The sequence below is a fragment of the Salinibacterium sp. NG22 genome (assembly GCF_015864925.1).
GTDB lineage: Bacteria > Actinomycetota > Actinomycetes > Actinomycetales > Microbacteriaceae > Rhodoglobus.
The window spans coordinates 1-56545 of sequence record NZ_JADYWG010000003.1; the positions used below are offsets into that span (position 1 = coordinate 1).

60 protein-coding genes (1 of these 60 cut by a window edge) are annotated in these 56545 nt (G+C 60.8%); 10 read left to right on the forward strand and 50 right to left on the reverse strand.

Annotated elements, in window-relative coordinates:
- Positions 1-463: 463 nt before the first annotated feature.
- Complete coding sequence (locus I6E81_RS12985; RefSeq protein ID WP_197108616.1) at positions 464-1015, reverse strand: dihydrofolate reductase family protein; 552 nt, start codon at positions 1013-1015, stop codon at positions 464-466.
- Positions 1016-1082: 67 nt separating this feature from the next.
- Complete coding sequence (gene tyrS / locus I6E81_RS12990; RefSeq protein ID WP_197108618.1) at positions 1083-2393, reverse strand: tyrosine--tRNA ligase; 1311 nt, start codon at positions 2391-2393, stop codon at positions 1083-1085.
- A 186-nt stretch (positions 2394-2579) separates the two neighbouring features.
- Between tyrS and I6E81_RS12995 the strand changes: the two genes are divergently transcribed.
- Positions 2580-3167, forward strand: a complete 588-nt coding sequence (locus I6E81_RS12995; RefSeq protein ID WP_307784168.1) for a DNA-binding protein — start codon at positions 2580-2582, stop codon at positions 3165-3167.
- Positions 3164-3718, forward strand: a complete 555-nt coding sequence (locus tag I6E81_RS13000) for a hypothetical protein (RefSeq protein ID WP_197108620.1) — start codon at positions 3164-3166, stop codon at positions 3716-3718. The genes I6E81_RS12995 and I6E81_RS13000 overlap by 4 nt, the downstream gene beginning before the upstream one ends.
- A 21-nt stretch (positions 3719-3739) precedes the next feature.
- Here the strand turns inward: I6E81_RS13000 and I6E81_RS13005 are convergent, their stop codons facing one another.
- The 19 genes from I6E81_RS13005 to infC form a co-directional block, all read right to left on the reverse strand.
- Entirely contained in the window at positions 3740-4660 is a 921-nt protein-coding gene (locus I6E81_RS13005) for a DUF817 domain-containing protein (protein WP_197108622.1), read from the reverse strand.
- Positions 4660-5238: a DNA-3-methyladenine glycosylase gene (locus tag I6E81_RS13010; RefSeq protein ID WP_197108623.1), complete on the reverse strand. Its 579-nt coding sequence runs from the start codon at positions 5236-5238 to the stop codon at positions 4660-4662. The genes I6E81_RS13005 and I6E81_RS13010 overlap by 1 nt, the downstream gene beginning before the upstream one ends.
- A 2-nt stretch (positions 5239-5240) precedes the next feature.
- The gene (argH, locus tag I6E81_RS13015) at positions 5241-6677 is read right to left on the reverse strand and encodes an argininosuccinate lyase (protein ID WP_197108625.1); all 1437 of its coding nucleotides are present in this window, start codon (positions 6675-6677) and stop codon (positions 5241-5243) included.
- A 2-nt stretch (positions 6678-6679) separates the two neighbouring features.
- Positions 6680-7879 carry an argininosuccinate synthase gene (locus I6E81_RS13020; protein WP_197108627.1) on the reverse strand — a complete coding sequence of 400 codons (1200 nt, stop codon included), beginning with the start codon at positions 7877-7879 and terminating at the stop codon, positions 6680-6682.
- 67 nt (positions 7880-7946) lie between these two features.
- On the reverse strand, positions 7947-8873 hold the full coding sequence (argF, locus tag I6E81_RS13025; protein ID WP_197108635.1) for an ornithine carbamoyltransferase: 927 nt from the start codon (positions 8871-8873) through the stop codon (positions 7947-7949).
- Complete coding sequence (locus I6E81_RS13030; protein WP_197108637.1) at positions 8870-10057, reverse strand: acetylornithine transaminase; 1188 nt, start codon at positions 10055-10057, stop codon at positions 8870-8872. Before I6E81_RS13030 ends, argF begins: the two co-directional genes overlap by 4 nt.
- Positions 10054-10968: an acetylglutamate kinase gene (gene argB, locus I6E81_RS13035; protein WP_100390107.1), complete on the reverse strand. Its 915-nt coding sequence runs from the start codon at positions 10966-10968 to the stop codon at positions 10054-10056. The genes I6E81_RS13030 and argB overlap by 4 nt, the downstream gene beginning before the upstream one ends.
- Positions 10968-12119, reverse strand: coding sequence for a bifunctional glutamate N-acetyltransferase/amino-acid acetyltransferase ArgJ (argJ, locus tag I6E81_RS13040; RefSeq protein WP_197108639.1), 1152 nt, complete (start codon positions 12117-12119; stop codon positions 10968-10970). Before argJ ends, argB begins: the two co-directional genes overlap by 1 nt.
- Positions 12116-13162: an N-acetyl-gamma-glutamyl-phosphate reductase gene (gene argC, locus I6E81_RS13045; RefSeq protein WP_197108641.1), complete on the reverse strand. Its 1047-nt coding sequence runs from the start codon at positions 13160-13162 to the stop codon at positions 12116-12118. The genes argJ and argC overlap by 4 nt, the downstream gene beginning before the upstream one ends.
- 279 nt (positions 13163-13441) lie before the next feature.
- Positions 13442-15934 carry a phenylalanine--tRNA ligase subunit beta gene (pheT, locus tag I6E81_RS13050; protein WP_197108643.1) on the reverse strand — a complete coding sequence of 831 codons (2493 nt, stop codon included), beginning with the start codon at positions 15932-15934 and terminating at the stop codon, positions 13442-13444.
- Positions 15934-16974 carry a phenylalanine--tRNA ligase subunit alpha gene (pheS, locus tag I6E81_RS13055; protein ID WP_197108645.1) on the reverse strand — a complete coding sequence of 347 codons (1041 nt, stop codon included), beginning with the start codon at positions 16972-16974 and terminating at the stop codon, positions 15934-15936. Before pheS ends, pheT begins: the two co-directional genes overlap by 1 nt.
- Before the next feature lie 51 nt (positions 16975-17025).
- Positions 17026-17970 carry an amino acid ABC transporter permease gene (locus I6E81_RS13060; RefSeq protein WP_197108647.1) on the reverse strand — a complete coding sequence of 315 codons (945 nt, stop codon included), beginning with the start codon at positions 17968-17970 and terminating at the stop codon, positions 17026-17028.
- Positions 17967-18635, reverse strand: a complete 669-nt coding sequence (locus I6E81_RS13065; RefSeq protein ID WP_197108649.1) for an amino acid ABC transporter permease — start codon at positions 18633-18635, stop codon at positions 17967-17969. The genes I6E81_RS13060 and I6E81_RS13065 overlap by 4 nt, the downstream gene beginning before the upstream one ends.
- Positions 18636-18712: 77 nt before the next feature.
- Positions 18713-19582 (reverse strand): glutamate ABC transporter substrate-binding protein, encoded by an 870-nt coding sequence (locus tag I6E81_RS13070; RefSeq protein ID WP_197108651.1) that lies wholly within the window; start codon positions 19580-19582, stop codon positions 18713-18715.
- Positions 19583-19619: 37 nt separating this feature from the next.
- Positions 19620-20348: an amino acid ABC transporter ATP-binding protein gene (locus I6E81_RS13075; protein WP_231604395.1), complete on the reverse strand. Its 729-nt coding sequence runs from the start codon at positions 20346-20348 to the stop codon at positions 19620-19622.
- Between the two features lie 116 nt (positions 20349-20464).
- The gene (locus I6E81_RS13080; RefSeq protein ID WP_197108655.1) at positions 20465-21268 is read right to left on the reverse strand and encodes an RNA methyltransferase; all 804 of its coding nucleotides are present in this window, start codon (positions 21266-21268) and stop codon (positions 20465-20467) included.
- A 105-nt stretch (positions 21269-21373) separates the two neighbouring features.
- Positions 21374-21760 carry a 50S ribosomal protein L20 gene (rplT, locus tag I6E81_RS13085; protein WP_009771944.1) on the reverse strand — a complete coding sequence of 129 codons (387 nt, stop codon included), beginning with the start codon at positions 21758-21760 and terminating at the stop codon, positions 21374-21376.
- A gap of 18 nt (positions 21761-21778) precedes the next feature.
- Positions 21779-21973 (reverse strand): 50S ribosomal protein L35, encoded by a 195-nt coding sequence (gene rpmI / locus I6E81_RS13090; RefSeq protein WP_197108656.1) that lies wholly within the window; start codon positions 21971-21973, stop codon positions 21779-21781.
- Positions 21966-22568 carry a translation initiation factor IF-3 gene (gene infC / locus I6E81_RS13095; RefSeq protein ID WP_307784019.1) on the reverse strand — a complete coding sequence of 201 codons (603 nt, stop codon included), beginning with the start codon at positions 22566-22568 and terminating at the stop codon, positions 21966-21968. Before infC ends, rpmI begins: the two co-directional genes overlap by 8 nt.
- 323 nt (positions 22569-22891) lie before the next feature.
- Here infC and I6E81_RS13100 point away from each other — a divergent pair, with 323 nt between their 5' ends.
- The gene (locus tag I6E81_RS13100; protein WP_197108658.1) at positions 22892-23242 is read left to right on the forward strand and encodes a DUF1844 domain-containing protein; all 351 of its coding nucleotides are present in this window, start codon (positions 22892-22894) and stop codon (positions 23240-23242) included.
- A 21-nt stretch (positions 23243-23263) separates the two neighbouring features.
- Here the strand turns inward: I6E81_RS13100 and I6E81_RS13105 are convergent, their stop codons facing one another.
- From I6E81_RS13105 to I6E81_RS13130, 6 genes are all read right to left on the reverse strand, one after another.
- On the reverse strand, positions 23264-24052 hold the full coding sequence (locus I6E81_RS13105; protein ID WP_197108660.1) for an SseB family protein: 789 nt from the start codon (positions 24050-24052) through the stop codon (positions 23264-23266).
- Positions 24053-24112: 60 nt separating this feature from the next.
- Complete coding sequence (gene priA / locus I6E81_RS13110) at positions 24113-24862, reverse strand: bifunctional 1-(5-phosphoribosyl)-5-((5-phosphoribosylamino)methylideneamino)imidazole-4-carboxamide isomerase/phosphoribosylanthranilate isomerase PriA (RefSeq protein WP_197108662.1); 750 nt, start codon at positions 24860-24862, stop codon at positions 24113-24115.
- Positions 24863-24941: 79 nt separating this feature from the next.
- Positions 24942-25574, reverse strand: coding sequence for an imidazole glycerol phosphate synthase subunit HisH (gene hisH / locus I6E81_RS13115; RefSeq protein ID WP_197108664.1), 633 nt, complete (start codon positions 25572-25574; stop codon positions 24942-24944).
- A gap of 1 nt (position 25575) precedes the next feature.
- Complete coding sequence (gene hisB / locus I6E81_RS13120; RefSeq protein WP_197108666.1) at positions 25576-26181, reverse strand: imidazoleglycerol-phosphate dehydratase HisB; 606 nt, start codon at positions 26179-26181, stop codon at positions 25576-25578.
- Positions 26178-27266, reverse strand: a complete 1089-nt coding sequence (locus I6E81_RS13125; RefSeq protein ID WP_197108668.1) for a histidinol-phosphate transaminase — start codon at positions 27264-27266, stop codon at positions 26178-26180. Before I6E81_RS13125 ends, hisB begins: the two co-directional genes overlap by 4 nt.
- A 65-nt stretch (positions 27267-27331) precedes the next feature.
- The gene (locus I6E81_RS13130) at positions 27332-27694 is read right to left on the reverse strand and encodes a LysM peptidoglycan-binding domain-containing protein (protein ID WP_197108678.1); all 363 of its coding nucleotides are present in this window, start codon (positions 27692-27694) and stop codon (positions 27332-27334) included.
- Between the two features lie 234 nt (positions 27695-27928).
- Between I6E81_RS13130 and lexA the strand changes: the two genes are divergently transcribed.
- On the forward strand, positions 27929-28621 hold the full coding sequence (lexA, locus tag I6E81_RS13135) for a transcriptional repressor LexA (protein ID WP_197108680.1): 693 nt from the start codon (positions 27929-27931) through the stop codon (positions 28619-28621).
- A 23-nt stretch (positions 28622-28644) separates the two neighbouring features.
- On the opposite strand, the gene I6E81_RS13140 is transcribed toward lexA, so the two are convergent.
- A complete protein-coding gene (locus tag I6E81_RS13140) occupies positions 28645-29244 on the reverse strand; it encodes a TetR/AcrR family transcriptional regulator (RefSeq protein ID WP_197108682.1) in 600 nt (199 codons plus the stop codon).
- Between the two features lie 78 nt (positions 29245-29322).
- Here I6E81_RS13140 and I6E81_RS13145 point away from each other — a divergent pair, with 78 nt between their 5' ends.
- Positions 29323-30117, forward strand: coding sequence for an SDR family oxidoreductase (locus I6E81_RS13145; RefSeq protein WP_197108684.1), 795 nt, complete (start codon positions 29323-29325; stop codon positions 30115-30117).
- 66 nt (positions 30118-30183) lie between these two features.
- On the opposite strand, the gene hflX is transcribed toward I6E81_RS13145, so the two are convergent.
- On the reverse strand, positions 30184-31743 hold the full coding sequence (gene hflX, locus I6E81_RS13150; protein WP_197108693.1) for a GTPase HflX: 1560 nt from the start codon (positions 31741-31743) through the stop codon (positions 30184-30186).
- 41 nt (positions 31744-31784) lie between these two features.
- Here hflX and I6E81_RS13155 point away from each other — a divergent pair, with 41 nt between their 5' ends.
- On the forward strand, positions 31785-32420 hold the full coding sequence (locus tag I6E81_RS13155) for a class I SAM-dependent methyltransferase (protein ID WP_197108695.1): 636 nt from the start codon (positions 31785-31787) through the stop codon (positions 32418-32420).
- 38 nt (positions 32421-32458) lie between these two features.
- Here the strand turns inward: I6E81_RS13155 and dapF are convergent, their stop codons facing one another.
- The 17 genes from dapF to I6E81_RS13240 all read right to left on the reverse strand — a co-directional run bounded on the left by dapF (position 32459) and on the right by I6E81_RS13240 (position 50575).
- Positions 32459-33337 carry a diaminopimelate epimerase gene (gene dapF, locus I6E81_RS13160; protein WP_197108697.1) on the reverse strand — a complete coding sequence of 293 codons (879 nt, stop codon included), beginning with the start codon at positions 33335-33337 and terminating at the stop codon, positions 32459-32461.
- Entirely contained in the window at positions 33324-34388 is a 1065-nt protein-coding gene (gene miaA, locus I6E81_RS13165; protein ID WP_197108699.1) for a tRNA (adenosine(37)-N6)-dimethylallyltransferase MiaA, read from the reverse strand. The genes dapF and miaA overlap by 14 nt, the downstream gene beginning before the upstream one ends.
- Positions 34389-34395: 7 nt before the next feature.
- The gene (gene miaB, locus I6E81_RS13170; protein ID WP_197108701.1) at positions 34396-35937 is read right to left on the reverse strand and encodes a tRNA (N6-isopentenyl adenosine(37)-C2)-methylthiotransferase MiaB; all 1542 of its coding nucleotides are present in this window, start codon (positions 35935-35937) and stop codon (positions 34396-34398) included.
- 60 nt (positions 35938-35997) lie between these two features.
- Positions 35998-36849 carry a regulatory protein RecX gene (locus tag I6E81_RS14580; protein WP_307784169.1) on the reverse strand — a complete coding sequence of 284 codons (852 nt, stop codon included), beginning with the start codon at positions 36847-36849 and terminating at the stop codon, positions 35998-36000.
- A gap of 9 nt (positions 36850-36858) precedes the next feature.
- Positions 36859-38025, reverse strand: coding sequence for a recombinase RecA (gene recA, locus I6E81_RS13180; RefSeq protein ID WP_197108703.1), 1167 nt, complete (start codon positions 38023-38025; stop codon positions 36859-36861).
- A 243-nt stretch (positions 38026-38268) separates the two neighbouring features.
- Positions 38269-38493: a DUF3046 domain-containing protein gene (locus tag I6E81_RS13185; protein ID WP_197108705.1), complete on the reverse strand. Its 225-nt coding sequence runs from the start codon at positions 38491-38493 to the stop codon at positions 38269-38271.
- A 111-nt stretch (positions 38494-38604) separates the two neighbouring features.
- On the reverse strand, positions 38605-38913 hold the full coding sequence (locus tag I6E81_RS13190; protein WP_197108707.1) for a helix-turn-helix domain-containing protein: 309 nt from the start codon (positions 38911-38913) through the stop codon (positions 38605-38607).
- 206 nt (positions 38914-39119) lie between these two features.
- Positions 39120-39617: a CinA family protein gene (locus I6E81_RS13195; RefSeq protein WP_197108710.1), complete on the reverse strand. Its 498-nt coding sequence runs from the start codon at positions 39615-39617 to the stop codon at positions 39120-39122.
- A 10-nt stretch (positions 39618-39627) separates the two neighbouring features.
- A complete protein-coding gene (gene pgsA, locus I6E81_RS13200; RefSeq protein ID WP_197108712.1) occupies positions 39628-40221 on the reverse strand; it encodes a CDP-diacylglycerol--glycerol-3-phosphate 3-phosphatidyltransferase in 594 nt (197 codons plus the stop codon).
- A gap of 67 nt (positions 40222-40288) precedes the next feature.
- Positions 40289-43048 (reverse strand): DNA translocase FtsK, encoded by a 2760-nt coding sequence (locus I6E81_RS13205; protein ID WP_231604385.1) that lies wholly within the window; start codon positions 43046-43048, stop codon positions 40289-40291.
- Between the two features lie 73 nt (positions 43049-43121).
- On the reverse strand, positions 43122-44537 hold the full coding sequence (locus I6E81_RS13210; RefSeq protein WP_197108713.1) for an ABC transporter permease: 1416 nt from the start codon (positions 44535-44537) through the stop codon (positions 43122-43124).
- Positions 44534-45259, reverse strand: coding sequence for an ABC transporter ATP-binding protein (locus I6E81_RS13215; protein ID WP_197108715.1), 726 nt, complete (start codon positions 45257-45259; stop codon positions 44534-44536). The genes I6E81_RS13210 and I6E81_RS13215 overlap by 4 nt, the downstream gene beginning before the upstream one ends.
- The gene (locus I6E81_RS13220; protein ID WP_307784170.1) at positions 45259-46233 is read right to left on the reverse strand and encodes a hypothetical protein; all 975 of its coding nucleotides are present in this window, start codon (positions 46231-46233) and stop codon (positions 45259-45261) included. The genes I6E81_RS13215 and I6E81_RS13220 overlap by 1 nt, the downstream gene beginning before the upstream one ends.
- 197 nt (positions 46234-46430) lie before the next feature.
- Positions 46431-48107 carry a ribonuclease J gene (locus I6E81_RS13225; RefSeq protein WP_197108719.1) on the reverse strand — a complete coding sequence of 559 codons (1677 nt, stop codon included), beginning with the start codon at positions 48105-48107 and terminating at the stop codon, positions 46431-46433.
- A gap of 93 nt (positions 48108-48200) precedes the next feature.
- Positions 48201-49175 carry a 4-hydroxy-tetrahydrodipicolinate synthase gene (dapA, locus tag I6E81_RS13230; protein ID WP_197108723.1) on the reverse strand — a complete coding sequence of 325 codons (975 nt, stop codon included), beginning with the start codon at positions 49173-49175 and terminating at the stop codon, positions 48201-48203.
- A 9-nt stretch (positions 49176-49184) separates the two neighbouring features.
- Entirely contained in the window at positions 49185-49736 is a 552-nt protein-coding gene (locus I6E81_RS13235) for a dihydrofolate reductase (protein WP_231604387.1), read from the reverse strand.
- Between the two features lie 29 nt (positions 49737-49765).
- Entirely contained in the window at positions 49766-50575 is an 810-nt protein-coding gene (locus tag I6E81_RS13240) for a thymidylate synthase (RefSeq protein WP_197108725.1), read from the reverse strand.
- A gap of 134 nt (positions 50576-50709) precedes the next feature.
- Between I6E81_RS13240 and I6E81_RS13245 the strand changes: the two genes are divergently transcribed.
- Positions 50710-51135, forward strand: coding sequence for an OsmC family peroxiredoxin (locus I6E81_RS13245; protein ID WP_197108727.1), 426 nt, complete (start codon positions 50710-50712; stop codon positions 51133-51135).
- Between the two features lie 2 nt (positions 51136-51137).
- Positions 51138-52049 carry a TIGR01777 family oxidoreductase gene (locus tag I6E81_RS13250; protein WP_197108729.1) on the forward strand — a complete coding sequence of 304 codons (912 nt, stop codon included), beginning with the start codon at positions 51138-51140 and terminating at the stop codon, positions 52047-52049.
- 28 nt (positions 52050-52077) lie between these two features.
- Here the strand turns inward: I6E81_RS13250 and I6E81_RS13255 are convergent, their stop codons facing one another.
- Both I6E81_RS13255 and dapB read right to left on the reverse strand, forming a co-directional pair.
- The gene (locus I6E81_RS13255; RefSeq protein WP_197108731.1) at positions 52078-52533 is read right to left on the reverse strand and encodes a hypothetical protein; all 456 of its coding nucleotides are present in this window, start codon (positions 52531-52533) and stop codon (positions 52078-52080) included.
- Entirely contained in the window at positions 52530-53285 is a 756-nt protein-coding gene (gene dapB / locus I6E81_RS13260; RefSeq protein WP_197108733.1) for a 4-hydroxy-tetrahydrodipicolinate reductase, read from the reverse strand. The genes I6E81_RS13255 and dapB overlap by 4 nt, the downstream gene beginning before the upstream one ends.
- A gap of 70 nt (positions 53286-53355) precedes the next feature.
- Between dapB and I6E81_RS13265 the strand changes: the two genes are divergently transcribed.
- Positions 53356-53895, forward strand: a complete 540-nt coding sequence (locus tag I6E81_RS13265) for a GNAT family N-acetyltransferase (RefSeq protein WP_197108735.1) — start codon at positions 53356-53358, stop codon at positions 53893-53895.
- Between the two features lie 68 nt (positions 53896-53963).
- On the opposite strand, the gene I6E81_RS13270 is transcribed toward I6E81_RS13265, so the two are convergent.
- Both I6E81_RS13270 and I6E81_RS13275 read right to left on the reverse strand, forming a co-directional pair.
- Entirely contained in the window at positions 53964-54566 is a 603-nt protein-coding gene (locus I6E81_RS13270; RefSeq protein WP_197108911.1) for a histidine phosphatase family protein, read from the reverse strand.
- An 18-nt stretch (positions 54567-54584) separates the two neighbouring features.
- On the reverse strand, positions 54585-55955 hold the full coding sequence (locus I6E81_RS13275; protein WP_197108737.1) for a pitrilysin family protein: 1371 nt from the start codon (positions 55953-55955) through the stop codon (positions 54585-54587).
- 310 nt (positions 55956-56265) lie between these two features.
- Here I6E81_RS13275 and I6E81_RS13280 point away from each other — a divergent pair, with 310 nt between their 5' ends.
- A protein-coding gene (locus I6E81_RS13280) for a TetR/AcrR family transcriptional regulator (RefSeq protein ID WP_197108740.1) crosses the window boundary here: on the forward strand, positions 56266-56545 show its 5' end (the start). Its footprint extends 311 nt past the window's final position; 280 of the gene's 591 nt are visible here — the first part of the coding sequence; its start codon is at positions 56266-56268; its stop codon lies off the right edge, out of view.

A 56545-nucleotide genomic window follows, 5' to 3' on the forward strand; every position in this document is an offset into this window, starting at 1 on the left:
GCTTCACCCCAGGGCTTTCAAAACCTATGTTGGCAACCTCCGCTGAAAGCGAAAGGCAACCTGTCTAACTTACCAGCTTCAGCGTTGCTGTCAAATCCAATGAAGCGAACCAGAACGGCACACAAACAACAGATCGACACACGCGTGAAGCGGGAAGACATCCAACGATCCGATGACGGAACCTACATGAGGAACTCCGCTACCTGACCGGACTAAAACTATAACAGATTTAGAGGATGGTGGCCCCCACTTGAGGCCGGAAACCTAGCAGCAGAACTGCCCGGGACTTCCGCACCTTTGGGGTGACAAGAGGAAACATTACGTGCATTCTCGACGCCCCACCAACACCGACTGCATCCCGGGCGTGTCACAAAGATGAGGGCCCGCAAACACTGCACTGTGGTCAGACCTTGCGGTGAAGGGTGATGGTTTTCGACGACCTTCGTCTGGGCACCAGAGTGAACTACTCCCGCGGCCGGACTTCGTAAACCAGGTGAGCGAACTGACCGACAGCAGCAGCTGACGTCAACCGCAGACGATCAGAACCCAGCATCCGAGGGAAAAGCGGCGCCCCACCGATGACCGTCGCGGGAGCGAACGAGATCGAGATCTCATCGAGAGCGCCGGCATCGAAGAACTGGGCGGCGAGATCTCCCCCGCCCACGATCCAGATGTCGCCATCACCAGCCGCTTCGCGAATGGCGGGCAGGGCATGCGCAACATTGCCGTGGACGAAACGCACGTCTGCACCTTCCGGCACAGGCAGATCACGCGTAGTGAACACGAAGGTCGGCTTGTTGCCGAAATATTCTGCCCACTTGTGTGGCTGCGCAATCAGGTCTTCTTGCTTGAGCACCCACTCGTAGGTGGTCGACCCCTCGACCTGGACTGTCGCGGTAGGCGCAACCTCCGGCGCCTCGTCACTAGGCACCGCTAACAGCCAGTCGAGAGAATCAGCCTCATCGGCAAGGTAGCCGTTGAGGGTGGACGCGGTTTCGAAAAGAATGCGTGACATGCGATCAGGGTACGGCCATCGGACGACACCGGCGGGCTGGGAACACTCAGCCGCGCCAGCCCTGGGTCTAGGAAGTGACGAAGATTCCCGCGAGAGTCTTCTTGCCGCGACGGAGAACCGCCACGTTTCCGGCGAGAAGATCGCCGCCAACCGTCGCTTGGTCATCCGCTACCGCAACGTTGTTGAGGTAAACGCCGCCCTGCGAAATTGCGCGACGTGCTTCACTCGCACTCGACACCAGCTTCGTGTCGATGAGCAACTGCACAACAGTCGCATCCGCTGCCGTCTCGACGTGGGCAAGTTCTCGCAATGCTGCGGCAAGAGTGTCGGCATCCAATGAGGCCAATTCGCCCTGGCCGAACAGAGCAGCAGAAGCAGCAATCGCCGCGTCCGTTGCCGCGCGACCGTGCACGAGAGACGTGACTTCGTACGCGAGAGTCTTCTGTGCTTCACGCCTAAACGGCGCCTCAGCGACAGCGGTCTCGAGAGCCGTAATCTGATCGCGCGACAAGAACGTGAAGATCTTCACGCGCTCAATGACATCCGCATCGTCGGTATTGAGCCAGAACTGGTAGAACGCGTACGGACTCGTCATATTCGAGTCGAGCCAAATGGCGTTGCCTTCGCTCTTGCCGAACTTGGTGCCATCTGAGTTGGTGATGAGCGGGGTACCGATGGCGTGAACGCTCGCGCCCTCAGCCTTGTGGATGAGGTCGCTACCGCTTGTGAGGTTGCCCCACTGGTCGCTGCCCCCGGTCTGCAATACGCAGTCGTAGTTGCGGTAGAGCTCCAAGAAGTCCATGCCCTGCATGACTTGGTAGCTGAACTCCGTGTAGCTGATGCCTGCGTCGCTGTTGAGGCGCGCGCTGACGGCATCCTTCTTGATCATCGTGCCGACTCGGAAGTACTTGCCGACATCGCGCAGAAAATCGATCGCGCTCATCGGCGCTGTCCAGTCGAGGTTGTTGACCATCCGCACCGCGTTGTCGCCCTCGGTGCTCAAGAACTTGGAGACTTGGGCTTGCAAGTAACTGACCCACTCGGCGACCGTTTCGTTGTCGTTGAGGGTGCGCTCGGCCGTGGGGCGTGGGTCGCCGATAAGACCGGTCGCTCCCCCGACGAGCCCGAGGGGCTTGTGGCCGGCCAGCTGAAGGCGGCGCAGCAGAAGCAGTTGCACGAGATTGCCCAGGTGAAGACTGGGTGCCGTGGGATCGAATCCGCAGTAGTACGTGATGGGGTCGCCATCGAGAAGCTTCTCAAGGGCATCCGCGTCGGTGGAGACATGCACGAGGCCACGCCACGTGAGTTCTTGCCACAGACTCTCGAAGGAGCTGTCGTTGTTCTGAGTACTGAGGGATTCTGATGCTGTCGCTGACACGTCATTAACCGTAGTGCCTAATACCGCAGTGGTGAGAGCAGCGAAAGTAGCGGCATCCACAATGCTGGGGCACTGATTGTGGGGAATCAGGCTTGTGGGCCTGATGTTGAGAAATCAATGCTGTAGCCTTTAGTTATGTTCGTGATTACAGCAGACCAACGAAACAGCCGCAGGAGCGCGGATGCCGTGGCTCATACCCTGCAGCGCATCAATATCGAGCGCGCGGATGACCTCGCCCTGCCCGCCGAACGCACCGCCGGAGACGAAGCCCAGATGCTGCTGACCTCGGCACAGGCCGCCCTCGACATCACGCTCGAACTCACCCGCACGGAACAGTGGAGCGTGGGAATCGGGATCGGAGCAGTGCCGCTCCCCTACGGAACCACGGTGCGCGCGACCAGCGGACGCGCTTTTCTCGCCGCCCGCGAAGCCATCGACCGCGCCAAAAAGAGTCCAGCCAAATGCGCCGTCGAATCCGACCCCTCGAGCGAGTTGGCTCACGACATCGAACCGCTCCTCGAACTGTTGATTTTGCTGCGCAACCGGCGCACCGCCAACGGTTGGGAACTCTACGACCTGCTCAGCACCGGCATCACTCAAGCCGATGCTGCTGAACGAATCGGCATCTCGCCACAGTCAGCCAGCCAGCGCGCGCTTGTCGCCGGACTACGCACCGAAGAAGATGCCGTTCGAGCTCTTGCGAACCTGCTCGACAAAGCACACAGTGGAGTAGTAACCGACAACGCGCTCAGCGCAGAGGAAGGCACGTCATGATCGGCTGGTGGATCGCGGTACTCGTTCTCACAATCGGAGCGATTGGTGCATCCATGGTTGCGGCCCGCACCGACAAGTATTGGCTCGCCACCGTCTCACTGCTGCCCGTCGGAATTGCCCTCATTCTGGGATCGACCGGAAACCCTTTACCGGGTGATGCCTCTGGACTCGTCATCTTGCTCAGCGCAGCCCTCGTCGCCCTCGCGACCATTGCGGGTAGCCCCCTCGTGGCACTCGTGCTCTCGCTTGCCTCGTATCCGGCGCCCCGTGGTGAGCACGGCGGCATTCTCGTGATCGACGCCGACTCGCCCCTGCCCGAACGCGAAATCTTGCGCGGCGGAACCACGATCGGTTACCTCGAACGCTTCGCCTTCATCGCCTCGTTCATGGTGTGGCAGCCCGGCGCGATCGCCGTCATTGTCGCCATCAAAGGACTCGGTCGTTTCGCCGAACTGGAAAATGCGGCCGCGCGCGAACGATTCATCATCGGCACCCTCGTGAGCCTGGTGTGGGCCGGCTTGTGCACCGCGGCGCTGCTCGTCGGACGCTAAACCCGCTCGTGGGTCTTCTGCCTACGGTTGCTGCTGAGCGATTTCGCTGAGCGACTCGGGAGGCCGCGGCTTCTCGACCCATGTCACGAGCACCACCGAGACGATCATCAACAGGAGCCACGAACCAAGCTTCGCGATCGATACGAGTTCCCAACCGTCCGACTGATTCGGGTACACCCACGCATTCGACCAGGTTGCCACGTTCTCCGCGATCCAGATGAAGATCGAGACCAACACGAAGGCGACCAGCACGGGCATCCGGAACCGCGCCCGCGACACCCTGACGTGCATGACGGTGCGCCACCAGACCACCACGATGGCCGCGAAAAGGAACCACCGAACGTCGACGATGAAATGGTGGCTGAAGAAGTTGATGTAGATCAACGTGGCCACGATCGCGGTGATCCAGCGCCGCGGATAGCGATCGAAGCGAAGCTCGAAGAGGCGGAACACACGCACCATATACGAGCCGACCGCCGCATACATGAAGCCGCTATAGAGCGGGACGCCGAAGATGTGCAGCACGCCGTCGCCCTCATAGGTCCACGATCCGGCATCCGTTTTGAAGATCTCCATCATCGTTCCCACAATGTGGAACAGGATGATAACCCGCAGTTCGCGCAGTGTCTCCAGCTTGAAGACCACCATGAGAACTTGGATGGCGAGAGCAGCCAACACCAGAAAGTCGTTGCGGGCGAGGGCCGCCGACTCTGGATACCAGAGGCGCGTGAGCACGAGAACGGCGAGTAGTGCTCCCCCGAACACGCAAGCCCAGGCTTGCTTGAGCACGAACACCGTGAACTCAATAGCCCACGTGCGGAGGCGCTGCGACCGCGCGCTCGTGCTGGCGGATTGCGGGTTCGCGGCCGCACCGCGCACCCGGTCGAGACGCCGATGCGCCCACTCATCAATCCGCTGCTCAAGCGGTGTGAAGCGGGCCATTAGCTGCGCTTACGTTTCGCTGCGGGGCGATACGGAGACACGCTCGGCTCCCCCGGAATCCAGAAGCGCCACGGATACTCGTCGGTGCCGCCAACACCCGCAACGCCCGTGCGCGGACCAGCGCTAAACAGAGACTGCGACCGAGGCAGTTCTAGGCGGACACGACCCGACTCCAGGTTGGTTCCCGCGTCATCCAGCCGGATGCCGAGCGCCACCGCGAGGCGTGCTGGCCCCATAGCGAGATCGGCCGGCTTCTTGGATGTTGCGCGACGTTCGGCCGCGACATCCATCCCCTCGATCACTTCGCCCGCGCGCAGCAGAATCCCCGAGGCAACGCCCTCAGGCATGCACACCACATTCGCGCACGTGTGCATCCCGTAGGTGTAGAGATGGCCGGGCGGGCCGTACATGACGGCATTGCGCTTGCCCGGCCCTCGAAAAGCGTGAGAACCAGGATCGACTTCGCCCATGTACGCCTCGACCTCGGTGAGCCGCACCGCGACCTCACCGACGCGCACGACAGCACCCAGCAAGAGCGGAGCAACCTCAGTCGCCGGCCTGCTGAGCAGTTCGAACACGTCTAGCGGATGACCTGCGGATCGAGAGCAGACGCGAGCACGCGAACACGCTCGGTGAGCTCGGCACGCTGCTCCGCAACGCGCACGGGAGCAGTTCCGCCGACGCCGGCACGGCTCGACACCGAACCCTCCACCGTAAGAACCGCGCGCACATCACCCGTGAGGTGAGGTGAAATGGCGGCGTAGTCGTCATCGGTCGGTTCGTGGAGTTCGAGCGAGTTGTCTTCACAGAAACGCACGAGGGAACCGCTGATTTCGTGGGCTTCGCGGAACGGAACATGCTGGCGAACCAGCCAGTCAGCAACATCCGTCGCCAAGGAGAACCCCTGAGGAGCAAGCTCGGCCATGCGCTCAGTGTTGAAGCGCAGCGTTGCCACCATGCCAGTGAACGCCGGCAAGAGCACTTCGAGAGTCTCGACGGAGTCGAACACGGGCTCTTTGTCTTCCTGAAGATCGCGGTTGTACGCGAGCGGCAACGCCTTGAGCGTGGCAAGCAGGCCCGTGAGGTTACCAATAAGGCGACCAGACTTGCCCCGAGCAAGCTCAGCGATGTCAGGGTTCTTCTTCTGGGGCATGATCGACGACCCCGTGGAATACGCGTCATCGAGCTGCACGAAATCGAACTCGCGCGTGTTCCAGAGAATGATCTCTTCACTGAGTCGCGAAATGTCAATGCCGAGCTGCGCGGTAATGAACGCGAACTCTGCCACGACATCGCGGCTCGCGGTGGCATCGATCGAGTTTTCGGTGGGGCGAGCAAGCCCCAGCTCCCGAGCGACCAGCGCGGGGTCGAGCCCCAGCGTGCTGCCCGCAAGCGCACCAGAACCATACGGCGATGTGGATGCGCGAACTTTCCAGTCCCGCAAGCGCTCTAGCGTGCGCACCAGAGGCCACGCGTGCGCGAGCAAATGATGCGCGAGCAGCACTGGCTGCGCATGTTGGAGGTGGGTACGACCCGGCATGATGGCCGCATCGTGCTTCTCAGCCTGCGCCACAATGGCGTCAATCAGGTCGACAACCATCGCGGCAATTGCGCCCGCATGGTCGAGCAGGTACATGCGCACCAGAGTGGCGATTTGGTCGTTGCGGCTGCGTCCGGCACGGAGCTTGCCTCCGACCTCAGCCCCCGCACGCTCGATGAGCCCACGCTCGAGAGCGGCGTGAACGTCTTCCTCGGATTCGAGGGCGGTAAAACTGCCATCAGCAACGGCTGCACTCAACGATGTCAGGGCATCCGTCATCGTTTCGAGCTCAACGTCGTCGAGGTACCCCGCGGCCGCGAGCGCAACAGCGTGCGCTCGCGAACCGGCGAGGTCATACTGCGCAAGCTGCCAGTCGAAGTGAGTCGATTTGCTCAACCGGGCAAGCTCAGGTGAAGGGCCACTTGCGAAGCGGGCTCCCCAGAGTTGTCCCTCACCAGTTTCGGCAGATTGCGCCATGATTAGCCCTGCTTTGCGTCGCGACGAGCCGAGATCTTGCTCGGCAGTGACCAGAGTTCGATGAAGCCCTTAGCGAGCGACTGGTCGAACGTGTCACCGGTGTCGTAGGTGGCGAGGCTGAAGTCGTAGAGGCTCTGCTCTGACTTGCGGCCAGTCGGTACCGCACGGCCAGCGTGGAGTGTCATACGGATTTCTCCGCTGACATAGCGCTGGGTGTCGTCGATGAACGCGTCAAGTGAACGCTTGAGGCCTGAATACCAGAGTCCGTCGTACACGAGGTTCGACCATTCGGCCTCAACTCCACGCTTGTAACGGGAAAGGTCACGCTCGATCGTGAGTGACTCAAGCTCTTCGTGGGCGGCGATAAGAGTCATCGCGCCGGGAGCTTCGTAAACCTCGCGGCTCTTGATACCGATGAGGCGGTCTTCGACCACGTCGATGCGGCCGATGCCGTGCTTGCCCGCGAGCGCATTCATGTGCTCAACGATGGCGAGAGCCGACATCGCGACGCCGTCGATGGCGACAGGAATTCCGGCTTCGAAAGTGATGGTCACTTCGTCGGCGGGCAGACCAGCGGCAGGATCAGCGGTGTACTCGTAAAGCTCTTCAATCGGAGCGTTCCACGGGTCCTCAAGGAATCCAGTCTCGACAGCGCGACCCCAGACGTTCTTGTCGATCGAGTAAGGGCTCGCGGCGGACTGGCGGATCGGAAGGTTGTGCTTTTCGGCGTAGATGATCGCCTTGTCACGGGTGAGCGCGAGGTCGCGGACCGGCGCGATGCTCGTGAGGTCGGGGGCGAGAGCCGCAACAGCTGCCTCGAAGCGAACCTGGTCGTTGCCCTTACCGGTGCAACCGTGAGCGACGCTGTCAGCGCCGAGAGCCTTGGCGGTGAGTGCAAGGTGACGCGAGATCACCGGACGGCTGAGAGCCGAAACCAGTGGGTAACGCTTCTGGTACAACGCGTTTGCCTTGAGTGCTGGCATCAGGAAGTCATCAGCGAACTCATCTTTGGCATCGATAACGATCGACTCAACAGCACCACAGTCAAGTGCGCGCTGACGGATGTCATCCATGTTTTCGCCGCCCTGGCCGACGTCAATCGCGAGCGCGACGACCTCTTTGCCTGTGGCGTCCTTGAGCCAGCCGATACCTACTGAAGTGTCGAGTCCGCCCGAGTAGGCGAGAACTACGCGTTCTGACATATGTTTTTCTCCTTGACGTCGTGAATCAGTTTAGGGAACTACAACGGCGGCTTCATGCCGCCAAAAACTAGGCAGCCTGTTCGAGCAACCAAATCATCAGTGCCTTCTGGGCGTGCAGGCGGTTCTCTGCCTCATCCCAGATGACACTTTGCGGACCGTCGATCACGTCGGCCTCAACCTCATACCCGCGGTCAGCAGGCAAGCAGTGCAAGAAGATCGCGTCTGGCTTAGCGAGCGCCATCAGCGCAGTGTCGACCTTGTATGCACCAAGAGAAGCCACGCGAGCGACCTTCTCATCTTCTTTACCCATCGACACCCACGTGTCGGTGACAACAACATCCGCACCCGTCACGGCTTCAGCCGCGTCGGTGAGAATTGAAATCGAACCACCCGTGGATGCCGCGATCTTCTCCGCGTCAGCGACGACATCCGCCAACGGTAGGTAATCTTCGGGGCACGCGATGCGCACGTGCATTCCCGCGGTGGCGCCAGCGAGCAGGTAGGAGTGCACCATGTTGTCCGCACCATCACCGAGGAACGTGACGGTCAAGCCCTTGAGCTCACCCTTGTGTTCCCGGATCGTGAGCAAGTCAGCGAGCAACTGGCACGGGTGGAACTCGTCGCTGAGAGCGTTGATCACGGGAACCTGGGTTCCGTGCGCCATCTCAATGAGTCCCTCTTGGCCATAGGTGCGCCAGACAATAGCGGCGACCTGACGCTCAAGAACACGAGCCGTGTCTGAGGCTGTCTCCTTACCGCCGAGCTGACTGTTGGCAGTCGAAATGATGAGCGGCGAACCACCGAGGTCGGCAATACCGACGGCGAACGACACTCGCGTGCGGGTCGACGACTTGTCGAAGATCACAGCAACGGTCTGCGGACCCGCTAGCGGCTTTCGCCCCCAACGGTCGGCTTTTACTTTTTCGGCGAGATCGAGAATTTCGAGTTGCTCAGCCGGGCTGAGGTCATCGTCACGAAGAAAATGCCTGGTCATGATGCCTCCGTAGATGCTGTGTTGGTTACTTCGTTCAGCACCGTGCTGAACGTGTCAATGAATTCGGCGATTTCGGCATCGCCAACAATGAGGGGCGGAGCGAGTCGGACTGTCGACTCGTTGGGGGCGTTGACGATCAGCCCGTGATCGAGTGCCACTGCCACTACTCGCTGAGCGACGGGCTGCGAAAGCCCAATACCGATCAGGAGACCGCGACCGCGCAACTCACTCACCAGCGGTGAGCCGATCGCGTCGATAGCCGAGCGCAGCTCGACGCCTCGCGCGGCAGCGTTGGCGACGAGATCAGCATTCTCGATGTGCTCAAGCACGGCGTTGCTCACGGCACACACGAGCGGGTTTCCGCCAAAAGTGGTGCCATGCTGACCCGGCTGCAGGAGCGCGGATGCCGCCCCGAAGGTCACGAGAGCACCAATAGGCACTCCCCCGCCAATCCCCTTCGCGAGAGTGATCGCGTCAGGAACAATGCCGCTCTCTTGGAAGCCAAACCAGTCTCCCGTGCGTCCGGCGCCGGTCTGAATCTCGTCGACGATGAGCAGCACACCGTGTTGGGTGGTGAGTTCTCGCGCTGCTTGGAGGTAGTCCTCGGGCAACGGTTGCACGCCGGCTTCACCCTTGATGGGCTCCACGAAGAGTGCTGCGACATCCGGCCCGATCGCTGCGGCGAGTGCCTCAATGGTGGTGTCGATGAAATCAACGTTAGGCATCAGTGGTTCGAAGGGTTCGCGAAGCGCAGTCTTGCCCGTGATCGACAGCGCGCCGATCGAGCGACCGTGGAACGAGTCGTTCAACGAGAGGATGCGGGGGCGACCAGTGCGCCGCGCCAATTTAACGGCCGCTTCGTTGGCTTCGGTGCCCGAGTTAGCGAAGAAGACGCGCCCTTCGTCGCCCGCCCCAGAAATGCGAAGGAGACGTTCGGCGAGTGCCAATTGCGGTTCGGTCGCGAAGAAGTTCGAGACGTGAAGTAGGTTGGCTTGGTTCGTGAGCGCACCCACGACGGCAGGGTGATTGTGGCCGAGGGAGTTCACCGCGATACCGCCGAGAAAGTCGAGGTAGCGCTTGCCATCGGAATCGAAGACGGTGCAGCCTTCACCGCGCACGAGCTCCACCTTCGGCACACCGAACGTGTTCATCATGCGATGGGCGTAGTCATCTTTCCAAGTCATGCGGGTACCACCTCGGTGCCAATTCCATCTTGCGTGAATACTTCGAGCAGGATCGAGTGCGGGGCACGACCATCGATGATGGCGGCCTTCGGAACTCCGGCATCCACCGCTTCGAGGCAGGCGGTCATCTTCGGGATCATGCCCGATTCGAGGCTCGGCAGCAGCTCACGCAGCTCGTCAGTGTTGATGATCGAGACGAGCGACTCGCGGTTGGGCCAATCGCTGTACAAGCCAGCAACATCCGTGAGGATGACGAGCTTGGCAGCGTCGAGCGCAATCGCCAACGCCGCCGCTGCAGAGTCAGCGTTCACATTGAGCAAACCCGAAGCATCATCGGCGATCTCGCCGGCTTCTTGAGCCAGCGTGGAGACAACAGGGATGTTGTCACTCGCCAACACGTCGAGCACGCGCTGAGGATCAACCTCAGTGACGTTACCGACGAGTCCGAGATCGACGCGCTTGCCTTCGATTTCCTTGATCATGCGCTCACCGATGAACAGAGAGTGCTCATGACCGGCAATACCGTTGGCAAGATCTCCGTGCTCGTTGATGAGATCAACGAGTTCTGCACCCACCTGGTCGGTGAGAACATCCCGCACCACGTCAATGGACTCTTCTGTCGTCACGCGGTAACCAGCACGGAACTCCGATTCGATACCGCGAATCTTGAGTTCCTTGGTGATCTGGGGGCCGCCGCCGTGAACAATCACGGGGCGAACACCAGCAAGACGCAAATAAACCATGTCTTGCACAAAGGCACGCTTGAGTTCGTCGTTGATCATGGCGTTGCCGCCAAACTTCACCACAATGATGCGGTTGCGAAAACGCTTCAACCACGGAAGTGCCTCAATAAGCACTCCCGCCTTGGTCATGGCCTGCTCATGTTCAGCGCCGTGGGTAAAAGCCGGCATCAGCTGGAGTACGCGCTGTTCTCATGCACGTAATCGTGCGTGAGGTCGTTGGTCAGGATGGTCGCTTCGGCGTCGCCCGTCGCGAGATCGATCAGCACGTGCACAGCACGGCCCGTGAGATCTACCTCGTCACGTGAACGATCGGGGGCGCCCGCGTGGCAGACCCGCACACCGTTCATCGACACATCGACCGCGTAGGGGTCGAAGGCAGCATCCGTGGTTCCGATTGCAGCCAGCACCCGGCCCCAGTTGGGATCGTTGCCGAAGATCGCGGCCTTGAAGAGATTATTGCGAGCAACCGAACGGCCGACCACAACAGCGTCGTCTTCACTGAGCGCGCCCACAACTTCGATGCGGATGTCGTGGCTTGCGCCCTCAGCATCGCCCTGCAGTTGTTCGGCCAGATCGCTGCAGACGCTCGTGACAAGTGCGGCAAACTCTGCAGCATCCGGAGTCACGCCCGAGGCACCGGACGCCATCAGTGTTACTTGGTCGTTGGTCGACATGCAGCCGTCGGAGTCGAGACGGTCGAAACTCACGCGAGTGGCTTCCCGCAGGGCCGCGTCAAGGTCTGCTGCGGCGACAACGGCGTCAGTGGTGATGACTACGAGCATTGTCGCGAGGCCTGGCGCGAGCATCCCTGCCCCTTTGGCCATGCCGCCGACGGTGTAGCCGGTGCCGGTCGCGACAGTAGTTTTGGGCTTGCTGTCTGTGGTCATGATCGCGAGCGAAGCGTCGGTGCCGCCGTCAGCACTGAGCGCACTGACCGCTGCCGACATTCCGGCGAGCACTTTGTCTTGCGGAAGCGGTTCGCCGATAAGACCGGTCGAACAGACGAGGATGTCGCCCGCCGATGACCCGAGCGCTTCAGCAACGTGCTCTGCCGTAGCGTGCGTTACCTGAAAACCCTGCGGGCCCGTGAAGCAGTTGGCTCCGCCCGAGTTGAGGGCGATCGCCGTGGCGATGCCATCGTCGATGACCTGCTTGGACCAGATGATGGGATGAGCCTGCGCACGATTGCTCGTGAACACGGCGGCTGCATCGAAGCGTGGACCACGGTTGACGACGAGGGCGACGTCGAGCCCACCGCTCGCCTTGAGACCCGCTTCGACTCCGGCTGCTTCGAATCCTGCGGCTGATGTGACACTCATGGTGCTACTCCGTCCAGCGCCAGACCGAGGGTTTCCTCAAGGCCCAACGCAATATTTGTCGATTGAATGGCGGCGCCTGCGGTGCCCTTAACAAGATTGTCGATTGCACTGACCACGACTACACGGCGAGCGGCTTCATCAACCGCAAGCCCGATCAGGGCCGTGTTCGCGCCCAACGTATCAGCGGTGCGCGGGAACTGGCCTTCGGGGAGGACATGGATGAACGGCTCGTCGGCATACGCGGTTTCCCACGCTTCCCGAATCTGAGCTGCGGTGACCCCGTCGGCGAGCTTCGCGGTGGAGGTCGCCAAGATGCCGCGTGACATGGGCACGAGAACGGGAGTGAACGAGACCGTCACCGTCTCCGCGCCGGCGACCTTCAAGTTCTGCGCGATCTCCGGAGTGTGGCGATGAGTGCCACCAACGGCATACGCCGAAGCTGAACCCATCATTTCGCTCGCCAGGAGGTTCACTTTCAGGCTCTTGCCCGCCCCCGACGGTCCAACCGCAAGAACGGCAACAATGTCTTCTGCTTCGATCAACGCGGAACGGATGCCGGGAGCTAATCCCAGCGTGATGGCCGTCACGTTGCAGCCGGGCACCGCAATACGCTTCGAACCGGCGAGGACTTGACGTTGCGTTCCCCCGGCGGCATGCAGCAGTTCGGGCATCCCGTAGTCCCAGGCACCGTAGAACTCGCCGCCGTAGAACGCAGCCCAGTCGTCTTCACTGGTCAGGCGGTGATCGGCCCCACAGTCAACGACGAGAGTGTCGGGGCTGAGCTCAGCCGTCAACGCTCCCGACTTGCCGTGTGGCAGAGCAAAGAAAACAACATCGTGGCCGGCGAGCACTTCGGGCTCCGTCGGCTGGAAAACAAGGTGTGCGAGAGACCGCAAGTGCGGTTGCACATCGATGAGACGCTGACCGGCGTTACTAAACGCGGTCACTGTCGTGACATCGAACTCAGGATGGGTGGACAGCAGGCGAAGAAGCTCGCCACCGGCATAACCGCTGGCACCGGCCACAGCGACCGAAATTGACATGGAATTACCTTCAGTGGGTTCGGAATCGAGAACACTTGCGGCGGCGAATCACACACGACCTCGTGGGTTGTGGCGAAACTCCGCCTATCGTCGCTCGTCAGCCCCGCGGAGAACCGGCGAAGACGGCACCACAAAGCTCAGCGAGAATCGCTGGCTGCAAGTGCGGGAGTCGGTCACATTTATAGAGTAGTGCCCAGAGCGCACGGCAGGCTAATCGACAAACGCAGAAAGCCGGTTGCTACTCAGTGAGTGGCAACCGGCTTTCGCCGTAACTGGAGGTTACTCGCGCAGCTCAGCGGCTACGCGTTCGCCGGCGAGAGCAACCGCGGCGTTCTTTGCATCGGTCGCTTCTGCCTGAGTGAGAGTGCGGTCGCTGGCACGGAAACGCAGCGCAAAAGTCAGCGACTTGTGTGACTCCGGGATGCCGGTGCCACGGTAGTCATCGACAAGCCGCACGTTCTCCAAAAGTTCGCCTGCACCCTCGCGAATGATGGCCAACAACTCGCCAGCCTGAACAGCCACCGGCACCACGAGAGACAGATCTTGCGTAGCGGCCGGGTAAGAGATGATCGGCGTCGCAGCGATATCTTCAGCAGCACTCGTGATCAGCACGGTGAGGTCGAGCTCAAGAACCGCAACAACGCGCGGCAAATCGAGTTCAAGAGCCAAAGCAGGAAGCAATTCGCCGGCATAGCCGACCGTGTGGTCGCCCACGCGAAGCTCGGCGGTGCGACCGGGGTGCATCGCCTGATGGCTCCCCGTCACGACGTCGATGTCGACCGAGAGAGTTGCCGCCAGCTGCTGAACCGTGGCGAGAGCATCCGCAAGCCCGCGAGAGAGTGGCTGCTGGCTCGGCTGGCGCGTAACAGCATCACCGAGGAACAGCGCGGCAACGTGCCAGGGCTGTTCGGGGATGCTCGCGCGCAGTTCGGCGAGAGCGGCGTCGCTGGGCAGCTCATAGCCGAGCGGCAACGAGGTACTTCCGTAACGGTGGCCCGCTTCGGGCAGGAACACTGTTCCGACTTCAAAGAGAGCAAGGTCCGTGAGCCCGCGAGAGACATTGCGGTGCGCGATTGCTGCGAGGCCCGGTAGCAACGAACGACGCAGGGTTGCGGCATCCGGGTCCAAGGCGTTCGCGAGTTTGATCGTGGTCGCTCCCCCAGCTTCCGGCGAACCAAAGAGATCGTTTGAGTGCTGAGAGATGAACGGGTAGGCCAAGACCTCGGTGAGGCCGGATGCCGCGAGGCTGTTAGAGACGGTGCGTCGCAAGCGCTGGGCGCGCGTGAGCCCGCGGCCCGGAGGGGCTACCGGCAGGACAGCCGGAATACGGTCGTAGCCCACGATGCGGGCAACTTCTTCGACGAGCGTGGTCTTATCACCGAGGTCGGGACGCCAACTCGGAGGGGTCACGCTCCAACCAGTGTCGGTAACCGTGACTTCAGCGCCAATTGCCTGAAGCGAATCGGTGATCTCATCAGCGGAGTAGTTCACACCGATGAGGCCCTGAGCGTAGCCCTCGGGCAGGTCAACGACATCTGCAGCATGGTCGGCGAGCAGGTCGCTGCCGAGCTCGTCGACAGTTCCGCCACCCAACTCGACCAGCAGCTCGACGACGCGCGCTGCGGCCGCGGGAGCGACCAACGGGTCAACACCGCGCTCGAAACGACGCGAAGCTTCGCTGCCGAGCTTGTGACGGCGAGCCGTGCGCGCGATCGAGATCGGTTCGAAGTTGGCAGCCTCAATCAGAACGTTGGTGGAGGCATCCGTGATTTCAGTGCTTGCCCCGCCCATGACGCCAGCCAAGCCGATGGGGCCGGACTCATCGGTGATGAGCAGGTCTTCGGGATTGAGCGTGCGCGACTTGTCGTCGAGGGTCGTGAGGGTCTCCCCCACCTGAGCGCGGCGAACCGTGAGGCCACCCGACACTCGGTCGAGGTCATAGGCGTGAATCGGCTGCCCGAGTTCGAGCATCACGTAGTTGGTCACGTCTACCGTGAGCGAGATCGAGCGGATGCCGGCAAGCGTCAGCCGCGTGATCATCCACGACGGTGTTGGCTTAGTGACATCCACGTTCCGCACGACGCGGGTGACGAAGGCTCGTACGCCGTCGCGCCCACGAATGGGAGCGTTATCAGCGATGACCACGGGGAAACCGCTCGCCGCGGTAATCGTGGGAGCGTCAGCAGGGTCAGTGAAGGTCGCCCCAGTCGAGAGAGCGTATTCGCGAGCGACGCCGCGCAGCGACATCGCATAACCGCGGTCGGGCGTGACGTTGATCTCTACCGCGAAGTCGTCAAGGCCGAGCAGTTCAATCGCGCTCGTGCCGACCTCAGGGTCGAGACCTAGCGTGGACAGAACGAGGATGCCGTCGTGCTCGTCTCCGAGACCAAGCTCGCGCGTGGAGGCGATCATGCCGTCCGAGACGTGGCCGTAGGTCTTGCGCGCAGCGATCGGGAACGGGCCGGGAAGCACGGAGCCGGGCAGAGTAACTACGACCTTGTCGCCGACGACGAAGTTGTGCGCTCCACAGACGATGCCGCGAGGTTCGGCTTCGCCCACGTCGACCTGGCACCAGTTGATGGTCTTGCCATTGGACTGGGGTTCACCGACGAACTCGAGAACCTGGCCAACGACGACGGGACCAGAGATATCGAAGCCGTGGACGTCTTCTTCTTCAAAGCCGACCTTAACGAGCGCAGCGTGAACGTGCTCGTGGGTAATGTCTGCGGGGATCTCAACGAATTCCCGCAACCAACTCATGGGAATTTTCATTAGACCACCATTCCGAACTGCTGGGAGAAGCGAATATCGCCCTCGACCATGTCTCGCATGTCATTCATTTCATTGCGGAACTGCAGCGTGCGCTCAATTCCCATACCGAAAGCAAAGCCTTGGTACTCGTCGGGGTCGATGCCAGCCGCACGCAGCACGTTGGGGTTGACCATGCCGCAGCCACCCCACTCCACCCAGCGGGCGCCACCCTTAGCGTTGGGCTGCCAGACGTCCATTTCGGCGCTGGGCTCCGTGAAGGGGAAGTAGTTGGGGCGCAGACGAATCTGGGCGCCGTCACCGAACATCGCGCGAGCGAGGTGCTCGAGCGTGCCCCGCAGGTTGGCCATGGTGAGGCCCTTATCGATCGCGATGCCCTCCAACTGGTGGAAGACGGGAGTGTGGGTCGCATCGAGTTCGTCGGTGCGGAACACGCGTCCGGGCGCGACAACGTAAACCGGGAGAGGACGCTCAAGCAGGGAGCGGATCTGAACCGGGCTCGTGTGCGTGCGCAACAGCAAGTGCGAGTCGACGGGGTCGATGAAGAACGTGTCTTGCATGGCCCGCGCAGGGTGGTCTTCGTCGAAGTTGAGCGCGTCGAAGTTGAACCACTCGTTTTCGAGCTCAGGGCCTTCCGCGACCTCCCAGCCCATGCCGACGAAGATGTCGCTCATGTGTTCCATGAGCAGGCTGAGCGGATGCCGGGCACCCTTCACATAGCGGGTGGCTACGGCCGTGACATCCACGGCTTCAGCCGCGAGCTTGGCTTGCTCTTCAGCAACCGCCAACTCGGCCTCGCGGGCGCTAAACGCGCCGTTGACGCGGCCGCGTGCTGCTCCGATGAGCTTGCCGGAGGTAGCGCGATCGGCGGGGGCCACGTTCTTCATCTGAGCGTTGAGCGCCGCGAGCGGCGAGCCCTCTGCAAGATGGGCGCCGCGCACCGTTTTGAGGTCGGCCATTGTCGCGGCGGATTCGATGGCAGCAAGAGCTGCTTCGACCGCTGCGGTTACCGCTGGTTCTGTGATCGGGGTGGGTTCAGACACAAGAACCGAGTTTAGCCGACACCGCTGTCGCAGGCCGCCCTCATTGCGGAGCTAGTACCCGCCGCCGCCAGTGCTGCCATTGTCGACGCCGTAGCTGGCGTGACCACGCGGCGGCATCGTGATGGCACGGGTGCCATCGACGCCCGGTTGCTTGGGTGCATTCGGGGTGGTCTCGCCATCCTTCGGCCCGCTCTTCTTCGCAACGTAGCGAGCAATGTAGGACAGGGTGAGGTTCATGACGAGGTAGATAACCAAACCAATAGCGAACAGCGTGAAGACGTACCGGCTGCCGTAGAAGTTTTGAAGTTCCTTGATCGTGCGCGAAAGCTCCGGGTACGCGACCACATACGCCAGCGATGTGTCCTTGAGCAGAACGACGAGCTGCGCCAAAATGATCGGCAGCATCTGTCGGAACGCCTGCGGAAACTCGATGATGAAGCGGGTCTGCAGCGAAGTGAGCCCGACGGAAAGCCCACCCTCACGTTGCCCCTTAGGCAACGAGCTAATGCCTGCTCGTAGCGCTTCACCGATAATGGCACCGTTGTAAATCGCGAGTCCAAGCACTCCGGCCCAGTACCCACCGGTGGAGAACATCAGGAAGACGAAGAAGATCAGAAGCAGCAGTGGCATACCGCGGAAGATCTCGAGGGCGATCGATGTGGGAATACGGACCCACTTGGATGCCGCGGTGCGGCCAAAGGAGAACAGAATTCCGATGATGATCGCGAGCACTGCCGCGACTCCCGCCATGCGCAGAGTATTGAGCACTCCGCGGCCAAAAGCGCCCCAGATTTCAGGGTCGGAGAGGATGTCGGTTCGCGACGGATCGAAAAGACCAGGCTGCTCGGCACCGTTAGCACTGACGCGGGGTGCCGCGAGGATGAAGTAGACCCAGACAATGAGGCCGATGATCAGTAGGGCACCGACAACAGATGCGATGGCCGAGTTGCGCCGGGTCTTAGGACCGGGGGCGTCGTACAGTACGCTCGCGCTCATCGCAGCACCATAACCTTCTTCTCAATCGCTCCGGCTATCAGCCCGAGCGGAATAGTGATTGCTAAGTAAAGCGCAGCGGCGTAAATCAGGGTGAGCAGTACCAAGTCACCGTGGTCACGAGACGCAGCGCCGGTTGCTTTGAAGAGCTCGTTGACGAAGAAGGCTCCCGCCACCGAAGTGTTTTTGGTCAACGCGATGAACACGTTGATGAGCGGCGGGACGACCATGCGGCTTGCCTGCGGAAGAATCACGAGGCCAACTGTCTGAGTGAATCCCATGCCGACGCTGCGGGCAGCTTCGGCTTGACCGACGGGAACACCGTTGAACCCGGAACGGACAGCTTCAGCAACGAAGGGAGAGGTGTAGAGCGTCAGGCCGAGGGCAGCCAAGAGGAAGTAGTCGAGGTCAACACCGAGAATGGGAAGCACAAAAGCGCAGAAGAACAAGACGAGAAGCAACGGGATGTTGCGAAGTAGCTCGGTGTAGACCGTTGCGAAAACACGCAAAGAAGGAACCGGCGAAATACGCATCGCTGCGATGAGAATCCCGAGGATAAACGCGCCGACGCCGGCAATGCCCAACAGGGCCAACGTCAGAAGAAAGCCCTGCATGTAGAGCGGCGTTATATCGACAAGGGCGTCGATCGCGTTAGTGATGACGTCCATCCGGGCCTCCTGGAAAGTAAATGAATATGGCGTGGAAGGTGCCCGCCCGCGTTAGCCGCGGACGGGCACCGAGCACACTAGTTGCTGTAGCGGTCTACAGCGGGCGGGGTCGGGAGCTTCAGGACCTGGCCTGCAGTTGCTTCCCAAGCCGCATCCCACGAACCGTCGGAGTACGAGGTCTCGAGAACGTCGTTGATGTAGTCGCGGAAGGCGTCATCATCGTAACCAAGACCGATGCCGTAAGGCTCTTCGGTGAACGGGTTGCTGAGAACTTCGAACTCGCCAGCGTTCTGGTCGGCAAGGCCGGCCAAGATCACGTTGTCAGTGGTAACAGCGACAACCTTGCCGCTACGAAGCGGCTCGAGGCAAGCGGAGTAAGCGTCAGTGGTGATGAGCTTGACGTCGTACTCAGCAATGTTCTTCTCTGAGGTCGAACCGGCAACGCTGCAGACGTCCATGCCTGCGAGGTCCTCGGGGCCAGTGATGCCCTCGGGGTTGTCTGCAAGAACAAGGATGTCCTGGCCTGCGTTGTAGTAAGGACCAGCGAAGGAGATAACTTCCTTGCGAGTGTCGTTGATCGTGTAAGTAGCGATCACGATGTCGACAGTGCCGTTCTCGATGAACGACTCGCGGTTAGCGGAAACAGTCTCTTTCCACTCAATGTTGTCTTCACTAATACCCAGCGAAGCAGCAATGATCTTGCCGATTTCGACGTCGAAACCAACGGGGTCGCCCGACGGTCCCTTGAGACCGAACAGCGGCTGGTCGAACTTGGTGCCGATGGTGATCTTGCCGGCGTCGGCGAGGTCAGCCATCGTGGTGCCTGCTTCGAACTCCGGAACGACGACGTCAGGATCAGTTGTTCCTGAGTCTGCTGCACATGCGCTGAGGCCAAGAAGACCTACGACGGCGATGGCAGAAATCATCAGACCTTTTTTGAGTCTCATGTGTTTCTCCTTGCTGCTGTGGGGATTACCCGCTGAGTTAGTGGGTAAGGATTTTCGAGAGGAAATCTTGCGCTCTCGGAGACTGGGGGTTGGTGAAGAACTGCTCGGGCTCGGCCTCTTCAACGATCTCGCCATCCGCCATGAAGATGACGCGGTCGGCAGCCTTGCGCGCGAAGCCCATTTCGTGGGTAACCACAAGCATGGTCATTCCGTCTTTGGCGAGCTGCACCATGACATCCAGAACCTCATTGATCATTTCGGGGTCGAGAGCCGACGTGGGCTCATCGAGCAAGATGATCTTCGGGTCCATCGCGAGCGAACGGGCAATAGCAACACGCTGCTGCTGTCCGCCGGAGAGCTGGGCAGGCATCTTGGATGCCTGGTTGCCGATACCAACGCGGTCGAGCAACTCCATCGCGTGCTTGTCAGCCTCGGCCTTGGAGAGCTTGCGAACCCGACGCGGGCCAAGCGTGACGTTCTCCAGAATCGTCTTGTGCGCGAAGAGGTTGAAGGACTGGAACACCATGCCGACGTCTGCGCGCAGCTTGGCGAGGCCAGCACCCTCTTCGGGAAGCAACTTGCCATCAATAGTGATGGTGCCGTCGTCAATGGTCTCGAGCCGGTTAATCGCACGACAGAGCGTGGACTTTCCCGAACCACTCGGCCCAATAACGACAACTACCTCGCCACGTTTAATTGTGGTGGAGATGTCTTTGAGCACGTGAAGCTCACCGTAATGTTTGTTGACATGGTCGATTACGACCAGAGGTTCACCGCTCTGTGCTGCCATAGGGCAAGACAACCACATGCCCGCGACGAGGGTCAATCGACGCGCCTAGATGTAACACGGTCGTGACACTAAATCACGAGCAATCGTGTCGATCAGTTGCTGCGTTGCGCGAAAGCACTCTCATAGAGACAAACGGATGCTGCAGTCGCCAGGTTCATTGACTCAGCGTGGCCATAAATCGGCACCGATATCACCCAGTCGGCCAAGGCGTAGTGCTCGTCGGTCAGGCCACGAGCCTCGTTGCCAAACAACCACGCCGAAGGCTCATTAAGAACGCCCTCGTTGCGGGCAGCCAGCAGATCGCCACCCTTGATGTCGGCGGCAAGTACGCGCAAGCCCTCGCCCTTAACGCGTTCGAGCACAGTTTCGAGCTCAGCGCCCACGGCAACGGGAAGGTGGAACAGTGACCCCGTCGTCGCGCGAACAACCTTGGGGTTGTAGAGATCAACACTGCGACCGGTAAGGATCACGCCGTCGGCACCAGCGGCATCCGCGGCTCGGATGATCGTGCCGGCGTTGCCAGGGTCACGAACCTCTTCAAGAATGGCGATCAACTTAGGCCCGCCAGACAGAAGATCCTTCATCGACGTCGGGAACTGTCGGCAGACGGCAAGAATGCCTTGAGGGGTGACGGTGTCAGCCATTGTCTCCAGCACCTGCTCAGAAACAAACTCGATCTCGATCTCCGCTGCTTCAGCGGCACGAGCGAGATCGCTGTGGCGTTCGAGAGCGGTAGGAGTGGCGTAGAGCTCGACCAAAAGATCCGGGCGAAACTCGAGAGCTTCAGCTACGGATTGGGGGCCTTCCAAGAGAAAAAGCCCGGTCTCTGACCGGGCGCTCTTCTTTGCAAGTTTGGCCACTGCTCGTACACGTGGCGAGCGCGGGTTATCAATCACGCTCCTAACCCTAAGCTCGCGCCCCGCACATACGAGAATCGGCACGCTGTAGGGACCAAATTGGTCGCTACAGCGTGCCGATTGCACGAATAGTTGTGCGGCTAGTTACGCAGCCGAACGGGGTGCCGACGTGTCAGCAGGAAGTGCAGCCTTAGCGGTTGCAACCAGCGACGCGAACGTGGCGGGCTCGGTGACAGCGAGGTCAGCGAGGATACGACGGTCAACCTGCACACCAGCAAGGTTCAGACCCTGGATGAGACGGTTGTAGGTGAGGCCGTTGGCACGCGATGCAGCATTGATGCGCTGGATCCACAGGCGACGGAATTCACCCTTGCGGGCGCGACGGTCGCGGTATGCGTATACGAGCGAGTGCGTGACTTGCTCTTTTGCCTTGCGGTACAGACGCGAACGCTGGCCGCGGTAACCCTTTGCGCGTTCGAGGATTACCCGACGCTTCTTGTGAGCGTTTACCGCCCTTTTAACTCTTGCCATGATGTATTCCTAAACCCTTTACTTACCGAGAAGCTTCTTGATTGTCTTGGCGTCCTGCGGCGCAATGACCTGATCCTGGTTGAGTGCGCGCTTACGCTTGCTGCTCTTAACCTCGAGGTTGTGTCGCATACCCGCCTGCTGCTTCATGACCTTGCCGCTACCGGTGACCTTGAAACGCTTCTTGGTGCCTGAGTGCGTCTTCTGCTTAGGCATCTTTCTCCTCTTTCTCTGGAACTTCTGCCTCACGAGGCTTCTTGTTAGCTACCTTGCGGGCCTCGGCTTCAGCCTTCGCCGTTGCCTTGGTCTTGTGTGGGCCAATAATCATGACCATGTTGCGACCGTCGATAGTCGGTGTCGATTCGATTGAACCGAACTCCGACACATCTTCGGCAAACTTCTGGAGCAAACGCACACCCTGATCGGGGCGAGACTGCTCACGGCCACGGAACAAGATCATTGCTTTGACCTTGTCGCCGCCTGCGAGGAATCCCTCGGCGCGCTTGCGCTTAGTTTCGTAGTCGTGCGTGTCGATCTTGAGACGGAAACGAACCTCTTTGAGAATCGTGTTCGTCTGATTACGACGAGCTTCTTTCGCCTTCTGCGCCTCTTCGTACTTGAACTTGCCGTAATCCATGATCTTGGCAACGGGAGGCTTAGAGCTGGGAGCAACCTCGACCAAATCAAGATCTGCCTCTTGGGCGAGTTTGAGGGCGACGTCAATGGAGACGACACCGACTTGTTCGCCGCCGGGTCCGACAAGACGGACCTCAGGGACTCGGATTCGGTCGTTGGTACGGGGATCGCTGATGCGTGTTCTCCTAACATTTCGTGGTGCGCGGCTAAACGGTAGTCGTCTAGTCAACGCAGTTCGGCGGATGCCGTGGCACGAAAGAGGATCGTCACGCAGCGAATGCTGCATCACCCTTTAAAGCTGCCCAGTCGACATCCGGAACAATGCGCAGATTCGAACACGAATTATGCGTACTGCACCGCCAGCGAACTGTGCGGGGTGTAACTACCCGGTAACCTTATATGCGGTTGACAGGTGGGAGAATCTCCACTTTCGTATCCGGGGCGAGCCCCGGGCCTGCATAAGAATAGCAGAGCGAACCCCAATAAGCGAAGGACATCATGAGCGAGCCCACCCACGACGAAACAAATGAAGCACGCGACATCTCAGAAGTGCCCGCAGTCGAGGTAATAAACACCGTCGCCGTGCACATGCTCAGCGCTGCCGCCGTGAAACTCGGCCTCTCTGATGGACCGGATGCGGAGTCCGAAAAGGACCTCGACGAAGCCCGCAAACTGATTACCGCTCTCGCCGGCCTTGTCACTGCCGCGGCTCCCGAAATCGGCGACCACCACGCTCGGCCCCTGCGCGACGGACTCCGCTCGGTTCAGCTCGCGTTCCGCGAAGAATCACGGTTCCCCGACGCCCCCGGCAAGGGACCAGGCGAAAAATACACCGGCCCCGTCAACTAAGCCGGCGCCCGCTAGTTACCGTCAGCTAGTGGGCAAGTCAGCGGCTGGTGCGCGAACGACCTGGACTGCGAGCGAATCGACCGACTGGGCGATGAGTTCAGAAGCACTCCAGCGTTCGCGCATCCTATCCATGACTGCATCTAGCGTTTCGCGGTCGAGCCCCTCACGCATCGCAATCTGAACGACCAGCTCTGGGCCGTGCAGCCGAGCGCCGGGGTCACCGGCAAGAAGCTGGATATCAACGACGAACTCTTCACCCTGTGCGGATGCCGCGAACTCATCACGCACATCGGCACGCAAGAAGCTCGGCGTCCACGCAACAGACTGGGCGATCGCCCATACTGCCGGGCGCCGAAGGATGAACTCGCTGTCGCTCAGCGGATCGATGATCACGAGGTCAGTGTTTTCACTCGCGGCCGCCAGCGCAACACGAGTGCCTGCCGCCGGCACCGGCCGAGCATCCGGGTTCCACGCCTTCATGGCATCAACGGAGCTGAAGACGGGCAAGACGGCGCGACCATCCGGACCAGTAACGGTGACGATGGAAAGCTCTTGGGTCTTGTCGACCGTGAGACCCTCGGGAGTGGTGCCGGTCTCCCCCGCTTTGGTAAGCAAGGGGATCAACAGTCGAGACACACGAACCTGATCTACGACCTCTGCCTCGGTGGCATCGCCGGCATGAAAGCGCGTGATGGTCGCCATCAAAGCCTCGGGCGCACTGCCGTCATCATCCGGTGACGAATTGGGCTCGAACGAACGGCCCTCCCACGGGACACCTGCAGAATCCGTTGAGTTCGTTTCAGCGCCCATGTCAGCCCCCGTGTCAGTGCCTAGGTCAGTACCGGTGTGAGTTACCGCGAGACGATCCGCTTAGTGCGACGAGACGTCGAGCGCTTCAGCGAGCGTGAATGCCTTGGCATAGAGAGCCTTGCCGACGATGGCGCCCTCGAGGCCCTGAGGAACAAGCTCGCGCAACTCGATGAGGTCGTCCAAGCTGGAGACTCCCCCTGAGGCGATGACCGGGCGATGCGTGCGCTCCATTACCTGACGAAGCAATTCAATGTTGGGGCCCTGCAGCGTGCCGTCTTTCGTGACGTCAGTGACCACGTAGCGGCAGCATCCGGCAGATTCCAGGCGGTCGAGGACCGTCCAGATGTCGCCACCCTCTTGAGTCCAACCACGAGCAGCCAACGTCGTGCCACGAACGTCGAGGCCGACAGCAATTGCCTCTCCGTACTCGGCGATGACGTGAGCAGCCCACTCGGGGTTCTCCAACGCTGCGGTGCCCAGATTGATGCGCTTTGCGCCAGTGGCAAGAGCTGCTTCCAGCGACTCGTCGTCGCGGATGCCGCCCGAAAGTTCGATATTGACGCGCTTGGGCGTCGACTTGATGACCTTCTTGATCATCGCGTGGTTGTTGCCACGACCGAAGGCAGCGTCGAGATCCACAAGGTGGATCCATTCGGCACCCTGATCGACCCAATCGTGAGCCGCAGCGCACGGGTCGCCGTAGCTCTTCTCAGTGCCTGCCTCGCCCTGTGTGAGGCGCACGGCCTTGCCGTCGGCTACATCCACTGCCGGAAGCAGGGTAAGACCGGGGGTTTTGTTGAACTCGCTCATAGATACGCTCTCTAAAGACCTGACCGCGGAACGCCGCGCACAAGCATCCGATACTAGTGCACGCAGAACACGCGCAAAATCAGAGGGTCTTCAACCAGTTGCCTAGCAGTCGGATTCCAGCTTCGCCCGACTTCTCCGGGTGAAATTGAGTGGCAGTCAAAGGTCCGTTTTCGACCGCGGCCAAGAAGCGCCCGCCGTGGTCTGCCCAGGTGAGCTTTGGCTGCGGAAAAGGCGGTTGAACGTCAAGCGTCCACTGCTGTGCGGCATAGGAGTGCACGAAATAGAAACGCTCATCCCGCACCGAATCGAACAGCGTCGTATCTTCGGGAGTTTCGACGGTATTCCACCCCATGTGAGGCAAAACCGGAGCGGGTAACTTTTCTACAACACCCGGCCACTCATTAAGGCCATCGGTCTGAATTCCGTGTTCGTCGCCCGAAGCGAAGAGCACCTGCATCCCGACACAGATGCCCATAACCGGCCGACTGCCCGTGAGGCGCTTCTCGATGATCGCGCCACCGCGCACGGACTCGAGCGCCGACATCACCGCTGCGAAAGCGCCAACGCCCGGCACGAGGAGCCCGTCGGCGGCTTCAGCGACAGAGCGATCCGCACTCAGACGCACGTTCGCGCCAGCAGCCTCGAGAGCCTTCGCCGCCGAATGAATGTTGCCGGAACCGTAATCAAGGATGACAACCGAAGGAGCAACCACTCTAGAGCGCACCCTTCGTCGACGGAATGCCCGTTACCCGCGCATCCGGCTCCACCGCTGCACGCATAGCGCGAGCGAAGGCCTTGAACTCTGCCTCAGCAATGTGGTGCGGGTCGCGCCCGCCCAGAACTGTTACGTGCACGGTGATACCCGCGTTGTAGCTGATTGCCTCAAACACGTGACGCACCATAGAGCCCGTGAAGTGACCACCGATGAGGTGCATCTCAAAACCCGCAGGCTCTCCCGCGTGAACAAGGTAGGGACGACCGGAGACATCGACAACGGCGCGCACGAGTGCTTCATCGAGCGGGACGAGAGCGTCGCCGTAGCGCGAAATGCCAGCCTTGGTGCCAAGTGCTTGCTTGATAGCCATACCGAGCGCAATGCCGATGTCTTCAACCGTGTGGTGCACGTCAATGTGGGTGTCACCAGTGGCTTTGACGGTGAGGTCGATCAGCGAGTGCTTCGAGAACGCCGTAAGCATGTGGTCGTAAAAGGGCACGCTCGTGTCAATGGATGAGGTGCCAGTGCCGTCGAGATTGATCGAAAGCTCGATGCTCGACTCGCTGGTTTCACGCGTAATCGTCGCGGTGCGCTGTGAGGTCATTGTTCAACTCTACCGAGCGTCTGGAGGTCGGCCATCGCATCCAAGAATGCAGTGGTTTCCTCTTCGGTGCCGGCGGTGACTCGCAAGTGATGCGGAATGCCGACGTCGCGGATCAGGATGTCCTGAATGAGGAGCTTGTGGAACAGCTCCTGAGGGTCAGCGACGTTGCCGAACAATACGAAATTGGACTCGCTGGGTACGGGGGTGAATCCCAATGCTTCGAGTCCAGCGCTCATGCGATCACGCTGCGCCTTGATCTCGTCGACCATGGCGAGCATTTCCGGCGCGTGGGCCAGCGCTGCTACGGCTGCCGCCTGCGTGAGCGCCGACAGGTGGTACGGAAGTCGCACCAAACGCAGGGCATCCGCAATCGCGGGGTCAGCGGCGAGGTAACCGACTCGCGCGCCGGCGAAGGCGAATGCCTTACTCATCGTGCGGGACACGAGAAGTCGCGGGCGGCCCTCAAGGAGCGACAGAGCCGATTCGCGATCAGAGAACTCGGCATACGCTTCGTCGACGAGCACGATGCCATCAGTCGCGTCGTAGGCGGCCACGATCGTGTCGTTGCTGACGGGGGTGCCGGTGGGGTTGTTGGGAGAACAGAGAAAAACAACATCGGGCGTGTGCTCAGCGATTGCAGCGACGACGCTCTCTGGCGTGATGTCATAGGCGGGATCGCGCGGTGCCGTGACCCATTCCGTGCCGGTGCCCGAAGCAATGATGGAGTGCATCGAATAGGTGGGCGGGAAGCCAAGCACGCGGCGACCTGGCCCGCCGAACGCCTGCAGCGTCTGCTGAAGTACTTCGTTGGAACCATTGGCCGCCCACATATTGTCGGCAGTAAGGCCGTGACCGAGGTAGGCCGCAAGTGATTCGCGGAGTTCAGTGAATTCGCGGTCGGGGTAGCGGTTGGCATTCATAACAGCGCCGGCGAGAGCCATGACAATGTCAGTGGCAACCGCCTCCGGAATCGGATGCGTGTTCTCGTTGACGTTCAGCTGGATGCGAACCGGATCGGTTGGTGCACCGTAGGGAGTGAGACCCCGGAGGTCATCACGAATGGGGAGATCTGATAGCGAAGTCACTTCACCAATGGTAGAGGAACAGGCTGTGGCCGGATGCCGTGGTGATGACGGCGGAGTTGGGAAGGCTAGTTGGAGAAGCTAGCGGGGATCGCGAGCTCTTGACCCGCGAAGATGTCTGCTGACGACATCTGGTTCACTTCGATCAACTGGGCAACAACCTCGCGCGGGTCGTGACCCGGGGCGTGCTGCTCGGCGATGTTCCACAGGGACTGGCCCGCCGCGACATCGACATAGACGAAGGCGTTCTCGTTGGACTCGAGAGTCGCAGCAGCGCCGCCGCTGTTGAGCGAGATGAGAAGGGCCGCGATAACCAACGGCGTGGCCGCGAGAGTCATAAGGACGACGCGACCACGCGTGGTGAGGCGAAGACGCGGTGCGGACTGCCGCGCACGGACAGCCGCGTTAGGTGCAATCACAGCAGTAGACATCATTCGCTCCTCGTGGGGGTGGTATCGCATCCGGCTCTCGGCCGGGAGAACCGGATGCGAAGTTGTGTTCCGAACATACATTCGAATAGTTCGAATATCAAGTACATATTCGAAGAAGCCACTGACATTTACTCTCGACACTCGAACAAATGTTTGTTTTTGGCCCCTTCTGCGGATACAGTTTCGAATGAGCCACTGACATTGGAATCGTCGGTGGCAGAAACAGAGGACTCCGTGACTGACGCAACAGCACCCCGTGACGACGTTTCCGAGCGCGGAACACGGCGGCGCACCAGCCTGAGCGCTAAGCAGCAGGCGATCCTCGAGATGATTCAGCGAGCAGTCGCTACCCAGGGGTACCCGCCGAGCATGCGCGAGATCGGCGATGCCGTCGGTCTCTCCTCACTGTCGAGCGTTACCCACCAGCTCAACCAGCTCGAGCTCAGTGGCTACGTGCGCCGCGACCCCAATCGTCCCCGCGCCATCGAAGTTCTTATCGACGTTCCCAACGCCGTCGACGAATCCAGCACGATCAGCCCGTCAATGGGCGACGCAGCAATGGTCCCGCTTGTCGGTCGCATCGCCGCCGGAATCCCCATCACCGCCGAGCAGCACGTTGAAGAAGTGTTCCCGCTCCCCCGTCAGCTCGTGGGCAAGGGCGAACTTTTCATGCTGAAGGTCGTGGGAGATTCCATGATCGATGCCGCTATCTGCGATGGCGACTGGGTGGTCGTGCGTCAACAGCAAACTGCCGAGAACGGCGATATTGTCGCCGCGATGCTTGACGAAGAAGCAACCGTGAAGGTCTTTCGTCAACGAGACGGCCACACGTGGCTACTGCCGCGTAACTCAAACTTCGAGCCGATCCTCGGCGACTACGCCCAAGTGCTTGGCAAGGTCGTCACCGTACTTCGCGCCATCAAGTAAGCGCCTTCCGCGTGAGGCCTGCCCTATGAGGTGGCGCCGACGTTGCCGACCAGACTGTCGATGACCGCACGCACTTCGCCTTCGAGCGAAGTCGGCCACGGCGCTTCGACTTTATGCAGGCGAAGCGAGACGATGCCATGCAACGACGCCCAGAGGCGAAACGCTATGACGTTCGCAGTCGTGAGATCGGTGCCGGTCACATCCACAAGAAGGATGGCGGCGCTTTCGAGCAGACCCCAGTCTGCCTCGTGCGCTGAGTTGCCAAGACGGTCGGCGCTTTCGAATAACAGTTGGTAGGCACCGGGATGCTCGATCCCCCACGTCGCGTAGGCGACCCCGAAGGCATAAGCCCGAGCGATCGGCGACGACGTGCCCTCTACAGCAGCACCAATGGCATGACCGAGCGCTTGCATCTGCGTCTGGATGACGGCGTCGATGAGGGCGTGTTGAGATTCAAAGTGAAGATAGACCGCAGCGGGCGAGACTGAGCACGCGCGTGCAACAGCGCGCAGCGAAGGCGGGGCGATGGACTGCGGGGTGAGAAGCATTTCGCTCGCGGCCGCGACAAGCTGATCTCGCAGCTGGTCTCCACTCCCGCGAGCGTTGCGTTGCCTGTCTCTCACAATTTCTCCGCTGGACATCGGGACTGTACACGTGTAAACATACATTACTGAACACCTGTACACCTAGAAAGGGCCGCCATGGCGATCTCCTACACCGGAACCACTGTCCTCGTCACCGGAGCAAGCTCGGGGCTTGGCGAAGAATTCGCCAGACAGCTCGCCGCCCGTGGCGCCGACCTCGTACTCGTTGCGCGTCGCATCGATCGACTAGAACAACTAGCAACCGAACTGCGTGCGAGCCACGGCGTGAACGTCACCCCGATCGAACGCGACCTGTCGACCCCGGATGCGGCATCCACTCTTGCCGCAGAACTCACCGAGCGCGGCATCCCGGTTCACAGCCTCGTGAACAACGCGGGGTTTGCGACCCGGAACAGGTTTGAGGATGAGGAACCCGCGCGAATTGATCAGGAAATCGCACTCAACGTTGGCGCCCTTGTAGCTCTGACCCGTCAGTTCTATCCTCAGTTGCGCAGCCACGACGCGGGAGTGCTTATCAACGTCGCTAGCACCGCTGGTTACCAGCCCGTGCCGTTCATGGCCGTCTACGGAGCAACCAAAGCGTTCGTCCTGAGCTTCACTGAGGCTCTCTGGTCTGAGGCGCAAGGCACCGGGCTCACAGTTCTCGCCCTTTCGCCCGGCGCTACCCGTACCGAGTTCTTTGACGTCGCTGGCGCCGGCGCTCAGGTCGGAAACTTCCGCACCTCCGTCGGCGTCGTTGCGCTGGCGCTTGCCACGGTAGACCGGCGCAACCCGCCGCCCAGCGTTATCGACGGCGGGATGAACCGTGCCACCACCATCATGACCAGGCTCGCCAGCCGCCGCCTTGTAGCCGCCATGACGAGACGTGTCACTGGTCGCGGCCTCAGCTAAGCGCGCAACCCAGAACTACGGCTGCGCGCTCGGCACGCTGCAGGCGAGAACGATTCTCGCTCCCGCCTAGGCCCGCTTCGAAACGAACTCTTCGATCTCTGGAACTCGCGCCGGGTGAACCAACGCGGTAACCAGCGTGCCCTCTTCGCGGTAATCGGTCGAGATCACTCGACCCTGCACGTGGAGACGCGAAATGACCTCGCCACGGTCATACGGCACGAGCAGAGTCACCTCGATCTCGGGAGAAGGCAGAAGTTCCGCGATGCGCGCATTGAGTTCGTCGATGCCCTCACCGGAGCGCGCCGAGACAAAGATGCCCGTCGGCTCCAGGCCACGAATCAGCAGACGCTGATCGTCATCCGCAAGATCGCTCTTGTTGAAAACAACGATCTCGGGAATGTCACGCGCACCGAGTTCGCCAATAACATCGCGCACCGTGGCGAGCTGAGCGCCAGGATCAGGATGCGACGCGTCGACAACGTGCACGATGACATCGGACTGACCGATCTCTTCGAGCGTCGAACGGAAAGCTTCCACCAGCTGATGCGGCAAGTTGCGCACGAAACCAACCGTGTCACTCAACGTGTACAGCCGACCATCGGCAGTTGCCGACTTGCGTACGGTGGCGTCGAGAGTCGCGAACAGCGCATTCTCGACGAGCACACCCGCGCGCGTCAGCCGGTTCAACAGGCTCGACTTGCCCGCGTTCGTATAGCCCGCGATTGCCACACTCGGAACCTCAAAGCGATCACGGTTTGCCCGCTTCGCTTCACGCGCCGGCGCAAAGCCCTTGATTTGCTTGCGCAGGCGTGCCATCCGCGTGTGGATACGGCGACGATCGAGCTCAATCTTGGTCTCACCGGGGCCACGGCTACCCATGCCGGCACCCGCACCACCGACCTGGCCACCAGCCTGGCGGGACATCGATTCACCCCAACCACGCAGACGGGGAAGCAAGTACTCCATTTGAGCGAGCTCCACCTGGGCCTTGCCCTCGCGGCTCGTCGCGTGCTGGCTGAAGATGTCAAGAATTACCGCAGTGCGGTCGATGACCTTGACACCCACAACGTCTTCAAGAGCGCGCCGCTGGCTGGGAGCAAGCTCGGTATCGGCGATCACGGTATCGGCGCCGGTCGCGGCCACCACGTCCTTCAGCTCACGCGCCTTGCCCTTGCCCAGGTACGTGCTCGGGTCGGGGTGGCTACGGCGCTGCAGGAGGCCGTCGAGCACGACGGCGCCCGCAGTCTCGGCTAGCGCAGAAAGCTCGCGAAGCGAGTTCTCGGCCTCGCGCAGGTTTCCCTGCCCGTAAATACCGATGAGTACTACGTTCTCGATGCGCAGCTGGCGGTATTCGACCTCGGTGACGTCATCAAGTTCGGTCGATAGACCTGCCACCCGCTTCAGGGCGTGGCGATCCTCGCGATCGAACTGGTCACCATCGCGATCGGACTCATAGTGGGCATCCGATTGCAGCGCCTGAGCGCCAGATTTGCCTGCCCCTTCGGAACCGAAGCGCGTCACTGCGGCATGGTCGGAGCTTTCTGCGGCCAGAACACGGTCGACGGAACGCTCGGCGTCGTCGCCGTTGGAGGCCTCGATACTGGTTTCTGTCGTGTTTCGCGTCATTGGGTTAACCCTACTTCTCTAGTTTTCGGTAAGTTCTGTGCATGGCTAACGAGCATTACTTCTCGTCATCACCCGAGAGTGATCTCAAATTGCGGACGATTCACGCGACCATTGCTGGTCTCGAACGCGAACTTGTCACGTCAAATGGGATCTTCAGTCCGGAACGGATCGACGCTGGAACCAAGGTTCTACTGGCGAACGTGCCCGCTCCTCCCCCGGGAGGAAACCTGCTTGACCTCGGTTGCGGCTGGGGACCGATGGCGCTCACCCTTGCCCTCGAGTCACCTCATGCAACGGTGTGGGCGGTGGACGTCAACGAGCGCGCACTGGATCTTGTACGCGCAAACGCCGAAAAATTGTCCATACCCAACATTAACGCGGTTTTGCCCGCGGATGTTCCCGAAGACATAACGTTTATGTCTATTTGGTCGAACCCGCCCATCCGCGTCGGCAAGAACGAACTGCACAACATTCTCCAGACCTGGCTACCCCGTCTCGAAGAAGACGCCGACGCCTGGCTGGTAGTACAAAAGAACCTCGGATCGGATTCCCTCCACCGGTGGATGGAAGCAACCTTCCCCGACGACTTCAGTTTCACTCGCGCCGCAACGAACAAGGGCTACCGGCTACTGCGGGCGCGACACCATGCTGCCACGCTCGACGACGCTGACGCCTAGGCGGCAGCAAAGGGCCGTGAGCGGCCTTCAGGGGCTCGCTAAGCGAGTTCGAGGCTGCCGGTGTAAACGAGCTCGGCCGGACCGCTCAGCGACACGTGTTCGCCATCCTCGGTCGGGAACATGCGAACAACAACGGTTCCGCCGGGAACGGTGACCCGCCACTGGTGGGGAGCGCTCGCTCCGGCGTAATGACGAATAGCGAGAGCCGCGGCGACCGCACCCGTGCCACACGACAACGTTTCGCCACTGCCACGCTCATGCACGCGCATCCGGATCGAACCAACACCGTCTTTGACGAGCGGCTCGGCCGGCACCACGAATTCAACATTCGCGCCGTTTTCGGGCACAGGATCAATCACGGGAGTGTAGTTGAGGTCAGCCCCATCAAGCTCGGATTCTTCAGCGAGAGCTACAACCACATGCGGGTTACCCACGTTAATACCGAGCCCCGGACGGGCAACATCAAGCTCCTTGGCCCGCACAAGCGGTTCTCCGCCGTCAAGAGCCCAACGGCCCATATCGACCTGATAGCCGGCCATGTTGCGCTGAACATCGCGCACCCCGCTGCGCGTACCGATCGGCAAAGTGTCACCGGGCTCGAAATCAACAAAACCCTCATTAGCGAGGTACTCCGCGTAGACACGGATGCCGTTGCCACACATCTCGGAGATGCTGCCGTCGGCGTTGCGGTAGTCCATGAACCACTCGGCGTCGGCATCTTCGGCAAGAGCCGCAGCGCCCGCGTCGAGATTGCGGGACCGGACGGCGCGGATGATTCCATCGGCGCCCACACCAAAGTGACGATCGCAAATGGCCGCAACCTGCTTCGGGGTGAGATCAATCTCACCGTCCGGATCAGAAAACAGCACGAAGTCGTTGCCAGTTCCCTGACCTTTAGTGAAGTTAAGCGTTGCCATGCGTTCCATTCTCCCCCATCACGATCGACAGAGCGCGCTCTGCCCGCTCGGGATCGTCATACTGCAGCCAATGACAGTGGTCGTAGCGCTTGAACCAGCCCACCTGACGACGTGCATAGCGGCGCGTGAGGGCGGCCGTCTGCTCGATCGCGTCCGCCTCAGTGAGCATGCCATCCAGCTGCTCGATCGCCTGGGCATACCCGATAGCGCGAGCGGCGGTGACGCCCAGCCCGCGCGGTCGAAGCTCACGAACTTCATCGAGCAACCCGGAATCCCACATCTGCTGCACCCGGGCGTTGAGCCTCGGAACAAGTTCATCTCGTGGCGCGGCGACACCAAAAATATGCGCGGGATTCCATAACTTCTTTTCTTCGGGAAGCCCCGCCCCGAAAGGCTCACCCGTGATCTCAATCACCTCGAGCGCACGCACGATGCGTCGCCCGTTGCTCGCGCCGATCGAGTGCGCGGCCGCAGCATCACGCTGTTGAAGGCGCTGGAAAAGTAGCCCAACACCCAGCTCATCGAGTTCGGCTTCAAGACGCGCCCGAACCTCCGGGTCTCGGGCGGGAAATTGGAAGTCGTGGATCACGCTCGAAACGTAGAGTCCCGAGCCGCCAACCATGATCGGCACGCGCCCGGCGCTCTGGATTTGCCCGATGATTCGCCGCGCATCCGTTTGGTACTGAGCAACGCTGGCATCGTCGGTGGGGTCAAGCACATCGAGCAGGTGGTGTGGGATGCCTCGGCGCTCGTCGAGAGGCAGCTTCGCTGTGCCGATATCCATGCCCCGATACAGCTGCATGGCGTCGGCGTTGATGATCTCGGATGAGATGCCCTGACGCGCAAGACCGTCCGCGACGTTCAAGGAGAGTTCAGACTTGCCTGTACCCGTCGCGCCGACGACCACGACGAGCGGGAACGCCACGGCGCTGTCGCTGTCGCTGTCAAGTGTCGGGTCGAGCGCGGAGCCGGGGTGGTCAGAGCGGGCAGAAAATTCCCCCGACGTGGTCAGTTGAGACTGCTCGCGCTCGGCATGCGGTGGTTGTGCCATTTCTTGCTTAGCGAAGGGAATCGCTGGGGTCATAGATCGGTGTCGTGGCGACACGGATCGTGGGCAGACCGAGCGATACACGCGGACTCGCGTCTGCCGCGCCTGCGCCTGTGCTTGTGGGGACTCCACACGACGCTGCCTCGGCACGGTCCCAGGCATCTCCCGCACGAGTACGACGAATGTTGAGCACTCCCCCGGGTTCGGTATCGGCAACGAGGTGGAACGCCGCAGCTTCGGTGATCGTGAGTGTCACGACGTCACCGGGGCGCGGCGTAGCGCTGCCCTCCGGAATGTTGAAGTGCACGAGTCGAGAGTCTTCAGCGCGGCCAGAGAGTCGCGCAGTTTCTGACTGCTTGCGGCCTTCCATCGCGGTCGCCATCACCTCGACGGTGCGGCCGATCTGCTTGTCATTTTCTTCGCGAGAGATCCTGTCCTGAAGGGCAGCGAGGCGCTCAAAGCGCTCTTGCACGACCTCTTTAGGAATCTGGTCTTCCATGGTGGCCGCGGGAGTTCCGGGACGAATGGAGTATTGGAAGGTGTACGCCGAGGCGAAACGTGATTCTTCAACCACACGCAGGGTGTCTTGGAAGTCTTCCTCGGTCTCACCGGGGAATCCCACAATGATGTCGGTCGTGATCGCGGCGTGAGACATTTGCGCCCGCACTCGCTCAAGGATGCCGAGGAACTTGGTCGACCGGTAACTGCGGCGCATCGCTTTGAGGATGCGGTCGGAGCCTGATTGGAGCGGCATGTGAAGCTGCGGCATCACATTCGGAGTTTCCGCCATCGCGTCGATAACATCGTCGGTGAATGCTGCGGGGTGCGGGCTGGTGAACCTGACGCGTTCAAGGCCTTCGATGGAGCCCGTGGCGCGCAGCAGTTTGCTGAACGCTTGGCGGTCGCCAAACTCGACACCGTAGGAGTTCACGTTTTGGCCGAGGAGCGTGATTTCGGTAGCGCCGTCATCGACCACCGCTTGCACTTCGGCGAGAATCTCGCCTGGGCGACGGTCTTTCTCTTTGCCGCGGAGCGTGGGAACGATGCAGAATGTGCAGGTGTTGTTGCAGCCGACAGAGATCGACACCCACGCGCTGTGGGTTGATTCACGTCGGGTGGGCAAAGTCGAGGGAAAGACGTCGAGCGATTCGAGGATCTCGAGTTGGGCTTCTTCGTTGTGGCGGGCCCGTTCGAGCAGTGTGGGCAGTGAGCCCATGTTGTGGGTGCCGAAGACGACATCAACCCACGGAGCTTTCTCGAGGATGACGCCCTGATCCTTTTGAGCAAGACAGCCGCCGACAGCAATTTGCATGCCGTCGTGCTCTTTCTTAACGCTCGCCAACATGCCGAGGTTGCCGTACAGCTTGTTGTCGGCATTCTCGCGAACGGCACACGTGTTGATGACAACGACGTCCGCTTGGCCTTCAGTCGCTCGCACGTAGCCAGCGGCTTCGAGCGAGCCGCTCAGTCGTTCTGAATCGTGCACGTTCATCTGGCACCCGTAGGTGCGCACTTCGTAGCTGCGCGGGGTCGCCAGTTTTTCGTCAATCATGTGTTCCACCTTAAGCCTCAGCGTTGAGGAGGGTTGACAGGCGCGAAGCTCGCCGAGCTTCTAGCGAAAGCGGGGGCCGTGCGATGATCCGCCGGCACCGGGTGCCAGCGCGGTGTTGACTGCCGATGACACCACAGAGCCGGAGTAGCCTCTGCGAAGCAGGAATCCGCTGAGGCGGCGCTTGGCCGTTTCGTTGTCAAGCGAGCGCAGTTGTGGTGCGCGTTTGAGCGCGACTTCATTTGCGCGTTCTTGTTCTTCATCACGCTCAAAGTCGACGACGGCGTCAATATGCTCTTGGTCGATCTTTCGACGACGAAGTTCCGCAATGATTCCGCCGGAGCCGAGGCCTTTACGTTCGCGCAATGTGCGGGTGAGCGTTTCGGCGAGGGCCGCATCGTCGAGGAGCGCGGATCCTTCAAGACGCTCGATCTCTGCCTCGACCTCGTCGGACTCGAATTCACGCGTTCCGAGAAACTGGGTCATCTCGTGCGAGGACATCCCGCGGCGAGCAAGCGCCCGCATGCTGACTCGGCTGATCTCGGAGAAGCCGTCGCGGGCTTGCTTTCGTGCCTTGCGCGACGAACCATCTTCCGGCTCCACCGTTGCTGATCCGTTAGCGGGATGATCGGCCGAAACTGTTGCTTCTGAAGCAACCGGTTCAGGGACGAATCGTGGCTCGCGACGTGTTGCTGGCTGCGGTTCTTCTTCTTTTTCGCTGGCCGGACTGAAGTCACGCATTGTGGGCAGTGCGCGAAGCACAGCCTGCGGTTCTTCAACGGCCTCAGCTGCCCATTGTTCTTCTGCGGAGGATTCCTCCGGCGACGACTCCACCACGTCAGCGCGCGCAGCGCTAGACCTGTCAGCAAAGAGGTTGATGACGGGGGCGATGTAATCGTCGTCGGAGGAATTCACCAGTACTACCTACTGCCCAGAAGCCTTCTTGAGGGGCGCGGCAGCAGTCTTAGCCGCCACCGGCAACGTGGGGCCGTCAGCCTTGGCCTCAGCCTTAGCACTGGCCTTAGCGGCTTTCTCCGCAACAGCGGCAGCATCAGCAAGCGCTTTTGCTTCGCTTGCATTGGCAGCCTTAGCTTCGGCGCCGACACCGAGCTTGCGCATGATCTTCTGCTCAATCTCGAGCGCGATGGCAGGATTTTGGAGCAGGAAAGCACGAGACTTCTCTTTGCCCTGGCCAAGCTGGTCGCCGTCGTAGGTGTACCACGCGCCCGACTTGCGGACGATTTCGTGGTCGACACCGAAGTCGATGAGGCTACCTTCGCGGGAGATACCAATGCCATAGAGGATGTCGAACTCCGCCTGCTTGAAGGGCGGAGCCATCTTGTTCTTCACGACCTTGACTCGCGTGCGGTTACCCACCGCATCCGTGCCGTCTTTAAGTGTTTCGATGCGACGGATGTCGAGGCGCACTGACGCGTAGAACTTGAGCGCCTTACCGCCGGCGGTAGTTTCGGGGCTACCGAAGAAGACACCGATCTTTTCGCGCAGCTGGTTAATGAAGATCATGGTGGTGTTGGTCTGGCTCAGGCCACCGGTGAGCTTGCGCAGCGCCTGCGACATGAGTCGAGCTTGAAGACCAACGTGCGTGTCGCCCATCTCGCCTTCGATTTCTGCGCGCGGAACCAACGCAGCAACCGAGTCGATAACGATCAGGTCGATAGAGCCACTTCGCACCAGCATGTCGGCAATTTCAAGCGCCTGCTCACCGGTGTCGGGCTGAGAAACGAGAAGGGCATCGATGTCGACGCCAAGCTTCGCTGCGTATTCCGGGTCGAGCGCGTGCTCGGCGTCGATGAAAGCTGCGATTCCGCCATTGCGCTGGGCGTTGGCGATGGCGTGCAAGGTGAGCGTGGTCTTACCCGAAGATTCCGGGCCGTAGATCTCGACGATACGGCCGCGGGGAAGCCCACCTATGCCGAGTGCGACATCCAAAGCGATGGAGCCGGTAGGAATAACCTCGACCGGAGCACGCTCATCGCTGCCGAGGCGCATGACTGAGCCCTTGCCGAACTGACGGTCAATTTGAGCGAGTGCGGTCTCAAGGGACTTCTCGCGGTCTGCTACTGATGGCATTACTTCTTCTCCAGTGGTCGTAGGTTGCTGCCCATAGGCTGTCGTGATTGGCGTGGACCGATGACGCAAGGCCCGCAACCTCCCGACAAAGGCTGTGTTGCTAATGCCACGCTACGGGCATGCTCTGACATTCCAGAGAAGCGACGTGCGTAACTCATCCAAACTCAATATTCGAAAGGATGTTAGGGAGAAGACTACCAATATCGAACAGATGTTCGAACATGCCACGCAGAAGCGAAAAGATTACTTCTTGGGCTCGCGCTGGCCAACGCCATAGCGGCGATCCGCGGGGACGTCCATAGCGTCACACAGGGCGGCCCACACCTGTTTCGCGGGAACACCACGCGAAAGCGCTTGAGCCGCGGTCACGCCGCCGACTGGACCAAGCACCTGATCGTTGACGAGAACGCGGCCGTAGGGCTCGCCGAACTCATCGGAGACAGCCAACCAGAACTCACTCAATCGCATTACTCCACCCTAAACGCGACAACAGCACGCCGAACGCACGAATGCCCCGCTCCACACCGGAACGGGGCACTGACGCGATGACAGCGACGTGATGACACTGACGTGATGGGGTTAGCGCGAAACCAGGTTCGAATCGAACTCTGCGACGAGTTCGTCGGGCAGAGTATCGGGAATCGTGGTTGCGCCTTCGATGACCGCTAGACGGTCGCCGACCTCGCGCATAATCACGGAGATGGGCGTATCGAGAGCTTCAGCTACCGAGGCAAGAATTTCAGAACTTGCCTCTTTCTGACCACGTTCAACCTCACTGAGGTATCCGAGAGCAACGCTCGCCTTACTTGCGACCTGTCGAAGGGTGCGTCCCTTTTGCAAGCGGAAGTCGCGGAGAACGTCACCGATTTCTTGACGAACTAGAACCATTGGACACTCCCTTTCTGACTGAATCGTGCGACCAGACTATTCTGGATAGCTAAGACTACAGCCACTTTATGTTCTGAACTCTAACCGCTCCACACTGGAGAAGCCTTGTGAGTTCGCTTACTGTAACCGAGCCGAAACATGGATTATTCCCGGCCTCCGCCACGACCTGTCACCAGTTCTGGGGACAACCAAACCACCCGCGAGAACTAGTCTTCCGACGTGAGGTAGTCATACAAACACTGCAGCGCCTCGTGCACGGCCTGCACACGAATCTCGTGTCGATCCCCCGCAAAGTGGAAATCTCTCGTCTCGACGAAGCCAGTGGCCGCGAAACCGATGAACACGGTTCCAGGCGGCTTACCCTCGTGAGAGTCCGGCCCCGCGACACCCGTCGTTGCCAAGCCGAAGTAGGCCTGTTGCTCGCCGACCCCGAGAATGTCGCGCGCTCCCGTGGCCATGTGTGCTGCGACATCCGGATGCACCGTGCCGTGGATGGCGAGCAGACTTGCATCAACTCCGAGAACCTGATGTTTGATGGCGGTGTTGTAGGCCACCACTGCCCCATTGAGCACCGCGGAAGCACCGGGCACTGCCACGAGCGACGCGCACAACAGCCCTCCCGTCAAAGACTCGGCTAGAGCAAGGGTTTGTCGTTGTTCGGTGAGAATCGCCACGATCTTCGTGGCGAGTTCTTCAGTAGTCACTGGTGAAGGGTCACGCTCCTGAGTTGGATTTGCGGGTGTGGCGCCATGCCTGCCACAGGTATTCGATGCCGGTGTACATCGTCAAGATGAAAGCGAGAGCCATCACGAACCAGTTCACCCAGAGGACCCACGGGCCGAGCACGGTGAACAACGGGACCAAGAAGAGAGAAATGGCGACGGCCTGCAGAACGGTCTTCAGCTTGCCTCCGCGGGAGGCCGGAACAACGACCTTCGACAGCACCGCAAAACGGTAGATCGTGATGCCGAACTCGCGGACCAAGATAAGGATCGTGATCCACCACGGCAGTTCACCCAAAATCGACAGGGCAACGAGAGCGCCACCGGTCAGAATCTTGTCGGCAATGGGATCGAGGATGATCCCGACGTTCGTGATGAGGTTTCTTCCGCGAGCCAGATGGCCATCGACGGTGTCAGTGACGATCGCGAAGATGAAGAGGGCTGCCGCCATATAGCGGATGAGCCCCATTTCGCCGTCATCGAGCAGCAGCATCCAAATGAAGAGCGGTGCTAGAAAGATCCGCACCACGGTGACGATGTTGGCGATGTTGGCATTCGACGCCGGAGAATCACCCTTGCGAACCATCCGACCACGAAATGAGCTGGTGCGGTGGGGCGGAGCGGATTCAGAAACTGGTTGGTCGCCCACGCGATCACTCCCGATCGGTCAAATTCCAGGCGTCCTCGTCTGAGGCGCTTTCTACTTCATCGTATCCGCTGAGAGACTCTTCTACCGCGTCAACCGGACCCGGCTCGTCTTCTCCCCGCAGTCGCGCGAGCACCGCTGGCAGCTGCTCAACCGACACGAGCACGTCACGCGCCTTCGAACCTTCTGACGGGCCGACGATCTCGCGCGATTCGAGCAAGTCCATAAGACGACCGGCCTTGGCGAACCCGACGCGCAGTTTGCGCTGCAGCATCGAGGTGGAGCCAAACTGCGTGCTGACAATGAGCTCGGTCGCCGCCAGCAGCACATCGAGGTCGTCCCCGATGTCAGCATCAATCTGCTTCTTCTCGGCGACAACAGCGACATCGTTGCGGTACTCCGGTTGTGCCTGCGCGATCACGTGCTTCACAATTTCAGCTACTTCGCTCTCGGGAACCCACGCTCCTTGAACACGAATCGCCTTGGAAGCGCCCATCGGCAGGAAGAGTGCGTCTCCCTGACCGATGAGCTTGTCTGCGCCCGGCTGATCGAGGATCACGCGAGAGTCCGTCATGCTCGAGACCGCGAAAGCGAGTCGTGATGGCACGTTGGCCTTAATGAGTCCCGTGACGACGTCGACGCTGGGGCGCTGGGTGGCAAGCACGAGGTGGATTCCGGATGCTCGCGCCAACTGCGTGATTCGCACAATCGAGTCTTCGACGTCGCGCGGTGCGACCATCATGAGGTCGGCGAGCTCGTCGACAACGATCAGCAGGTACGGGTAGGGCTTGAGCTTGCGTTGGCTGCCTTCGGGAAGCTTGATCTCATCGGCGATGACCGCACGGTTGAAGTCGTCGATGTGACGGAAACCGAAACTGGCGAGATCGTCGTAGCGCATGTCCATCTCTTTCACGACCCACGCGAGGGCTTCAGCAGCCTTCTTCGGGTTCGTGATGATGGGCGTGATGAGGTGAGGAACCCCGGCATAGATCGAGAGCTCGACGCGCTTCGGGTCAATGAGAACCATGCGCACTTCGGCCGGCTTTGCCCGCATGAGCACCGAGGTGATCATGGAGTTCACAAAGCTCGACTTACCCGAGCCGGTCGAACCGGCAACCAACAGGTGGGGCATTTTCGCAAGGTTCGCTACGACAAAGCCACCCTCGACGTCCTTGCCAAGACCGATCGTCATGGGGTGTTCGCTCTTCGTGCTCGCGCTGGAACGCAGCACATCACCGAGCGACACGATCTCGCGGTCCTTGTTGGGAATCTCAACACCGATAGCGCTCTTGCCCGGGATGGGCGACAGGATGTTGACCTCGTTGCTTGCGACCGCGTAGCTGATGTTGCGGGCGAGCGCGGTGACGCGCTCCACCTTCACGCCAGGACCGAGCTCAAGTTCATACCGCGTCACCGAGGGTCCGCGGCTGAAACCGGTGACCGTAGCATCCACACTGAACTGCTTGAGCACTTCAGTGATCGCTGCAACGACTTCGTCATTCGCTGCCGAGCGCGACTTGGGCGGGGTTCCCGCCGAGAGCATCGCTGCCTGCGGAAGCCGATAGACCGAGGTCGATTGAGGAGTGGTCTCGTGCGGGCCGTCAAACTCGCCCGCATTGCCCTTTTCGCTCGCTTTGGTGGTGAAACCAGGCAGGATGCCGGGGCCGTCGTCACGCACACCGGTGGCGGAAGCATCCACTTCTCCGGTTGCATACTTCTTGACCGCGTCTTCAGCCTTGAGGAGATCTTCGAGCAGCTCGACGCCGAACTCATCTTCTTTCTTGGTGAGATCTTTTGCTGCAGGCGGCTGAACCGGAGCGGCTGACGGCGAAGCGGTCGGGGCCACGATCTCAGTCGATTGGTCACGAGAAATTACGGGGCTATCAAAAGCCTTGTCTTGCGTCGGTTGCGACTTGTTGCGACGCCACCAAGGCAGCGATCCCGTGTCGTTGGCATCCCCGAGCCCGATGTCGGTCAGAGACCCGAACTGAACGGAGTCGTTCGAGGTTGCACCGGCCTGAGCCTTGGCCGCGGCCCGTTCTTCATCCGTCTGCAGCTGTGCACCGAAAAGGTAAGCGTAAAGTTCGCGCAGTCGCGACGGCAGCCGATTGGGCGGGGTCTTCGTGACGATGAAGATCGAGAGCACCAGCAGAAGCACGATCAGGGGCACTGCAAGCCACATGCCACCAAGCCACAGCAGCGGATTTGCAAGCAGCCAGCCGAAGACGCCACCGGCGCGAGCAATAACCTCAGCACCCTCTGAGGGATGCGGCTGCCCGGTGTACACGTGGCAGAGCGCGGCAACCGTCACGATAAGAATGCTGAGCCCGATGCCAATGCGGCCGTTGTCGTGAACGCTCGACGGATGCCGGAACATCCAGACCGCTAAGAGAAGCAGAATCACCGGCAACGCGAAGGCCACGCGCCCGACGAGTCCACCGAAGGTGTATGCGTCGAGCGCGATCGCTACCGAGTCGGTGGGATTGAACCACTCGACGACGGCGCCAACGATCGCCAGCAGGAAGAAGAGGAAAGGAACACCGTCGCGACGCTCGTCTTTCGTGAGCTCTTCACGACCGAAAACGCGGAACGCTCCACCGACCATGTGTGCAAGCGCGAGCCACAGCTTGGTGAGGGGCCCTTCCGGCTCGACCGGAGGCTTCTTGCCTCGCGGCATCCGTTTAGTCGCTTGGGTCTTATTCGTGGTGTTTCTGGCGCGCGGTTTCGACGCACCCGAGCGCGAGGTCGACGATGTACGCGTAGCCATAATTCAACGCTACCGGTGGCCTCTGTCAGAGCGATGCAGCGACACTCATCGCGCCCGCTCTGCCGCACCAGCCCTAGTAGCGAATGGCATCGATAACTTTCACCCTGACCGCTACGAGTGCCGGCATCAATCCCGCTAGCGCCCCTACTGCCGCGGATGCCGCGAGCGCGATCAACGCTGCCTCCAGCGGGAACGGTGGGAGATCTTGCACCCCGGGCGCAATGAGTTCTTGGACGGAGGGATTCTGAACGATGACGATCGCCAGCGCCACACCGATAACCCCCGCGGCGACCGATGCGACGACGCTCTCCATCATCACCGCGAAGAAGACTCGGCCAGCAGTGGCCCCAAAGGCTCGCCGTACTCCGATCTCTCGCACGCGGTACTTGACGGTCACGAGGGAGATGTTGACGAGGCCAAGAGCGCCGAGGAGAAGGATCAGGCCCGCGATGCCCCCGATCACCCATTGCAGAGGCTCGAGAGGACTAGGCCCGCCCCAGGCGAGATAGTCATTTCGGGTGACGTTTGCTTGCCAGTCTGCGCCGAAGTCACCGACGATATCGCGAGTGATGATGTCTTGCAGCTGCGCGGATTGCTCTTCAGGAACCCACAGTTCGTAACTGATGTCGGATTGTTCCCCGGCGGAGGATCCGAGTAGGGCCCGGAATGGGTCGGCCAGCATCGACAGGGTGAGTCCCGTCGAGAAGGGTTGCGGGAGAAAGACTCCCACCACAACGGCGGTGGTGGTGGTCTCCCCTTCCAACACAATCGTCGGGTGGGTGCGCAGATCTGGGCGACCGAGCTGTTCGTAAAACTCGTCATTGATCACGACGGCGGGAGCAAGCCGGTTCGCATCCTCGTCGGTGAGCCAACGTCCCTCCCCGAGCTCAACGCGGTGCATGACACCATAGGCAGCGCTGACTCCCTGCACGGCCGTGTACTGCGAGCCGTTCACAAGGTTCGCCGTGACGCTTCCCCGCAATAGTGGAGTCGCATGGCTGATCTGGTAGCGCTCAATGATGTTTTCCATGCTGGCCATGAACGTGGTCGCGTCAGGATTCTGGGTTCCGCTTTCTTGGTACGGCGGATAGACGGCAAGCGTTGCGGGGCGACCGCTGCCCCGCTCAAACTGTTCCGTCTGGGCTTGGCCGAACACCGTCCCCGCTCCCACGACAGTGGCGAGCGCGCACACCGCGACACCGATACCGATCAGGCTCAACAAGACACGGGTGCGATTGATGCGCACCTCATCCCACGCTTCGACTACAGCCCCCACCGCACCGCTGAAGACCGCACCCCGCGGCTCGCTGCGAAGCTGCGCGAGAGCAGAGCCGGGGCGCGCGACCAATTCGGTGGATGCGGTCGGCTCAGCATCCACGCGTGTTGCGTCCGGTGGTGTCGTCTCCGTTACGTCGGCTCCCGTGAGAGCGATGGCGTCGTTCGGCTCGGTCGAAACGTTCTCAGTCTTTTTCTTTCGCCACCACTTCATAGCGCAGCCTCAGGAAGACTGGCCGCAAGCATCTTGTGCACGTCGATCGGCTCAAGAACCCCGCCGTCAAGACGGTAGTGCCGACGGGCGAGGGCTGCGACGTTCGGATCGTGCGTGATGGTGATGAGAGCAGCGCCTGACTGCTCGGCAACGTCATCCAACAGAGCCATCACCGTCTTGCCTGTCTCGACATCCAGAGCACCGGTCGGTTCGTCGGCGAGGATCAGGCGGGGGCTGCGAACAAGGGCGCGCGCGATAGCAACACGTTGTTGTTCACCGCCCGAGAGCTTCTCAGGCATCGAGGCCATCCGATCACCAAGCCCGACGCGGTCGAGCATCTCTGCGGCGATAGCTTTACGTCGCCAAAATTGGCGCCCTGAGGCATAGAGCAAGGGGGTCATGACATTCTCGAGAGCCGTGCGGCCCGCAAGAAGATTGAACTGCTGAAAAATGAAGCCAACATCTCGCCCGCGTTTGCGATCGCGTTTGCTTCCCGCGAGCTTCTCGAGCGGCTCACCGTCGAACACAATCCGGCCCGAAGTGGGATTGTCGATGAGCCCGAGGAGGTTGAGCAGCGTTGATTTTCCTGACCCCGAGCGCCCCACAATGCTGATGTGATCGCCAACCTCGACATCGAGAGTGATCCCTCTGAGGATCTCGAGTGTCGAGAAATCGGGCAACTCGACCGAGCGTGTGACTCCATCAAGCGAGAGCAACGGCATTAGTAACACACCACTTCGTCGCCGTCTTCGTAGCAGTTATCGGGAAGCGCCTCCTCGTCGACGGCTTCTGCGCCAGGCACGAACTGCAAGATAGTGTCACCCACTTCGAGGCCTGACACGACTTCGACGTTCACGCCGTCGTTGAGCCCCAAAACTACTTCTCTCAATTCGGTTGTGCCATCCGGCAGAACGAAATGAACGTTTCCGGAGCCGGCAGCACCCTCGACCGCAGTGATGGGCACAATCATGACGTCCTCGGCAATCCCGCCAGCAATTGTGATGTCGGCGGTGAGACCGGGAAAGACCACGACATCACTCGGCACGGTGCAGGACACTGTGGGCCCGGATGTCGCTTCCGCCCCCGCACCCGCCTCGCTCGCCGACGCGAACGCGATGCTGAGCCCCGTGCACGTAAAGGGTGCCGGGCCGCCGTTGATGGCAACGCTCGCCTCTTTCGGACGATCCACGAGGCGATAAAGCTGTTCTGACGGCACAGTTCCGCTCACGATGTAGGACGGTGGAGCAACGTTGCCGACCGGAGACCCCACCTGAAACGACGACCCAATGAGCGCCGTGAAGTCCGTCAGCTTGCCCGTCGCCGGCGCCTCAACAATTTTCCACTGCGTTCCCGAGGTGCCATCGGGGTTGACCACTTCGGCCCGCAGCTTAAGGATCTCCTGACCCTTCTTTACCGATTGCCCGGCCGATACCGCCACTTCGCGCACCTCACCCAAGAGCGTCGCCGGGATCGGAACTGCTGCGGTAGCGGTGATGCTCCCCGTCAGCTCGACATCGTTGGTGATGGTTCCTGTCGCTACTTCGTAGTGCTGTTCTTCAATGGCGACCGTCGGGTACTCGAGACTGTCCGCGCTAAGAGCGTCACCAAAGAACGCGAATTTCACGAGCGCTGCCGCGATTATGGCAAAAATGATCATCCAGATGATGGGGAAGACCCACCTGCGCGCAACGCCCACTTGAAACCCCGAATCTGAAGGAAGCCCGTCGACACAGCCGAGCAATCTTCACATCACACCACCTCGGGGACCGAAAAACAAGCCCAACGTTCAACCGCGCGCAGACGTCAGCAATCCCCCGGCGACGGCGCACGCGGAGAAAGGGTCCGGGTACACAAATGGCGCGGAAGCCGAAGCTCCCGCGCCATCCATAACACCTACGCTTCGATAATGACCGGAACGATCATCGGACGACGACGGTGCTGAGTGTTCACCCAACGACCCACCGTGCGACGAACCACCTGAGCGAACGCGTGAGTATCGCGCGTGCCATTCTCGGCGGCATCCGTCAGCGCCTTGACCACCTGCGGAAGCACAGCGTCGAACACGCCTTCGTCTTCTGCGAAGCCTCGAGACTGGATCTCGGGCCCCACAATGACCTTGCCGGTTTGAGGATCCACCGCAACGAAGATGGAGATGAAACCCTCTTCGGCGAGGATACGGCGATCCTTGAGGTCGGCCTCCGTGATCTCGCCGACGCTCGAGCCATCGACGTACACGAAACCGACATCAAGCTGACCCACAACAGCCGCGTGGCCGTCCTTGAGGTCAATGACAGTGCCGTCTTCAGCAATGATCGTGTTTTCAGCGGGCACGCCCGACTGAATGGCGAGGTTCGCGTTTGCGACCAAGTGGCGGTACTCACCGTGAACGGGGAGAACATTCTTGGGGCGCAAGATGTTGTAGCAGTAGAGCAATTCGCCCGCAGCCGCGTGACCTGAGACGTGCACCTTGGCGTTCGCCTTGTGCACGACGTTGGCACCCAACTTGGTGAGGCCATTGATGACCCGGTACACCGCGTTCTCGTTGCCGGGGATGAGGCTCGAAGCGAGGATGACCGTGTCACCCTGACCGACCTCAATCTGGTGTTCCATGTTGGCCATGCGTGCCAGAACAGCCATCGGCTCGCCCTGGCTGCCGGTGGACATGTACACGAGCTGGTTGTCGGGGTAGTTGACGGCCTTCTTGGCGTCTAACAGAACCCCGTCGGGCACCTTAAGGAATCCGAGATCTGACGCGATGCCCATGTTGCGCACCATGGAGCGCCCCATCAGAACAACCTTGCGGTTGTTGGCGATCGCGGCATCCAGAACCTGCTGAACACGATGGACGTGGCTCGAGAAGCTCGCCACGATAACGCGTCGCGGAGCCTTAGCGATAACCGCTTCGAGCACTGGGCCGATGTCGCGCTCGTTGGGCGTGAAGCCGGGAACGTCGGCGTTGGTGGAGTCGGAGAGGAACAGGTCGATTCCCGCTTCGCCCAGACGCGCAAACGCACGCAGGTCGGTGATGCGGTTATCGAGGGGCAACTGGTCCATCTTGAAGTCACCCGTGTGCAGGACGGTGCCCGCGTCAGTGGTGATGGCGACAGCAAGAGCATCCGGAATCGAGTGGTTGACGGCAACGAACTCAAGATCGAAGGGGCCGATTTTCTCTTTCTGGCCCTCGGTGACGTTGAGGGTGTACGGCTTGATGCGGTGCTCCTTGAGCTTCGCCTCAATCAACGCGAGCGTGAGAGTCGAACCGATCAGCGGGATGTCTTGGCGCAAACGCAAGAGATAGGGAACAGCACCGATGTGGTCCTCGTGGCCGTGCGTGAGCACAATGCCGAGGATGTCATCGAGACGATCACGAATCGAGCTGAAGTCGGGCAGGATCAGGTCGACACCGGGCTGGTGTTCCTCAGGGAACAACACGCCACAGTCAACGATGAGAATCTTGCCGTCAATTTCGAACGTGGTCATGTTGCGACCGATTTCGCCAAGACCACCAATCGGGGTGACACGAAGCGTGCCCGATTCGAGGGCGGGCGGATCAAAAATAGAAACTGGCATTCAGTACCTTGCAGATAGTTGTGTGGGGCCGTCAGCCCCCGTGCGAAAAATGTGGGCCATGCCCGTGGCAGAGCCTACCCCGCGTGGGTGAACCTAGCGGGTTGCCCCGGCAATCTTGGGAAGGGCTCCCCCGGCCGCGGCATTGCGGTCAGGGCGAAAGTTGGACAGATCGAGCCCCTTGATACCCGAGACGAGAGCCAACTCGTCTTCGATCAGGGCTGCCTCAGCATCTTCGGGGCCCACGAGCGGCAAGCGCACGCGCGGACTCGAAATACGGCCGAGACCGTGAAGGATGTATTTGGCTGCAACCGTGCCGGGTACGTGAGTCATCGCAGCGCGCACGAGTGGCTCGAGAGCTTGGTGGGCAGCCGTTGCGGTTGCAAGGTCGCCAGCATTGACGGCATCCACGATCACGCGGTACGGCGCTGGCGCGATGTTGGCCGTCACGCCGATAAGGCCAGAGGCACCGATCGACAAGTGCGGCAAGACGTTGGAGTCGTCACCGGAGAAGTACATGAGGTCAGTCTGGTTGAGCACGCGGCTCACCTCGCTGAAGTCACCCTTGGCGTCTTTGACGGCGAGAATGTTGGGGTGCTTGGCGGCACGAAGAATGGTTTCGTACGTGATCGGGATTCCCGTGCGGCCCGGAATGTCATACAAGATCACCGGCAAATCAGTCGCGTCCGCAATCATGCGGAAGTGCGTGAGCACACCGGACTGAGTGGGCTTGTTGTAGTACGGCGTGACGATCATGACGCCGTCAGCGCCCGCCTTCTCGCTCGCTTTGTAGAGCTCGATGGCGTGTGCGGTCTCGTTGGAGCCACCGCCCGTAATGATCTTGGCGCGCCCACCAGAGACTGACTTGGCCACCTCAACGAGCTTGATCTTCTCGGGATCAGTGAGCGTGCTCGTCTCCCCCGTGGTGCCCGTGACGACGATGCCGTCGGCCCCAGAGGTGATCACGCTATCGATGTGCTTCTCTACATCGGCCCAATCGACTTCACCCTCAGAGGTGAAGGGCGTAATGAGCGCAACAAGGACTTGGCCGAAGGGATTCTCTTTAGTCACCCCTCTAGGCTACCGCTGCTGAGGCTCTTGGTTCTCGTAACGCAAAAATCGGTACCGGAGATCGGTGGATGACGTGTGCCAGCCGTCGACCGGATCGGTGGCGGCGAGCATCCACTCGTCATCGAGCGCGGGTGCCACTGTTTCACCATCGAACGTGGCGGCGATCTCGGTAATCTCCACACGATCGGCATGATCAAGGACTGAGGAGAAGATCTCCGCTCCCCCGATAACCCACACGGTGTCCAGTGCGCCGGTGGCATCAGCGTCAGCAGAAACGGCGGCCCCGGAATCAGCGGATGCCGCAGCCAGCTCAATCGCCGCGTCAACGCTGTGCGCGACTTCGGCTCCGCTCGCGGCCCACGTTTCTTGGCGAGTAACAACGATATTGCGTCGCCCTGGCAGTGGGCGAAACCGTGGATTCAGGGAATCCCACGTCTTGCGCCCCATGATGACGGGGCTGCCGAGGGTGAGTTCTTTGAAGTGTTTGAGATCTTCGGGCAAGTGCCACGGCATCGAGCCGTCATGACCGATGATTCCACCGGCGGACTGTGCCCAGATCAAGGCGACAGAGAAAGCGCGGCCGTTACCGCTCACACTGCGACCGGGGCTTTGATGGCCGGGTGGTGCTCATAGCCGACAACCTCGAAGTCTTCGAAGGTGTAGTCGAAGATGCTCGCTGGCTTCGTAGTGATCGCCAGCTGCGGTGCCGCAAAAGGTTCGCGAGAGAGCTGTTCGGTTACTTGCTCAACGTGGTTGTCGTAGATGTGGCAGTCGCCGCCCGTCCAGACGAAGTCACCGACCTCGAGACCGGTCTGCTCAGCGACAAGGTGAGTGAGCAGCGCGTAGCTCGCAATATTGAAGGGCACACCCAAGAACAGGTCGGCACTGCGCTGGTAGAGCTGGCAAGACAGCTTGCCGTCTGCAACATAGAACTGGAAGAACGCGTGACACGGCGCAAGAGCCATCTTGGGGATATCGGCGGGGTTCCACGCCGTCACAATCAACCGACGGGAATCGGGATTGTCCTTGATTTGCTCAATGACCTCGGAGATCTGGTCGATCTGCTCACCAGACGGTGTCGGCCAGGAGCGCCACTGAACCCCATAGACGGGGCCAAGCTCGCCGTCGGCATCCGCCCATTCATTCCAAATGCTGACGCCGTTGTCGCGCAACCATGACACGTTGCTTTCGCCGCGCAAGAACCACAACAGCTCGTAGGCGATCGATTTGAAATGCACCCGTTTAGTCGTGATGAGAGGAAACCCCTCGGCGAGGTTGAATCGCAGCTGACGCCCGAACACACTGCGTGTGCCCGTGCCGGTGCGGTCGCCCTTAGCTACGCCGTTCGCGAGAGTGTCGCGCAGCAGGTCTTCATATGGGGTTGCGATCGTGGATGCCATCGAACCAATAGTACTGAGTGCACCGTGCGTGGCGCCACGGTCCGGCAGCGCGGCGACCGGCACCGGTTTCACACGGCTTTCTCATGCGCGCTGCATAGCCAACGCATAGTGTTGAGATCGACGAAAGGACAGCAATGCCTGTTACGAGCGAAGCAACAACTCTCTGGTTCGGCGACCTCTTCAGCGGCAAAGGAACCACGTCGTTGGATTCCTCTGACGCCGCAGAATTCCCCGTTACCTGGGCCGCACGATCCGAAGGTCAAGAAGCAACAACGAACCCCGAAGAGCTTTTGGGTGCTGCCCATTCTGCGTGCTTTGCAATGGCGTTCTCTAACGGTCTCGCCGAGAACGGCACCCCGGCAGAAAGTCTTCAAGTCACTGCCGCTGTGACGTTCGATCCCGCCGAGGGCATCACCGGTAGCCACCTGCTGGTGAGCGCCAAAGTGGCGGACCTCAGCGAAGACGACTTTCAGCGATTGGCAACCGAAGCCAAAGAAGGTTGCCCCGTCTCACGGGCGCTGACCGGCATCCCCATCACCCTCGAAGCGAGCTTGGCCTAGCCATGAACGAGCCAGCTCCCCGTCCCCCGATTTCACGAGTCCTTGTTGCCGGCGCGTCTGGCTACATCGGAACAGAGCTGGTAGCCCAACTCACCGCGGCAGGATTCGAAGTGATGCAGCTTGTGCGTCGCGAACCGACTGCCGAGGGCGAATACGAGTGGGATCCACGAGCGGGCACGGCGGATGAACGGGCCATCGAGCGCGCAGACGCCGTCATCAACCTCGCTGGTGCGTCCACGGGCAAGCTCCCGTGGACGCCCAGCTATAAGCGCGAGATTCTGCGGTCGCGCGTTGACGGCACGCGAGCACTGGCCGAAGCTATTCGCCGCGCCTCGAATCCGCCCGTGGTGTTTCTCAGCGGGTCGGCCGTTGGCTACTTTGGCAGCCGCCCCGGTGAAGTGCTCACCGATGAGTCGAGCAAGGGAACAGGATTTCTCAGCGACGTCGTCTACGCCTGGGAGCAAGCAGCGCGGCTAACGCCGAGCACCACGCGGCTCGTCATGTTCCGCACCGGGATTGTGGTCGGCCAGGGCGGAGCATTCACACCGCTGAATTTCTTGACACGGTTCGGAGTCGGCAGCCGCCTCGGTAGCGGCGCCCAGTATTGGCCGTGGATCAGCCTGCACGATGAAGCCGCGGCTATCATCCATCTACTACGCAGCGACTTTGCCGGTGCCGTTTCGCTCGTCGGCCCTACCCCGGCGACAGCCGAAACTGTCACCACAACACTGGCGCGAAAAATGAAACGGCCACACTGGTTCGTCGTACCCAGCTTTGCGTTCCGGATGCTTGGCGACGCCGGTGAAGACCTCATCTTGGTCGATGAGAACGTTCAATCGCCCACGCTTGCCAGCACGGGGTTCACGTTCCGCCACACGACTATCGAGCAGGCCATCGACGCATTCGTCGAGTAGAGGCGCCCTCGCCGACCAGCGAAGCTAGCTAGGCGGTGGGCGTCGGCTTCGCGCGCGAAAGCGCTACCGCCCGTCGCGTAGCCCAGCGGGCACGCTTGCGGTCGCCACTGGCGTCATACGCGAGCCCCAAGCGCAGCCAAGCGCGCCATGATTCTGGTGCAGCCTCAGCCTCGGAGCGATAGCGGTCGAAAGCGCGATCTGCCGTCGCCGGATCGGGCCGGCCGCTCGGCAAGAGCTCAACCGCCTCATCCGGCAGTGTGCCCTCATTCTCGAGGGTCGTGAGCAGTCGCTCGGCCCGGAAAATGAAAAACAGTTCTGCGGCGAGCGCCCAAAAGCCGATCAGCGGAAGCACGAGCAAAGCCCAGCCCATGACGTTGGCAATGGGTTGATCGATGCGGATGAGCACGATCGAATAGTTGATCACGAAGATCATGTAGAGCGCGAGAAGCGCCACCATGCCCAGTGCGGCTATGCGTGTTTTCATGCGGAGGGTGTGCCCGATGCTGGTGAGAGGTCAATGAGTTGGTCGAGACCCACTGTCACGCCGGTAGCGCTGACCACGGCACGGAGCCCTAACAGGATGCCGGCCTCGTAGGAATCCTGCGACATCGTGCGGTGGTCGATGGTGAGCACTTCGCCTGGACCACCGAAAACGACCTGCTGGTGAGCGATCACTCCCGTCATCCGCAGGCTGTGCACCGGAATGCCGGCGACCTGCTCGCCACGGGCGCGCTGATCGACGTGCGGGGCCAACGCCGGGCCACGCTCCGAGCGAGCATCCGCCATGAGCTCGGCGGTGCGCACTGCGGTGCCAGACGGAGAATCGACCTTGGCGGCGTGGTGGCTCTCGATGATTTCGATCGAGTCGAAATAGCGAGCGGCGGAGGTCGCGAAGGACGTCGCGAGGGCCGAGCCGAGAGAAAAGTTGGGGATGATGACTACGCCAGTCTCGGGAGTCTCCGTCAACGTTGAGCGCAAGCCCTGAACGCGGTCCTCGCTCCAGCCCGACGTACCGACGAGTACGCTCTTGCCGTTGCTGATCGCGAAATCGACAACCGAGGGTGAAACACTCGGCTCCGTGACATCCACCACAATGTCTGCCGCGAGCATCTCGCTGAGTTCAGACCGTGAGTTGAGGGCGGCGACGAGCGAGAAATCAGCAGCAGCCTCTACGACGCCACTGATGTATTTGCCCATGCGACCGGTTGCGCCGACTACCGCTACTTTCGTTGTCATTGTTCAAATCTACCAATCCTGAGCGGGCTCACCGACTACTCCCCCGCTGCGCCGCGAGTACTCTGGTGCTGTGCCACAGTTTCGCTCTCTTCCCGTGACGGATGCCCTCGCCCACGAACTTCTGACGGAATACTTCAGCTACCGCGCTGAGACCTTCCCGACGCCCTCCGGCTATGTCACGACGTTCCCCACGCCGGAACAGTTCTCTGAGCCGCGCGGGGTGTTCCTCGTCATCGAGACGGACCCCGAGCCTGCTGCCGACCCCGAACGTGATGCGAAGCCCACCGTTGCACCGGGAGCATCCGCTCTTAATGCTCAGTCGCAGGCGACCGCACTCGGCTGTGGCGGCATCCGCCAGCTTGAGCCCGGTCGGTTCGAGGTGAAGCACCTGTGGGTGCGCCCCGAGGGTCGCGGTGCGGGTCTTGGCCGCCAGCTTCTCAGCGAACTCGAACGACGAGCACGCGCCTGGGGCGCTACGGAACTCGTACTCGACACCAACGAAAGCCTCGCCGCGGCAGGCGGGCTCTACCGTTCAAGCGGCTTCGAACCGTGCGAGCCATACAACGACAATTCGAACGCCACTACCTGGTATCTCAAGACCCTGCGCTAATCGCTGTGTCTCAGTCCACTGCCACTGCCGCTGCAGCCTTGCGGAGCAGAGCTGTCTAGTAGGGCTGTCTAGTAGGGCTGTTCCGTGGGCAACCCGGTGCGAAGCTCAGCCGGCAAGTGGCCGAGGTCATTGTGCGTGACGAGCACGGGTGGCTTAGCACTGCGCACACGGATGATCGTCAGTCCGCAATTGGCTTGATTGAGGCCGAGCCAGCGCCACTGATCCCCGCCGAGCACTTCGCGCACGAACCACGAAATCACAAAGTTGTGGGTAATCAGAAGGTCATGACGGTCTTCGCGCGCCGGAGTCAAAAACTCGTTGACGGCGTCTTCCATCTGCGCCTGACCAGCGTCGATCTCTTCAGCCGTCACGGAACCAAAGAAGGGCTCAAAGGCTGCGGGCATATCGTGAGTGGGTCCGCTGGGGATGCAGTCCATGAGCAGCGTCGTCGGCTGAGACTCGAGGGCGGGCATCCGCTCGGTCATAATCGCTGCCGTCTCCTCGGCACGCTGCAGCGGCGAATGGAACGCGCGCGTAAAGGGAACCCCGCTCAGTCGTTCGGAGATCGCTTGGGCCTGCCGAACACCTTTGCCCGACAACGGTCCGTCTGGCAACCCGTGCTCTGCGTCCTGCTGCTCTCCGTGCCGTACGAGATACAGGTAATGCGCCATCATCATTCCTTTGCTGATCTAGCTCTGGGCAACGCTGCCGAGAGCAAGCCCTGAGAACATCTCTTCGTTGACGGCCCCAACCGCTGCAATAGAGAGGGGGCGCGACGAGAGTTCGTGAGCAAGTTCTTGGATGTCGTCGGCAGTGACTGCCGAGATGCGGGCAATGGAGGCGTCGAGGTCGACGAACTCACCGAGAGTGAGCTCGCTGCGGCCGAGGCGTGACATGCGGGAATCGGAGTCTTCGAGCGCGAGCGCTGACCCTCCTCGCAGCTGGCCAATCGCGCGGCTGATCTCTTCGTCGGTGACGTGGGCGGTGCCGAGCTTATGAAACTCTTCGAGCATCAGGTCAGTGACCTGGGTTACTTTCTCGGGCGAGCATCCGGCGTAGATGCCAAAAACGCCTGCGTCGGAGTAGCTGGGCGAGAAGGAGTAGACGGAGTAGGCAAGCCCGCGCTTTTCGCGCACCTCTTGGAAGAGTCGCGATGACATGCCGCTGCCCAGGATCGAGTTCAACACCGTGAGCGTTGCGCGACGACTATCGGTCGCCGAGAGGCCTTCGACACCGGCGATGATGTTGGCCTGCTCGATCGGACGATGCGTGACGTGCAGTCGCTGGCCAGGGGTCAGCACCGGGGAAAGGGCGCTACCCGGAAGGTCGCGACGGGCCACCGGGGCCGCTTCTGTCGAGAGGTCCCAGCCTGCCGCCACGAGGCACGACGTAATAGCGGCGACAAGTTCATCGTGGTCAACAGCCCCCGCGACCGTAATAACGAGGTCTTGCGGGCGGTAGTTGGCTTGGTAGTGATCCCAGACGGCATCGCGCGAGATCGCATTGATCGTCTCAGGGCTTCCCCCAATAGGACGGCCGAGCGGATGCGCGCCGAAGACGGCCTCAAAGTAGCGCTCGCTGGCAACATCCGTGGGATCGTCGTCGGCCATCGCCAGTTCCTCAAGGATGACGCCGCGCTCATTAGCGAACTCGGTGGGATCGATGAGGCTTGAGGTGAGCATGTCGCCAATGACGTCGATAGCCATCGGAAGGTCGATGTCTTGCACCTTGGCGTAGTAGCAGGTGTATTCCTTGGCCGTCATCGCGTTGTGCTCGCCGCCGACAGCGTCGAAGCTCACGGCAATGTCGAGCGCCGAGCGAGAGGCTGTGCCTTTGAACAAGAGGTGTTCAAGGAAGTGGGTGGCGCCGAACGTCTCAGGATGCTCGTCACGGGAGCCCGCAGCGACCCAGTAGCCCACAGTGGCGCTGCGCGCTCCGGGTACTTGCTCGCTCAGAATGCGCACACCGCTCGGCAAAACAGTTCTACGAACGAGACTGTCACCTGTTGCGGTGAACGACAGTTCGGGAAGGTCAAGAGGAAGAATTACAGCGTCGCTCATCACCACTGAGCCTACGTCATTTGTGTCTCTCCTGAGTCAGCGGCTCAAATGTGGTCGGATTCCGTCCCCCAAATTGGGGTGTAAAAAAGGGGACAGACAGACTTGTCTGTATGTCCTCATATGCTAATGTTCTTTGTAGGCACCCGAAGCCGACAACCCATCATCCGGACCCGAACCGGTTGATGTAAACCACATAACCCAGACCCGAATCCGGGTTATGAAACAAACCGCATCGCTTGGACCCGAATCTAGCGATGCACATAGTGGGGACAGTTCCTGATCCGAACCTCCACGGAAGGAGTGCGCTGCGATGGTATTTGAGACACCAGAGACCGCGCAGCGCGCTCCGGCCAAAGGCCGCATCTTAGAGACGGCCAACACCCTCTTCTACCAAGACGGCATTCTGAACGTCGGTGTAGACCGCATCATCGCCCAGTCGAGCGTGACCAAGGCAACCTTCTATAAGCACTACCGCTCAAAAGACAACCTCATCCTTGAGTACGTCAAGAGCCGCCGTGCCGCCGTTGAGGCCGAAGTTCAGTCGATCATCGACAATGCCGCCTCACCGCACGACGCCGTTCTTGGCCTCC

Excerpts from the sequence above, each read along its gene's own strand:
- I6E81_RS12985 (WP_197108616.1), bottom strand. The coding sequence starts at position 1,015 with ATGTCACGCATTCTTTTCGAAACCGCGTCCACCCTCAACGGCTACCTT.
- I6E81_RS13000 (WP_197108620.1), top strand. The coding sequence starts at position 3,164 with ATGATCGGCTGGTGGATCGCGGTACTCGTTCTCACAATCGGAGCGATT.
- I6E81_RS13005 (WP_197108622.1), bottom strand. The coding sequence starts at position 4,660 with ATGGCCCGCTTCACACCGCTTGAGCAGCGGATTGATGAGTGGGCGCAT.
- argH (WP_197108625.1), bottom strand. The coding sequence starts at position 6,677 with ATGGCGCAATCTGCCGAAACTGGTGAGGGACAACTCTGGGGAGCCCGC.
- I6E81_RS13020 (WP_197108627.1), bottom strand. The coding sequence starts at position 7,879 with ATGTCAGAACGCGTAGTTCTCGCCTACTCGGGCGGACTCGACACTTCA.
- argF (WP_197108635.1), bottom strand. The coding sequence starts at position 8,873 with ATGACCAGGCATTTTCTTCGTGACGATGACCTCAGCCCGGCTGAGCAA.
- I6E81_RS13030 (WP_197108637.1), bottom strand. The coding sequence starts at position 10,057 with ATGACTTGGAAAGATGACTACGCCCATCGCATGATGAACACGTTCGGT.
- argB (WP_100390107.1), bottom strand. The coding sequence starts at position 10,968 with ATGCCGGCTTTTACCCACGGCGCTGAACATGAGCAGGCCATGACCAAG.
- argJ (WP_197108639.1), bottom strand. The coding sequence starts at position 12,119 with ATGAGTGTCACATCAGCCGCAGGATTCGAAGCAGCCGGAGTCGAAGCG.
- argC (WP_197108641.1), bottom strand. The coding sequence starts at position 13,162 with ATGTCAATTTCGGTCGCTGTGGCCGGTGCCAGCGGTTATGCCGGTGGC.
- pheT (WP_197108643.1), bottom strand. The coding sequence starts at position 15,934 with ATGAAAATTCCCATGAGTTGGTTGCGGGAATTCGTTGAGATCCCCGCA.
- I6E81_RS13060 (WP_197108647.1), bottom strand. The coding sequence starts at position 17,970 with ATGAGCGCGAGCGTACTGTACGACGCCCCCGGTCCTAAGACCCGGCGC.
- I6E81_RS13065 (WP_197108649.1), bottom strand. The coding sequence starts at position 18,635 with ATGGACGTCATCACTAACGCGATCGACGCCCTTGTCGATATAACGCCG.
- I6E81_RS13070 (WP_197108651.1), bottom strand. The coding sequence starts at position 19,582 with ATGAGACTCAAAAAAGGTCTGATGATTTCTGCCATCGCCGTCGTAGGT.
- rplT (WP_009771944.1), bottom strand. The coding sequence starts at position 21,760 with ATGGCAAGAGTTAAAAGGGCGGTAAACGCTCACAAGAAGCGTCGGGTA.
- rpmI (WP_197108656.1), bottom strand. The coding sequence starts at position 21,973 with ATGCCTAAGCAGAAGACGCACTCAGGCACCAAGAAGCGTTTCAAGGTC.
- I6E81_RS13100 (WP_197108658.1), top strand. The coding sequence starts at position 22,892 with ATGAGCGAGCCCACCCACGACGAAACAAATGAAGCACGCGACATCTCA.
- I6E81_RS13105 (WP_197108660.1), bottom strand. The coding sequence starts at position 24,052 with ATGGGCGCTGAAACGAACTCAACGGATTCTGCAGGTGTCCCGTGGGAG.
- priA (WP_197108662.1), bottom strand. The coding sequence starts at position 24,862 with ATGAGCGAGTTCAACAAAACCCCCGGTCTTACCCTGCTTCCGGCAGTG.
- hisB (WP_197108666.1), bottom strand. The coding sequence starts at position 26,181 with ATGACCTCACAGCGCACCGCGACGATTACGCGTGAAACCAGCGAGTCG.
- I6E81_RS13130 (WP_197108678.1), bottom strand. The coding sequence starts at position 27,694 with ATGTCTACTGCTGTGATTGCACCTAACGCGGCTGTCCGTGCGCGGCAG.
- I6E81_RS13145 (WP_197108684.1), top strand. The coding sequence starts at position 29,323 with ATGGCGATCTCCTACACCGGAACCACTGTCCTCGTCACCGGAGCAAGC.
- hflX (WP_197108693.1), bottom strand. The coding sequence starts at position 31,743 with ATGACGCGAAACACGACAGAAACCAGTATCGAGGCCTCCAACGGCGAC.
- I6E81_RS13155 (WP_197108695.1), top strand. The coding sequence starts at position 31,785 with ATGGCTAACGAGCATTACTTCTCGTCATCACCCGAGAGTGATCTCAAA.
- dapF (WP_197108697.1), bottom strand. The coding sequence starts at position 33,337 with ATGGCAACGCTTAACTTCACTAAAGGTCAGGGAACTGGCAACGACTTC.
- miaA (WP_197108699.1), bottom strand. The coding sequence starts at position 34,388 with ATGGCACAACCACCGCATGCCGAGCGCGAGCAGTCTCAACTGACCACG.
- miaB (WP_197108701.1), bottom strand. The coding sequence starts at position 35,937 with ATGATTGACGAAAAACTGGCGACCCCGCGCAGCTACGAAGTGCGCACC.
- recA (WP_197108703.1), bottom strand. The coding sequence starts at position 38,025 with ATGCCATCAGTAGCAGACCGCGAGAAGTCCCTTGAGACCGCACTCGCT.
- I6E81_RS13185 (WP_197108705.1), bottom strand. The coding sequence starts at position 38,493 with ATGCGATTGAGTGAGTTCTGGTTGGCTGTCTCCGATGAGTTCGGCGAG.
- I6E81_RS13190 (WP_197108707.1), bottom strand. The coding sequence starts at position 38,913 with ATGGTTCTAGTTCGTCAAGAAATCGGTGACGTTCTCCGCGACTTCCGC.
- pgsA (WP_197108712.1), bottom strand. The coding sequence starts at position 40,221 with ATGGTTCGCAAGGGTGATTCTCCGGCGTCGAATGCCAACATCGCCAAC.
- I6E81_RS13205 (WP_231604385.1), bottom strand. The coding sequence starts at position 43,048 with ATGGCTACGCGTACATCGTCGACCTCGCGCTCGGGTGCGTCGAAACCG.
- I6E81_RS13210 (WP_197108713.1), bottom strand. The coding sequence starts at position 44,537 with ATGAAGTGGTGGCGAAAGAAAAAGACTGAGAACGTTTCGACCGAGCCG.
- I6E81_RS13215 (WP_197108715.1), bottom strand. The coding sequence starts at position 45,259 with ATGCCGTTGCTCTCGCTTGATGGAGTCACACGCTCGGTCGAGTTGCCC.
- I6E81_RS13225 (WP_197108719.1), bottom strand. The coding sequence starts at position 48,107 with ATGCCAGTTTCTATTTTTGATCCGCCCGCCCTCGAATCGGGCACGCTT.
- I6E81_RS13240 (WP_197108725.1), bottom strand. The coding sequence starts at position 50,575 with ATGGCATCCACGATCGCAACCCCATATGAAGACCTGCTGCGCGACACT.
- I6E81_RS13245 (WP_197108727.1), top strand. The coding sequence starts at position 50,710 with ATGCCTGTTACGAGCGAAGCAACAACTCTCTGGTTCGGCGACCTCTTC.
- I6E81_RS13250 (WP_197108729.1), top strand. The coding sequence starts at position 51,138 with ATGAACGAGCCAGCTCCCCGTCCCCCGATTTCACGAGTCCTTGTTGCC.
- I6E81_RS13255 (WP_197108731.1), bottom strand. The coding sequence starts at position 52,533 with ATGAAAACACGCATAGCCGCACTGGGCATGGTGGCGCTTCTCGCGCTC.
- dapB (WP_197108733.1), bottom strand. The coding sequence starts at position 53,285 with ATGACAACGAAAGTAGCGGTAGTCGGCGCAACCGGTCGCATGGGCAAA.
- I6E81_RS13270 (WP_197108911.1), bottom strand. The coding sequence starts at position 54,566 with ATGGCGCATTACCTGTATCTCGTACGGCACGGAGAGCAGCAGGACGCA.
- I6E81_RS13275 (WP_197108737.1), bottom strand. The coding sequence starts at position 55,955 with ATGAGCGACGCTGTAATTCTTCCTCTTGACCTTCCCGAACTGTCGTTC.